Source organism: Streptomyces sp. NPDC037242 (assembly GCF_055604165.1).
This window is the reverse complement of sequence record NZ_JBVJUY010000006.1, coordinates 55,183-102,111: the sequence shown is the minus strand read 5'-3', so window position 1 is coordinate 102,111 and position 46,929 is coordinate 55,183. Positions and strand designations below refer to the sequence as shown.

Here is a 46,929-nt window from a genome sequence, read left to right as displayed (position 1 = left end):
CCTCAAAAAAAGGCCCCACCCTCTCTCGGGGTGCTGTGGGCCCCGCCCGGGGGGGGGGGGGGGGGTGCTCCCCCCCCCCCCCCCCCCCCCCCCCCCCCGCGGCCGGTGCGGTGATCGGCGACGGCAGGACGTTCATGGCGTGGCGGGGTGTCACAGGGGACCAGCGGGTCTTCTGGAGCGAGTTGCGAGGCGGGACCTGGACCGGGCAGCAGCCCGTCCCCGACGCCTACGGCAGCAGCGGGGTCGCCCTGGCGGGCCCGTCCAACGGCCCGCTGCACATGGCGTGGAAGGGCGTGGAGGGCGACCAGCGGATCTGGTGGAACCGGTACGACGGCTCCGCGTGGTCCGGTGGGCAGCCCGTGCCCGGCGCGGGCAGCAGCGTGGGCCCGGCGCTGGCCCCGTACTCCGGGGTCTTCATGGCGTGGAAGGGCGTGGAGGGCGACCAGCGGATCTGGTGGAACCGGTACGTGTACGGGCAGTGGACGCCGCCCCAGCAAGTCCCCGGGGCCCTCACGAGTTTCGCGCCCGCACTGGCCGTCAACCACATCGGGACCTACGGCGAACCCGTCATGGCGTGGAAGGGCGCCGACGGGGACCAGCGGATCTGGTGGAGCACCTATCAGGGCGGCGATTCCGGCCAGAACACCTGGACGGGACCGCGGCCCGTCGACGGGGCCGCCACCAGCGCCGGTGTCGCGCTGGCCGGACCGCCCGGGGGCGGGCTGTTCATGGCGTGGAAGGGCGTACAGGGCGACCAGCGGATCTGGTGGAGCCGGCTCTACCCGGGCGGTGGGGCCTGGACCGCGCCCCAGCCGGTCGCGGGGGCGAGCAGCGGCGTCGGGCCGGCCCTCGCCTTCTACGGCGGGTTCGTCCAGATGACGTGGAAGGGGGTCGACGGCGACGAGCGCATCTGGTGGAGCCGGATCTACCCGAACAGCGGGGGGTGGAGCGCGCCGCAGCTGGTCGGCGGTGCGATGACGGCCTTCCGTCCGGCGCTGGGCACCATCGGCAACTGAGTTCCCAATATGGGGACCACTCCCCGCTTCTGCTACTGTCGGCAGCCTAAGCGGGGAGTGGTCCCCGTTTCCATGCGAGGAGGAACCCCCATGAGCGCCGCGACACTTGGGGAGATGGCACCCGCGGGCACCGACATCGCCGTCGACCCGTACCCGGTCTACGCGGCCCTGCGGGACAAGGGCCCCGTGCACCGCGTCCTCGTCCCCGAATCCGGCGAGACCTGGCTCGTCCTCGGCCGGGACGAGGTCCGAACCGCGCTCACCGACCCCAGGCTGCGCAACGACATCCGCCACTCCTCCTCCTGGCAGGACGACGGCGGCCACGCCATCGGGCTCAACATGCTCCAGACCGACGGGGCCCAGCACGCCCGGCTGCGCACCCTGGTCGCCCGCGAGTTCACCGCGGGCCGCGTCCAGGCCCTGCGGCCCCGTGTCCAGCAGATCGCCGACGCCCTGCTCGACGGTCTGCTCGACGCCCTCCCCCAGGACGGCGCCGTCGACCTCGTCGCCGAGTACGCGCTGCCCCTGCCGCTGACGGTCATCTGCGAGCTGCTCGGCGTACCGGCCGGGGACCAACGGGACTTCCGCACGTGGTCGAACGAGATCGTGGCACCTTCGTCGCCCGCGGCGGCCGGCGCCGCCGTAGCCGAGATGACCGGCTACTTCGCCGCACTGATCCGGCGCAAGGGCGGCGCTCCCGCCGGCGGCCCGGGCGCGGATCCGGCAGCGGATCCGGGCGCCGACCTGATGGGTGCGCTCGTCGCGGCATCCGCGCGGGAGGGCGGGCTGTCCCCCGAGGAACTGCTCGGCATGGCCTTCCTCCTACTCGTCGCCGGCCACGAGACCACCGTGAACCTGATCTCCGGCGGTGTACTGAACCTGCTGCGCCACCCGGACCAGCTCGCCGCCCTGCGCGCCGACACGGGCCTGCTCGACGGCGCCGTCGAGGAGATGCTGCGCTACGAAGGGCCCGTCGCCGCCGCCGCGTTCCGCTTCGCCGCCGAGCCGGTGGAGATCGGCGGCACCCTCATACCCGCCGGTGACAGCGTGATGCTCTCGCTGGCCGCGGCCTCCCGCGACCCCCGGCATTTCCCCGACCCGGACCGCTTCGACATCCGCCGGGCGCCCCGGGGGCACCTGGCCTTCGGCCACGGGGTCCATCACTGCCTGGGCGCCCCGCTCGCCCGCGTCGAAGGCTCGATCGCGCTCGCGACCCTGCTGCGACGCCTGCCCGGCCTCGCCCTGGACGCCGCTCCCGAATCCCTGACCTGGCGGTCCGGCACCATGCTCCGGGGCCTGACGGAACTGCCGGTGCGCTGGACCCCGTAGTCGGCCGATGGTAGGTGTATCCGCCACTGAGCCTTCGTTTTGGCGCGGAACCAGCGGCTTGCGCGGCCCTGCCGACGGCAGACTGGGCAGATCAGCGACCCCGACCACGAGGATGGCCCGTGCCCGTACCGATCATCATCGACTGCGACCCGGGGCACGACGACGCCCTCGCGATCATGCTGGCGGCAGCCGACCCCGCGATCGACCTGCTCGCCATCACCACCGTCGCCGGCAACCAGACCCTGGAGAAGACCACGCTCAACGCCCGCCGCGTGTGCACGGTGGCGGGGATCACCGGCGTACCCATCGCGGCCGGCTGCGACCGGCCGCTGCTCCAGCCGCTGGCCGTCGCGGACGACGTGCACGGCGAATCCGGACTGGACGGACCGGAGTTCCCCGAGCCCACGGTCGAGGTGGTGCCCGAGCACGCGGTGGAGCTGATCCACCGGATCCTCATGGAACACCCGGAGCCGGTCACATTGGTACCGACGGCCCCGCTGACCAACATCGCCCTGCTGCTGACCCGCTATCCCGACAGTGCGGCCCGCATCCGCGAGATCGTACTGATGGGCGGCTCCACCGACCGGGGAAACCGCACCCCGGCAGCCGAGTTCAACATCCACGGGGACCCGGAAGCCGCCGACATCGTCTTCCGCAGCGGGGTGCCCGTGACCATGTGCGGGCTCAACGTCACCCATCAGGCCCTGGCCACACCGCAGGTACTGGCCCGCTTCGAAGGACTCGGCACCGAGCTCGGGCACATCTGCGCGGAGCTGCTGTCCTACTTCGCCTCCACCTACAACCGCCTGTGGGGCATGCCGCACCCGCCGCTGCACGACCCCGTCGCGGTGGCCCGGGTCATCGACGCGGCGATCGTGGGCTGCGTCGACGCGAACGTCACGGTGGAACTGCACGGCCAGTACACCCGGGGGGCCACCGTGGTGGACCTCCACCAGTACCTCGACCGCCCCGTGAACGCGCAGGTCGCGGTGACCCTCGACACCGAACGCTTCTGGGACCGCATGGTCGGCGCCGTCGCGGCCCTCGGCGCCCGGCGCACCCCGTAGGCCCCGCCGGGTCAGCCCGCGATCGGGTACAGCATCCCGCGCCGGCCCGCCGGCGAGGCCAGCCACTCCAGCTTCTCGGCCGTGTCGGTGCCCGGCAGCGGGGTCTGGAGCACGATCGACAGGTCGGGGCGGGCCGGGACCCGCAGCGTGGTCGACTCCACGTGCATCGCGCCGACGACGGGGTGTTCCATGTGCTTCTGGAGCTGGCCGCCCGGCCGGACGTCCCGCCGCTCCCACAGGGTGACGAACTCCGGGCTGAGTTCGCGCGCCTCCTCCAGGACCGCCTGGAACCCCTCGTCCTCGGGGTGTTCGGCACAGGCCGCCCGGAACTGGGCCACGACCTCGCAGGCGATCTCCTCCCAATGCGTGGAGCGGGCCCGGTAGATGGGGTCGGTGAAGAAGGCGATCAGGCAGTTCTGCACGATCTCCGGGCGCATCCCGAACACCAGCGCGGCCGCGTCGTTGTACATCACGGTGTTCCAGTACGCGTCCATGATGTGCGCGGGGAACGGCATCCAGGCGTCGATCAGCCGCTTCAGGCCGTGGCACATGTCCCGGTCGCCCGGAGCGACTTCGAGCGCCGGTGGATTGAGCCCCGACAGGACGTACAGGTGCCGGCGCTCGGCGCTGCTCAGCTTCAGCACCCGGCTCACCGCGTCCAGCACCTGCGCGGACACCGTGATGTCGCGGCCCTGCTCCAGCCACTGGTACCAGGAGACCCCGACCCCGGCCAGAACGGCGACCTCCTCGCGGCGCAGGCCCGGAGTGCGGCGGCGGGCCCCGCCGTCCGGCAGCCCCGCCTCGGCCGGGCTGACCCTGGCGCGCCGGCTCATCAGGAACTCGCGCAGTTCCGCCCTGCGGTACTTGTCGATCGGTGTCGCCACGAACTCCCCCTGTCGGCTGCCTGGTGGTGCCAGCAACAGGATAAGTTCCCACTCTTCACGGACATTCCCGCTCCGTGAGGGTAGTGCTCATGGCGATCGACACACATACGACAACGACGACAACCACCGCGCCGCACACGGCGGCTCCCGCGGACGACCGGCTCTCCGGCCGGGCCAAGCTGGTCCTCTTCGTCCTCTGCGCCGCCCAGTTCATGGTGGCGCTCGACTTCTCCGTACTGAACGTGGCCCTGCCGGTGCTCGGCAAGGACCTGGGCATGAGCCGGTCCGCCCTCCAGTGGGCGGTCACCGCCTTCGCGCTGCCCTCCGGCGGCTTCCTGCTCCTCTTCGGCCGGATCGCCGATCTCTACGGCCGCAAGAAGCTCTTCCTGACCGGCCTCGTACTCTTCGCCGCGGCCTCGCTCCTCGCCACCCTCGCCTGGGACCCGGCGTCCTTCCTGGCCGGGCGCGCCCTTCAGGGCCTGGGCGCGGCGGTGATCGTGCCGACCGGCATGTCCCTGCTGACCACCACCTTCCCCGAGGGGCCCCAGCGCGACCGGGCGCTCGGCATCTCCGGCACCCTGCTGTCCCTCGGCTTCACCATCGGCATGGTGCTCGGCGGTGTCATGACCGACACCCTCGGCTGGCGCTCCACGATGGGCCTGCTCGCGGTCGCCGCGGTGTTCGTGCTGGCGCTCGCCCCCGGGCTGCTGCCCGAGTCGCGCACCCCGGAGCGGCCGCGGCTGGACGTACCGGGTGCCGTCACCGTCACCGGTGGTCTGCTCGCGCTGATCTACGCCCTGTCGACGGCCGCCCAGCACGGCTTCGGCGGCGCGGACGTCCAGGTCACGCTGGCTGCCGGACTGGTGCTGCTCGCCGCCTTCGTGGTGGCGGAGTCGAGGTCGGCGGCCCCGCTCGTCTCGCTGCCGATGCTGAAGCGGCGTACGGTCGCCTGGGGCAACATCGCCGGTCTGGTGACCTTCTCGATGATGTCGACGGTCGTCTTCGTGCTGACGCTCTACCTCCAGGAGACGCTGGAGCTGTCGTCCTTCCGGACCGGTCTGGTCTTCGGAATCCAGGGCATCGCCTCCGTCTTCGCCGGCGCGTACGCCCCGAAGGTCATCGGCCGCTTCGGCGCCCGCCGCACGCTGGTCGCCTCGCTGCTCGGCCAGGGGCTGTTCACCGCCGCCCTGCTCGCCGTGGGCAGCGGCTCCGGCGCCCTGCTCGCGACCGTCGCCGTGTCGGTGGCGAGCATGTTCCACCTCGGCGCGATCATCTCGTACGGGCTGACCGTGACGAGCGGAGTGCCCGACGGGGAGCAGGGACTCGCCACCGGCCTGGTCACCACCACGCAGCAGGTCGGCCTCACGATCGGCATCCCGCTGCTCGGCGTCCTGGCCACCACTCAGGCCTCGCTCTTCGACGGGGTGCGGACGGTCCTGGCGATCGACGCCGCGATCATGGTGGGCGCGGCGCTCCTGGTGGCGATCGGCCTCGGCCGCCGGAAGGCCTGAGCCGTACGGCAGCCGACACCGAAGCGGGACGGGCCTCGTGCCCGGCCCGCTTCGCCGTCGTCTCCCGGGGGTCAGCCGGCGATGGGCGAGACGGCGACGCAGCCGCCCGCGGTGGCCAGGTCCTCGCCCGACTTCTCCGCGATGGTCCTGCCCTTGTAGACGATCCGGCAGCTGATGCCGGCGCTCGTGGTGTCCGCGGCGTCCGCCGCGACCGGCAGGACGGTCGGCGGCATGATGCCGCGCAGGGTGACCGTCTTCGACCACGGGAGCGCGGGCTTGTCCGCGGTCGCCAGCTTGGGGTCGGTCGCGGTGCCCTCGCCGCCGGAGTACTGGATGGAGGCCACGTCCTTGCCGGTGACCTCGTAGGTGACCTGGTAGGTGTCGTCGACCACCTTGTCGACCTTTTCGACCGTCTCGGCGCCGCCTGAGCACGCGCTCGCCCCGAGGAGGAGCGCGGCGGCGGCGATTGCGGTGCGGGCGGAGCGGTGCATGGGTGCGTCCTTCACGGCGGAGCAGGCGGATGGCCTACGCAATCGCAAAGGCGCCGCAAAGTCAAAACGGCTCAGCGGCCCAATGCCGGTCGGATGGCGTTGCGCCAGACCGTCACGTCCAGCGTGATGTATTTGCTGGGCGAATCCTCGGGCGCGAAGCCCTGGACCGTCAGGAGGCCCAGGTGTCCCGCTCCGGTGATGACGCAGACCTGCCGCCCCTTGGACAGCTTGTTGACGTAGACGTTCTGCGTGAAGCGGGTGTCCTCGCGGCAGGCGGCCAGCGAGCCCTCCTGCCCGGGATCGAGCAGCACCAGTTGTCCGCCCTCGCTCTCCGCATCGAGGTACCACCCGGTGTCGTAGGAGAGCTCGTAGCCGCCGTCCTCGCCCTGCTGGGGGCGCAGCGAGTCGTCGCTGAGCGTCAGGTGGTAGCCGGCCGTGAGGTTGATGCCCTTGTGGTGGACGGGCTTCGGATCGGCCTTGGCGCTCGGCTTGGGCGAGCTCTGTCCGCCGCTGCCGGCATCGTCGGAGCCGGCATGGTCGGAGCCGCCGCCGCCCTGTGCCTGCCGCCCCTTGTCGTTGTCCTTGAGCGCGACGTACGCAGCGCCGCCGCCCACGACGGTGAACACCAACGCGGCCGCGAGGGCCAGGAGCGCGCCCCGCCTGCCCGCGCGCTGCGGGGGCCGGGCCGCCGGGGCCCCCGGGTAGGCCGGCATGTGCGTCGGGGCGTAGGCGTGGGCATGCGCCGCGGACGGTACGGGGACGGGCGGCGCCGCGGAGTGGGGTGGCGGCGTGCGGTACGGCTGAGGCGGCTGGTACGCCGGGGCCGGCCCGTAGCCCGGAGGCGGGGTGGCGGCCGCGGGTGCAGTGGCGGCCGCTGGCGGGGCTGCGACCGGGCGCGCCGGCGCGGTGGGCGTGTAGCCGACGGACGGCGCGACGGTGGGCGGCGGCGGGGTCTGGACCGGCGCGGGGGCGGCCGCGCGGACCGTGATGTCGGCAGCGACCGGACCCGGCAGCCAGTCCTCGGGCCGGCGCAGCACCGTCTCCGCGTTCGCCGCCTGGCAGAGCGCGATGACCTCGGGGATCGACGGCCTGGCTCCGGGGTCCTTGGCCAGGCAGCGGGTGACCAGTTCCGTCAGTCGCGCCGGCACCCCGCTGAGGTCGGGCTCCTCGTGGACGATCCGGTAGAGCACGCCGTGCGAGGTCCCCTCCCCGAAGGCGGGGGATCCCGTGGCTGCGTACGCCGCGACCTGGCCCAGCGCGAAGATGTCGGTGGCCGCGGTGACCTTGCGCCCCGCCGCCTGCTCGGGCGCCATGAAGGAGGGCGTGCCGATGGTGACGCCGCTGCCGGTGAGGGAGGTCGCGTCGGCGGCGTAGGCGATGCCGAAGTCGATGACGCGGGGGCCGTCGGCGGCGAGCAGCACGTTCGACGGCTTGAGGTCGCGGTGCACGATGCCCGCGCCGTGGATCACGTGCAGGGCCTCGGCCATGCCCGCGACGAGCAGCAGCACCGCCTCGACGGGCAGGGCGCCGTGCGCGACGACGGCGTCGGCCAGCGAGGGGCCAGGGACGTACGCCGTGGCCAGCCAGGGCTGCGCGCCGGCGGTGTCGGCGTCGATGACCGGAGCGGTGAACAGGCCCTGCACGCGCTGCGCGGACTGCACCTCCTGGGCGAACCGCCGCCGGAACTCGGGGTCTTCGCCGAATTCCGGGCGGATCACCTTGATCGCCACCGGCCGCCCGCCCGGCGTGTACGACAGGTACACCTTGCCCATGCCGCCCGCGCCCAGCTTGGCGGCCAGCCGGTACCCCGCGATGGTGGTCGGATCGTCTCCCGTCAGCGGCTGGAAAACCTGTGCGGAACCGCCCGGGCCGGACTGCTGACCACTCATCAATTCATGTCTCCCACGCAGAACGCCGATCTCGCAGGGCACCCTATCCAAAGACTTGGCCGAACCGGCCGCCCTCAACAGCGGGTGTTGTTAGCCTTCCTGGACACTGCGCTGTTCATGGGGAGGCAGTCGATGCGGGCACGCCTGGTATTCGTCCACGGGATCGGCGGCACTCGCGATCCGGACCGCGAACTCACCGCCTGGACAGGGTCATTGGCAACCGGCATGCGGGAGGCCGGGCACTCGCAGGCGGCCCGCGAACTGCTCACCGGCAACCTGGCCGAGTGCGTGTTCGCCCACTACGCGGACCTGTTCGGATCCGGCCAGGCCCAAGGCGGGGCCGGGGCCGATGCACCCGGTGACGCGGAGGCCGAGATCCTCTCGGAGCTCCTCGTCGCCTGGGTGGACGGCCTGTCCGAGGAGCACGCGGACGGCGACGGCGGTGACGACGACGAGTGGGACCGCCGGACCCTCGAACACGCCCGGGCCCAGGCCGCGCCGAAGGCACAGGAACAGGGAAGCCTGGAAGTCGTCCGCCGCGCCCTGAACGTGGCGACCACGCTGATGGCCCTCAAACCCTGGGGCGCCGCCGCGCGGTGGGTCACCCCCAAACTGATGGTGAGCCACCTGACCCAAGTGGCCCGCTACCTGGCGCGCGCCGAGGCCGACGCGCACGGCACCGGCCTGGACCGCCGGATCCGCGCCCGGGTGGCCGAGGCGATCGGGGACGGACCGGCGGTGGTGGTCGCGCATTCGCTGGGGACGATCGTCGCGCTGGAATCGCTGCACGAACTCGCCGCGCCCGCACCGCTGTTCGTCACCCTGGGGTCTCCGATCGCCATGCGGACCGTGGTGTGGCCGCGGCTCTCCCCCCGGCCTCCGAGCGCGCCGGGAACCGTGGCGCGATGGCTGAACTTCTGGGACCGGGACGACATCATCGCCGTACGCCCCCACCTGGAACGGGACGTGCGCGCCAACCCCGCGGGGGTCGTCCCGGTCAGCCGGCGTGTCGACTCCGACGGCACCTGGGTCCACTCCGCCGAGAAGTACCTCGCCCAGCCGGCCGTCGCCGGCCCCGTCGCCGAAGCCCTGACCCTCCCGGCGGACGGGCCCGGCGGCGGCGGCGCGGGATGACCCGGCGCAGGACGGCCCGCCGGCACGTCCTGGTGGTCGCGCCGCAGTGCGCGTCGATGGAGCACCTGACACGCCTGGAGGAGGCGGCCGGCGGACTGTACGGGGTGCTGGCGGACCCCGCGCTCGGCGGGTGCGAACCCGGGCTGCCCGACGGGCGGTCCGCGCTCGTCACCGGCGACGACCTCACCAGCGGGGTGGTACGGGACACGGTGCACGAGGCGGTCCGCCACGCGGCGGAGCGCGGCGCGACACTGGTCCTCGCCCTCCTCGGCCACGGCTTCGCCCCCGGCCTCAGCAGCACCCTCCACCTCATGTGCGCCGACTCCACGGAGGACCTGCGGCAGGACTCCGTGAACGTGAGCGAACTCCTGACCGTCGCCGCGGACCACCCCGGGGTGGCCGGCGTACTGGGCATCATCGACACCTGCCACGCGGCCGGAGCGCCGCCCGCGGCCCAGGACCTGACCGCGGGCGCACGCGGCGGCCGCACCCGGCTGGGCCTGCTGATGGCCTCGTCACTGGGCCAGCCCGCCGTCGACCTCTCCTTCTCCCGGCACCTGGCCGCCGTCGTACGGGCCGGTCTGCCGGGCGCGGGCGGAACGCTGCGCGTGGGCGAGGTGCTCGACGCGCTGCGCGCCGTGGTCGTGGGGCAGAACCTCACCGGCTTCGACTTCGACGGGGACGGCGCGGCCAGGGAGCCGCTGTGGGTCGCCCGCAACGCACGGGTCCGCGACGGCCTGCTGGGCGGCCTCGGCGGCAGGCTCGCCGCGGAGGAGCTGACCGAGGCCCTCGCGGCCATGGACCCCCTGATGCCCGTACCGGACATCACCGCGGACGTGCACGCGGCGAGACGGTGCCGTGAGCAACTCCGGGGGCTGCCGGCCTCCCCGGCCCGTGAGCGCGCGCTGCGCGGTGTCGACGGGCTGCTCGTCGCGGTACGCACCGTCGAGTTCCTCCGGGGCTGGATCGGCGGCGACCTGACCTCCACCCGCATCCGGCACGCGCTGTACACCATGCTGGCGGCCGAGGGCCGGCTGCCGGCCGACGACCCGAACCCGACCGATGTGGCCGTCATCGACGAGCTCACCTTCAACCATCCCGCCACCGACGTGGACGGCAGACGCTCCGTCGCCCGGTTCGTGGCGCTGCTGGCACAGGCCTGCGGGAAGGATCTGGGTGACCCCGAACTGCGCGCCTGGGGACACCGGATCGAAGCCCCCGTCGAGGTGAACGACGCCATCGTGCACGCCCTGCGGCGTACGGACAGCCAGCGGCTCGGCCTCGTCGTCAGCCTGCACTCCTCCCTCACCGGAGACTGGCCCGAAGTGCTCGACGGCTGGCTGCTGCTGGACGGGGCGATGATCCACCACGAGCAGTTCCCCAACGAGGCCGCGGACAAGCGGGGAGCGGAGAGCGCCGTCGAGGCAGCGGTGCAGTGGGCCGAGGAGCACGCCGCCACCCTCGAACTGCCGCTGAAACGCCTCGACCTGGCCGTCCCCAGCGGACTGCTGCTGGCCTGGCGGCCCGAGGAGGCGGGAGCCGCCATGCTGCTGGGCATCCGCTACGACGTGCGCCTGCACTGGAGCAGCCGCCTGACCCCCGATGCCGTACTGCGCAGCATCGAAGCCGTGGTCGCCGAGCGCTGGGAGGCGATCGCGGAGTGCCGGGCGGGCACGCCCGTCGACTGGCTGCCCCACGAGGACCTCGCCGATCCGCAGATCCTGCGCGACCACCTGCGCTTCGGCCGCTACGCGCGCGGCATCGGCCTGACCCGGCATCCCGGCGCCGACGCCCGGCTGATGGAGATGCTCCTGGCCTACACGCCGGTCCTGCTGTGGCCGCATGCGGCGGACGGCTTCCCCAAGGAGCGGCACGGCTGCCTGGACCGGAACTGGTGGGCCATGCCGGGCGCGTTGGCGCGCGCCTACCGAGACCGCTGGCGGGGAGACGCGAACGCCGGGCTGGCCGATCTCCGCGCCGTCTGGGACGACGAGGACTGGCTGCGCTTCTGCAAGTCCTTCAGGACCTCGACCCCGCCCGCCCGCACCCGAGACGAGGGGACCCCATGACCTGGGACGCGTACTACCGGGGGGACGGCGTGAAGAGGGCCGCCGTCCCGCTGCCCGAACCGCCGCCCTGGCGCACCTTCCCCATCCGCTCGGCGGCCGCGGTGTTCCAGCCGCCGGAGGGGCTGACCGACGCCGTGAACGCGGCGCTCGCGCTGCGCCGGCCGCTGCTGATCACTGGTGGCCCGGGCACCGGAAAGTCCACGGTCATCGAGCAGGTGTCCACGGAGCTGACGCTGGGGCCCGTACTGCGCTGGCACATCACCTCGCGCAGTTCGCTCGCGGACGCGCTCTACCGCTACGACGCCCTCGGCCGCATCCACGCCCACCGGCTCCAGCAGGAGAAGGCGCGGGCGGGCGGGAACCCCGCCGCGGACGTCGACGTGGACGACATCGCCGCCTTCCTGACGCTCGGCCCGCTGGGGACCGCGCTGCTGCCCTCGACGCGGCCGCGCGCCCTGCTCATCGACGAGATCGACAAGGCCGACCTCGACCTCCCCGGGGACCTGCTCGACGTGCTGGAGCGCGGCGAGTTCCGCATCACCGAGCTGATGCGCGAGGAACAGCACACCGCGCGCGTACGGACATGGGAGAGCAACGTGCGGCACGTGGTGGAGGACGGCCACGTGCAGTGCACCGAGTTCCCGTTCATCGTGATGACGAGCAACGGCGAACAGGAGCTTCCGGCGCCGTTCCTGCGTCGCTGCGTGCGCTACACCATGCCCAAGCCGACGGCCGCGCTGATCCGTGACGTGGTACGCGGCCACCTGGGGATGGAGGTCGGCGATTCGGGTCCGGCGGCCGAGCTCGTCGACGATTTCGTACGCCGGGTCGCGTCGGGCGAGAGCGTGGCCGTCGACCAGCTCCTGGGCACGCTGCACCTCCTGGACGGGCCCGCCCGGTCGGACGCGGCCGAGCGCGAGCGGCTCATCACCCTCCTGATGAGGGACCTCTCGGGTGCCTGAGGGGTCAGCGGGGTCCACCGAGCCCGCCGGAGCCGCCGAGCCCGCCGGAGCCGCCGAGCCCGCCGGGTCCCCGGCCCCGCACGGCGACCCGCTGACGGCCGTGGCCTCGGCGCTGCACGCGCTGGGCCGGGAGCTGGACGGCCTCTCCCTCGCCGAGCTGCTCTGGCTCGCCGCCGGTACTCAGGCCCGCCCGGGGACCGGTCCCGCGGACCCGGCGGATCCGGCAGCGGCCCCGCCGGGCTCCCCCGGCGCGCAGGACCCGCGCGAGCGGATCGGCGAGTGGGGCCGCCTGCGCAGGCCGGTGTACGGTCCCGCGGCGCCGGGCGGCGCGGCACTGCCCGCCCGCGAAGTGTCCGTACCGGGAGGCTCCGCGCTCCCCCGCGCCCGGGAGATCGCCCGTGCCCTGCGCCCCCTGCGCCGGCCCTGGGCGGCGGGGCGCAGGCAGCAACTGGACGTCGCGCGGACGGTGGCCCGCTACGCCCGCAGCGGTGAGCTGCTGCCCGCGTTCAGCCCGGCTCCGGAGCGCTGGTTCGACCTGTCCGTCGTGGTCGACCGGTCGCCGACCATGGCCGTCTGGGGCCAGACCGTCGACGAACTGCTGAAGGTGCTGGCCACGACCGGGGCCTTCCGTACGCTCCGGGTCCGGGAGGTCGACACCTGGGAGGCGGCGGCAGAGGAGGAGCCCCGGGTCCGGGTGCCCCAGAAGGCCGCCGGGACGGCGCGCCAGCGCCGGCTGACCCTGGTCGTCTCGGACTGCGTGCCGGGCGCCGGCGCCGACAACTGGCTCTGGGGCCAGGTGCACGCCTGGGCCGGCGCCACCCCGACCGTGCTCGTGAACCCGCTGCCCCCGAAGATCTGGCGGCACTCCGGTCTCGACCTCCCTGCGGTCAAGGTGACCACTCCCGGTGCGCCGGGCGTCCACAACGCCCAACTGCGCTTCCTGGCACCGCCGCTGCTGGAGGACGCGTTCGCCCCTCCGGGCGGCCGCTCGGACCGTTGGCTGCCGCTGCCGGTCGTCGGCCTGTCCCCGCGTTCCGTCGCGCGCTGGGCCCGCACCCTGATGCGGGGCGACCCCGGCGGCTGTGACGCGGTCCTGGTGCCGGAGCCGGGGCTGCTCGGCCGGCCGGCCGCTCCCCCGGGCGCCCCGCCGGACGCCGGGCAGCTCGTCGAGGCGTTCCTGCACCGCGCCTCGGCGAACGCCGTACGTCTGGCCGTGCTCTGCTCCCCGTACCCGCGCATGCACTCCGGGCTGCTGCACCTGGTGCGCCAGGAGCTGGTCCCGGAGGCGAGTGCGGCCGACATGGCCGAGGTGGTCGTCGGCGGCCTGGTGTCGGTCGAGGAGGGCGAGCCCGGGCGGGGCGGCCCGGTGCTCCGGTTCCGGGACGGCGTGCGCGAACGGCTGGCCCCCAGGCTGGGCGCGCGCGACGCGGCGCGCACCCGTGATGCGGTGAGCCGGTTCATGGCCGCGCACACCGCGGCCCCTTCGCGCGTCCCCGCCCTCGTTCCCGACGTGGAGGGGGGCGGCGAGGTCACTGCGGACCACGCACCGTTCGCCGAGGTACACCCGGAGGTCCTCGGGGAGGAGCCGCCACCTGCCGGGGAATCCGAATCACGGACGCTGCCCCTGACTCCACCGGTCGGGGCCGGCGCATCCGGCCGCCCCGTCCAGTCCGCGCGGGTCCGGCCGTACTTCTTCCTCAGCTACGCGCACACGCCGCGCTACGGCGCGACCGGTGCGGACCCCGACATGTGGGTCGAACGGCTCTACAACGATCTGTGCGGGCATGTGATGGCCTTGACGGACCTGCCGAGGGGGTACCCGGTGGGGTTCATGGACCGGGAGATCCGCACCGGCGAGGGCTGGTCGGAGCGGCTGGCTACGGCGCTGGCCGACTGCCGGGTCTTCGTCCCCCTGTACTCGCCGCGCTACTTCGCCAGCGAGATGTGCGGGAAGGAGTGGTACGCCTTCGCCCAACGCACCGCCCAGCACAGCTCGTTCAGCAGTCAGCCGACCGAGGCCATCGTGCCCGCGCTGTGGGTGCCGGTGCCGCCGTCCCAACTTCCGGCTCCCGCCGAGCGGTTGCAGTTCACCCACAGCGCCTTCGGCGAGCGCTACGTCACCGACGGGCTGTACGGCCTGCTCAAGCTCCGCGCCTACGCCGAGGAGTACGAGCGGGCGGTGTACGAACTCGCCAAGCGGATCGTCCGCGTCGGCGAGTCCGTCCGGCTCGACCCCGTCCGTCCCGTGGACTATCGGACGGTGCCGAGCGCCTTCGGCACGCCCCAGTCGTACCGGGGCAGTCTGCGGATCGCCGTGGCGGCCCCCACGCGGGAGAACCTCCCGGAGGGGCGCAGCCCCGACTACTACGGGAACCTCCCCGACGACTGGAACCCGTATCACCCCCGGTCCGTGAAGCCGCTCGCCCATGCGGCCGCCGACCTGGCGTACCAACTGAACAACCAGGTGGACGTCTCCACGCTCGAAGACGAGGTGATCCTGGCGAGGCAGCGCAGGGTCTCCGGTCCCTTGATCCTGCTCGTGGACCTCTGGGCACTGGAGGTTCCTGCCATCAGCAGAGCGCTGTCCGCCCTGGACACGTTCGATTCACCGGGGACGAGCATCGTCGTCGCCTGGAGCCCCCAGGACCGGCAGAGCCGTGAGGCGGCGCCCCGTCTGAGCAATCAGCTGGCCACCACTGTCCCGAACCTGCTGCGCCGGAGCGAACGGCCCGCCCAGCCAGTGCTCGACTTCGAGAACTTCAACGATCTGATGCCCCAGGCCCTGACCGGTGCCTACGAGGACTTCCTCAGACCAGCCCCCCGGTCGCGGAGGGCCGACTCGTCCTTCAGTGAACGACCCCGCCTCTACGACCCGCTCGGCCGACCCCCCGCCGGGCCCGGTTCCGGTGGCGGGGGCAATCCCCCGTAGCTACCGGCGTGTTCACAGCGGGCGGCGCATCACCGTCCGGGGCCACCGCCTCAGGCCGTGCTCCGCCTCCCGGTCCCAGATCTCGCGCAGGCCGGGCGCGAGCCCGCCCGGGTCCAGGCTCCGGAATCCGCAGCGCTCGTAGTACGGGGCGTTCCACGGGACTTCGGTGAAGGTGGTGAGGGTGAGCGCGGGCGCCCCTTCGGTCGCGGCGTGGATCGCGAGCCGCTCCAACAGGGACCGGCCGATGCCGCGGCGCGCGCTGTCCGGGTGTACCGACACCTGCTCGACGTGGAGGTTGCCGTCGACGCGCTCCGCGATGAGGTAGGCCCGGGGGGTGTCGGTGTCGTCGACCGCGGCCCAGGCCAGCCCGGTCTCCTGGTACCGGGCGAGTTCGTCGTGCGGAAGCGGTTCGTCGTCGGCGATCTCCGGCATGCCGATGTCGCGGAAGCACTCCCCGGCCGCCCTCTCGATGTCCTGGAGGAGCCCCAGCTCGTCAAGGCGTACTGCTCGAATGCGCATGGAGGCATTGTCCAAGGACCGGCCGGAGTTTCCACTGCTATTGCGACATCAGTGGAACAGCGGGTTCTCCGGTGCCTGGTGGGTGGTGCAGCAGCCGTCGCGGAGCATCTGGTGCAGGACGCCGCGCCAGCCCTCGGGCGGCGTGTCGGGCGCCGCGGGAGGGGTGAAGGCGCGCTCCAGGGAGGCGCGTTCCCACAGGGTTCCGCCGCGGATGCTGCCCCGTACCCGGATCAGGTCCGCGAAGTCCGTGAAGGGATCGCCGTCGACGAGGGTGAGGTCGGCGATCTTGCCCGGCTCGATCGTGCCGAGGTGGTCCGCGACCCCGAAGACCCGGGCCGGGGTGCGTGTGGCGGTGGTCAGGGCCTCGGCCGGGGTGAGCCCGTAGCGGTGCAGGGCGCGCAGCGACAGGTGGAGGTGGAGGCCCACCGGGGTGAGCGGTGCATCGGTGCCGAGCGCCAGCCTTCCGCCGCCCGCGAGGACCCGCCGGTACACGCCGACCTCGCGTTCGAGGGCGGTGCTCTGCTCGGCGGTCGGCGGCTGCGCGGCCGCCGCCCGTACCGCCGCCACGTCCCACGGCGGCATCAGGTCCGTGACCCGCGCGTCGGCGGCGACCGCCGGGTCGGCGCCGATCAGCGGCAGGGCCGTGAAGGGGGTCGCGACGAGGTCGAAGCCGCCCCGGGTGTAGACCTCGACGGTGTCCTGGTAGGTGTGCCCGCTCGGGGTCGCGCCGTGCCCGTGCTCGGCGCGCTCGGTCGCCACCAGATGCGTCGTCAGGTCCTGTCCGGCCTGGATCCCGGGGGCGCACAGGTGGGACCCGGCCAGGACCCCGAGCCGGTCGTGCGCGAAGCGGGCGGCGTCCTCCATGTAGTCGTACGGGGCGCGGACGTACGTCTTGACGAAGTCCCAGTCCAGCGCCGCGGCCCGGGCCAGCGAGCGGGCGAACCCCGCGCGGGTGCGGTGGGCGCGCCCCATGCTGTAGGCGACCCTGGCGCCGTCGAGCAGTTCGCCGCCGGCCAGCAGCCTCGGTGCGGCGAGCCGCCCGGCCCGGATGTCCTCGCGCAGCCGGGCCTGTTCGTACGCGGATCCGCCGAGGGAGACGGCGGTCGTGACCCCGTACGCGAGGTGCAGCACGCCCTGGCGGGCCCCGTAGGTGTAGGGGTACGGGTGGACGTGCGAGTCCCATAGGCCCGGTAGGACCGTGCCGGCGGAGGCGTCGACGGTACGTGCGGCGCGGCGCCCGGCGCGGTGGGGCTCGACGGCGGTGATCCGGCCGCCGCTGAGGAGGATGTCGACATCGGCGCGGGGCGGGGCGCCGGTGGCGTCCCACAGGAGCCCGGCGTGCACGACGGTGTCGACGGGGGCCGGGCGGCGGTGGCTCAGGGCGAGCGGCACGGTCCGGGGGTCCGCGGCGGGTTCGCCTGCGCCGTCGAGGGTGAGCAGGCGCAGCCGGGCACAGGACTGGTAGAGCAGGGTGCGCGAATCGGCGGACCACGAGGGGTGGTCGGCGGGCTCGTCGGCCAGCATCCGCGCCGGGCCGGCGGGCGTGCCGTCGGGGGTGACGGGGAGCAGCCACAGGGCCGATTCGCTGACACAGGCCAGGAAGCGGCCGTCGGGCGACCAGACCGGCCCCGAGGCATAGCGGTCCGCGAGCGAGGCGTGCGGGGCGAGCGCGTGCAGCCGGGCCTCGCCGGTGGTGGTGTCGACGATGCGGATGAGGTTGAAGCCCTCGCGGAAGCGCCGGCTCAGGCGGTTCCGGTCGCACAGGGCGACGTACCGCCCGTCGGGCGACCAACTGGGCGGACCCGGCAGCCCGCCACCCCCGAGGGCCGCGACCAGGGGCGTCTCCGTGCCCGCCGCGAGATCGCGTACGTGGAGCCGCCCGGCGAGGTCGAGGGCAGCGAGCCGCAGTCCGTCGGGCGAGAGCGCCCCGTAGACCCGGCCGCCCGGGGCGAGCACGCTCTCGCGGCCGTCGGCGAGGTCCCGGCGGCGTACGGTGTTCAGCCCGTCGCGGTCGTCGGTGTAGAGGAGGGCCCGGCCGTCCGGGGTCCAGACCGGGCCTTGCACGTAGGCGGTGACGGGGGCCTGGGTGATCCGGCGCGGCGCTCCCCCGGTGACGGGTGCGACCCACAGGGCGTTCAGTGCGGCGAAGGCCACGCTGCGGCCGTCGGGCGAGAGGCTGGGCAGGTGGATGCCGCGGACGGGGCGGCTCCGCTCGGCTTCCAGGACGTACGGCTTGGCCTGGTAGCGGGGCCGGGTCGTCTCCAGCGTGGCGTCGAGCGGGATCTCGTGGCCGGTGGTGTCGCGGTGGGGGCGGATCACCCGGAACCGGCCGTCGAGGGTGATGAGCAGCCGGTCGTCGCCGATCCAGCGCGGGGGTGCGGGGGCGAGGTCGCCGTCGAGGGCGACCGGGCGGCCGTCGGCGTACAGGCTCAGGATCTCGGCCTTGCGGGGGCCGGGAGCGGCGGACAGCCAGGCGGTGCGCCCGGCCGGGGAGACCGCCGGGGCCAGCAGGCTGCCGGTGGTGGCGGTGTGCTCGGTCCGTACGGGGCCGGGGTCGCCCTGCGCGTCCGGGGTGACGGAGGCGAGGGTCCGGGCGGTCAGGGTCTCGCCGGTGAGGGTGGCTCGGACGAACAGCACGCGGGAGCCGTCCGCCGACCAGACCGGGTCGAAGTCCTCCCAGGCGCCCTCCTGTCCGGGACCCGTCTGCCCGGGCAGGCCGGTGAGCCGTCGCATGCGGCCGTCGGTGACGTTGACGGTCCAGATCCGGTACGGGCTGCCCGCCACCGGGTCGCCGCCCCGCTCGGAACAGAAGGCGATGCTGCGGCCGTCGGGGGACCAGGCCGGGGCGCGGTGGTCGAAGGGCCCGTCGGTGAGCCGGTGCAGGGCGGAGCCGTCCGCGCGCATCACCCAGATGTGGAAGGCGCCGCCGCGGTACGCGCTCATCGCGATCCGGTCGCCGTCCGGTGAGAAGACGGGGCGTCCGGGCTCCAGGTCGGGCGGGGTGAGCTGGGTCGCGGGCGAGCCGTCCGGCGGTAGTGACCAGAGGATGTTCTGTACCTCGGCGACGACGCGGTCCCCGCTCGCGGTGGCGGTCGCCGCGCCGTTGGTCGCGCGGGTGAACCGCAGCCGGACGGGGTCCCCGGCCGCGGGGGCGGGGGTCGCAGCAGCGGGGGCCGGGATCGGGGCCGGGGCGGCCTGTGCCGGGGAGCTGTCCAGCAGTGCCGTCAGGGCGCCGGCCGAAGCCGCCTGCAGAACCGTCCTGCGCGCAACTCGCAACCCGATCACTCGCTTCGCGTATCGCCGGCCGACCCTGCCGGTCGTGCCCTCAGCCAGCCAAACGATCACGCACCGTCATCGGCAACGGGGCAGTCGGCCGCTACCCGGCCAGCCGGCGGAGGTGGCGGACGACGGGCTTCCCGTCGAAGAGGAACTCCTCCACCGCGGCGAAGCCGTTCTTCCGGAGCACGGCCGCGGAGGCCGGATTGTCCAGGTCGGTGAGCGCGGTCAGTGTCGAGAGCCCGTAAGAGCCGGCGGCCAGCCGGCACAGCTCCGCGACGGCCGCCGTCGCCACGCCCCGTCCGGCGGCGTACTCGCCGACGCGGTAGCCGACTTCGGCCGAGCCGTCACTGACGTCCACGAGGTTGGCCCGGCCGATCAGCGCTCCGTGCTCGTCCATGACGACGTGGAAGTGGATCCCGCCGGTGGCCTGCTCGTCGAGCAGGGCCTCGTGACGGGAGTCGAACTCCGCGAAGTACGCGTCTCCCCGGTCCGGCACGCTCCGCGCGAAGAACTCCCTGTTCTGCCGCTCGAAGACCAGCAGGGCAGCCGCGTGATCGGCCCGGAGCCGCTCCAAACTCACCATGATCGGGAGGATACGCACCACCGTCCGCACCCGCCGCCCGATTTGCCGGTCGATCGGCAGGTCGGACACCTGTACCGCCTTCGGCGGCGGTGCCTACACTCCCCCCATGTCGACGATCACCTGTACGCACTGCTCCGCCACGTGCGGGCACCTCGAACTCTTCGCCACCCACCCGGCAGGCTGACCCCGGTGGCCGGGCGCGTGCGGCTCCTGGAGGAGCAGATCGTGGTGGACGCCGCCCCCGCGGACGTCCACCGGGTGGTGTCCGACCTGCGGAACATGGGCCGTTGGAGCCCCGAGTGCCGGCGGGTGTTGGTTTCCGGGCCGCCGGGCCGCCCGGGCGGCCGGTTCCTCGGGCTCAACAGGCGGGGCCTCTTCCTCTGGTTCACGACCGGCAGGATCGTGGTGCAGCGCGCGCCGCAGGCGCCGGACTGGACGGGCGAGTTCGGATTCGACGTCGGCATCTTCGGCCTCCCGATCGCCCGTTGGGGCTACCGCTTCGAGCCGGAGGGCGACGGCACCCGGGTCACCGAGAGCTGGCAGGACCTTCGGACCGGCCGCGGCGCCCGGCTGACCGACGCGCTCGGGGCCGTCTTCGCCGGGACCGGCACCGAGCGCCGCGTCGAGGTCAACCGGGCCGGGATGCGGACCACCCTGGCCCGCCTGGCCGCCGCCTGCGCACGCCCGCCGGCGCGGGGGTGACGGTGGTCATGCCGCGCCGTCCTTGAGGGGGCGGCCGAACTGCTCGTCCAGGACGGACAGCCGCCGCCAGTACTCGTCCTCGTCGATCTCGCCGGTGGCGAAGCGCCGTCCCAGGATCGCGATCGGCGACTGCTCGCCCTGGACCGCGCCGCCGGACCGGGACTGCCACGGCGAGCGGCGGCCACGCCAGACGGTTCGGCGCAGTACGGTCACGGCGAGGACCACGACCGCGGCCCAGACGAGCGGGAAGAACAGGATCCACGGGCCGGGCCCGTCGTACGCGAGGGTGGTGAGGGTGTTCATCGCGGTTCAGCTCCTCGGAAGTCAGGATGCGTGGGCGTTTTCGCCACACCCCGAGACTGGCTCCGGGAGGGGGTCCGGGTCGTCGTACGGCCGGCTGCACCTCGCGTACTTCCCCGGGAGTACGCGGTGTCAGCCGAGCCAGCCGGGCCGTACCAGCCCGGACTCGTAGGCCAGGACCACCAGCTGGGCCCGGTCCCGCGCGCCCAGTTTGACCATGGTCCGGCTGACGTGGGTCTTCGCGGTGAGCGGGCTGACGAACAGACGGCGCGCGATCTCCTCATTGGTCAGGCCGAGGCCCACCAGCGCCATCACCTCGCGCTCGCGGTCTGTGAGCCGGTCCAGCCCGTCGGCCGCGGCCGGCTGCCTGGACCGGGCCGCGAACTCCGCGATCAGGCGGCGGGTGACCCCCGGGGACAGCAGCGCGTCGCCTTGGACCGCCGCGCGGACCGCTCGCAGCAGCTCCTCCGGTTCGGTGTCCTTGACCAGGAAGCCCGAGGCGCCGGAGCGGATGGCCTCGAAGACGTACTCGTCGAGTTCGAAGGTGGTGAGCATGACCACCCGGACCCCGGCCAGGCTCCCGTCGCCGGTGATCCCCCGGGTGGCGGCGAGCCCGTCGAGCCCCGGCATGCGGATGTCCATGAGGACGACGTCCGGGAGCAGTTCGCGCACCAGCCGAAGGGCCTCCTCGCCGTCGGCGGCCTCGCCCACCACCTTGATGTCGGGCTGGGCGTCGAGCAGGGCCCGGAACCCCGCCCGGACGAGCAGCTGGTCGTCGGCGAGCAGCACACGGATCACGGGTCCTCCTGGAGCGGGGCGGCCTTCAACGGGATGCGCGCGCCCAGCCGGTAGCCGCCGTCCGGGCGCGGCCCGGCCTCGATGCTGCCACCCAGCGCCGCGGCCCGCTCGCGCATCCCGACCAGGCCGTTGCCGCTACCGTCCGACGCGCCGCCGGTGGCCGGGCCGTCGTCGTCCACGCGCAGGTGCAGGGAGTCCGGCTGCCAGGTGAGGCGGACACGGGCGGCTCGCGAGCCGGAGTGCCGTACGACATTGGTCAGCGCCTCCTGCACGATGCGGAAGGCGGCGAGGTCGGCGCCGGGCGGAAGGGCCCTGGCCCTGCCTTCGGCGGTGATCTCCACGGCGAGCCCGGCGGCGGCCGCCTGTTCGACGAGCTCGGGGAGACGGTCTAGCCCGGGGGCGGGGGTGCGCGGGGCGTCGCCGGGGGTGCGCAGGGTGTCGAGGACCTGTCGGACCTCCCCCAGCGCCTCCTTGCTCGCCGCCTTGATGGTGGTGAGCGCCGTACGGGCCTGTTCGGGATCGGTGTCCAGCAGGGCCAGCCCGACCCCCGCCTGGACGTTGATCACCGAGATGCTGTGGGCGAGGACGTCGTGCAGCTCCCGGGCGATGCGCAGCCGCTCCCGGTCCACCTTGCGTCTTTCTGCGGCCTCCCGCTCGACCCGCTCGCGGGCCCACTGCTCGCGGCGTACGCGGACCAGCTCGCAGAGCGCGAGCATCGCGAGGACCCAGGCGGCGACGACCAGCTCCTGTGCCCAGGGCGCCGGGCCGTCACCGGCGGGCGGCAGCCGGCGGTAGAGCCAGTGGGCGATGAGCAGGTGCCCGGCCCAGAGCAGGCCGACGGCCCCCCAGGCGGCCCGCCGGTGGCCGGCGGTGACGGCGGCGAAGCAGGCCAGCGCCAGGCTGAGGAACACCGGGCCGTAGGGGTATCCGGCGGCCACATACACCAGGGTGACGGCGCTGACCCCGTACACCGTGGCCACCGGATACCGGCGCCGCGCCAGCAGCAGGGCGGGCCCGAGCAGGAGCAGGAGCCGCGCGAACCAGTCCAGCGCCACGCGCCCGCCCTGCGCCTGCGCGGCCCATCCGGATCCGACCTGCGCGAAGACGGCGACGAGCAGCGCGGACCGCCACGCCGGCCCCCGTCCGCCATGCTCCACCCATCGCCGCCAGGGAGGACCCGGGCGCCCACGCTGCTCTTCCATACGAGCCACGCTAGACGGGGCCCCGCGTCACCTGCGTCACCCCGGCGTAGCGTTTCCCGTGTACTACCCAGGTAGTACACGGGGCCGGTGACAGCGGGTCGACCGGCCGGTGGCGGGTCGTCAGCGTGCGCCGATGACCAGCGAGGCCGGGGCCCGTGCGGGCCGGGGCGGAAGGTGCAGGGGGCCCGGACCGGGGGTGAGGGAGCCGAGGATCCGGGGGGCGGCGGCGCCCGTGCAGCCGGGGGCGTTGCCGGGGAGGCCGTGCAGGGTCAGGAAGCCGAGGACGGCGAAGGCGTACGCCTCCTTCGCGGCGGCGGGCAGCCCGAGGCTGTCGGAGGTGGCGAGCGCGGTGTTCCCGGGCAGCTCCTCCCGGAGCATCGACATGAGGACCGGGTTGCGGGTGCCGCCGCCCGAGGCGATGACCTCGGTGGCGGCGAACGGGCGCAGCGCGTCGGCGATGGTGCGGGCGGTGAGCCGGGTGAGGGTGGCGGCGACCTCCGGCGGCGCGAGTGCGCCGAGGCCCGCCATCGCGGTGCGCAGGTAGCGGTGGTGGAACAGTTCCTTGCCGGTCGTCTTGGGCGCGGGCAGCCGGTAGTACGGCTCGGCGAGCAGCCGGCGCAGCAGGGGTTCGTGCACCCGGCCGGCGGCGGCGAGGGCGCCGTCCTGGTCGTAGCCGAGCCGCCCGGAGGTGAGTTCACGGACGGCCGCGTCGAGCAGGGCGTTGCCCGGTCCGGTGTCGAAGGCCACCGGCACGCCCGTGGTGGGCAGGGCGGTGACGTTGGCGATCCCGCCGATGTTCAGGGCGGCCGGTGCGCCGGTCCGCCCGCGCAGCAGCATCAGGTCGATCAGGCTCACCAGCGGGGCCCCCTGGCCGCCGGCCGCGACGTCCCGAGGTCGGAAGTCGGAGACCACCGGGCGGCCCGTGGCCTCGGCGATCCAGGCGGGGGCGCCGAGCTGGAGCGTGCCGTGGACCCGGCCGTCGGCCACCCAGTGGTAGACGGTCTGCCCGTGCGAGGCGATCAGGTCGGCCCGCCCCGCGCACAGTTCGCGGTCGGCCCGGGCCGCGAGCTCCGCGAAGGCCTGCCCGATGCGGGTGTCGAGCCGGCACACCTCGGCCATGGAGGTGGCCGCGGGCGGCAGGGCCGCGGCGAGCACGCTCCGCAGCTCCTCCTCGTAGGGGGCGCTGACCATGCCGAGCGGGACCAAGCGCAGGGTCTCGCCCCCGTCCTCGAAGGTCAGTTCCGCGGCCGCGGCGTCCACCGCGTCGTACGAGGTGCCCGACATCAGCCCGACGACCCTCATCGCAGCGGCCCGCGGTGGCCGTCGTCGCCCAGGCCCGCCAGGGCGAGGGCGCTGAGCGCGCAGGCGCCGGCCGCGTAGTAGGCGGGGACGTCGGTGTCGCCCGTGGTGGCGATCAGGCCGGTGATGACGAGACCCGCGCAGCCGGAGAACACCGCGTTGGCCAGGGCGTACGCCACTCCGAGCCCGGTGCAGCGCACGCGTGCGGGGAACATCTCGGCGAGCATCGCGGGGCCCGGGCCGGCCAGCAGGCCGACCGCTGCGCCCGCGGCGAGGACGGCGGCGGCCTTGGCGGGCCCGGAGGCGTCGGGGTCCTGGAGCAGGTGCAGGAGCGGGAGGGCGAAGAGGACGACGGAGAGGGCCCCGCCGAGCATGACGGGACGGCGGCCGACGCGGTCGCTGAGCATTCCGGCGGGCAGGATCGACGCGGCGAAGCCGAGGTTGGCGAGGGCGGTGGCGATGAGGGCCTCCCGGAAGGACGCGCCGAGGGTGGACTGGAGGTAGGACGGCAGGACGACGAGGAAGGTGTACCCGGCGGCGGACCAGCCCATGATCCGCCCGACGCCGAGCACGATGGCCCGCACGGTTTCGGTCCAGGTGCCGGTGCCGGTGCCTGTGCCGGTCCCGGGCAGGGCTCCGGTCTCCGCGCGGCCGGGCGGTTCCCGTTCCTCCAGTCCCGTACGCAGCCACAGCGCGGCCAGACCCAACGGCAGGGCCATCAGGAACGGGATCCGCCAGCCCCACCCGTACAGCGCGGCCGGGCTGAGCAGCGAGCCCAGCAGGGCGGCTGCGCCGGCGCCGCAGAGCAGGCCGAGCGCGACGGTGAAGGACTGCCAGGCGCCGTAGCGGCCGCGTCGCCCGGGCGGCGCGGCCTCCGTCATCAGGGCCACGGCGCCGCCGAACTCCCCACCGGCGGAGAGTCCTTGCACGACCCGCGCCACCGTGAGCAGCCAGGGCGCGGCCGCGCCGACGGTGGCCTGGGTCGGGAGCAGGCCGATCAGGGTGGTGGCGAGCGTCATGAGCCCGACCACGAGGATCAGGGTGGGGCGGCGGCCGATGCGGTCCCCGAGCCGGCCGAACAGCACGGCCCCGACGGGGCGGAAGAAGAAGGCCACCGCGAAGGAGGCGTACGTGCCGAGCAGCGGTCCCGCACCCGCCGCGCCGGCTCCCGCGCCCGTCCCCGCATCCGGGGTGAAGAAGTGCGCGGCGATGACGGTGGCGAAGCAGCCGTACACGCCGAACTCGTACCACTCGACGAAGTTGCCCACCGAGCCGGCGAGCAGCGCGCGGCGCGGTCGGGTGCCGGTCGGCGGCGCCGGGCTGGGGGCGAGAGGGGTCACCCGTGCTGCGTGCCCGGTCCGCGCGGGCCCGATGCCTGGCAGCGGCCGGGTTCAGCAGATCGGCTCCCGCCGCGGGGCCGTCCGCCGCCCCGTGGCGCTCGGCGGAAGGTCGACGCGCGGCCGCACCGGCCTGATCCCGTAGTCTCGGCGGATGGCGACGTACTTCGACGTGCACCCTGAGAACCCTCAGCGACGCACCATCAGCAATGTGGCGGACAGCATCCGTTCCGGCGCGCTCATCGCGTACCCGACGGACTCCTGCTTCGCACTGGGCTGCCAGCTGGGCAACCGTGACGGCCTCGCGCGGATCCGGTCGATCCGCGACCTCGACGACCGCCACCACTTCACCCTGGTGTGCCAGAACTTCGCGCAGCTCGGCCAGTTCGTACACGTCGACAACGACGTGTTCCGGGCGATCAAGGCCTCGACGCCCGGCCCGTACACCTTCATCCTCCGTGCGACGTCGGAGGTGCCGCGCCAGCTGATGCACCCGAAGAAGAAGACCGTCGGAGTCCGGATCCCGGACCACGTCGTCACTCAGGCCCTGCTCGCCGAGCTCGGTGAGCCGCTGCTCTCCAGCACCCTGCTCCTGCCCGACGAGGACGAGCCGATGACTCAGGGCTGGGAGATCAAGGAGCGCCTGGAGCACGTGCTGGACGCGGTCGTCGACTCGGGCGACTGCGGCACCAGGCCGACCACGGTCATCGACTTCTCCAGCGGCGAGGCCGAGATCGTACGCCGCGGGGCGGGCGACACCACCCGCTTCGAGTAGCCCCGCGAGCCGGGAGCCGCGCCCCCGCAGTCGAACTGACCTACGATGAGGCCTCGTTGGCCGCTGCGGTACCGCAGCCGCATTTCCGCGACGGCGAGTCGAAGCCCGCCGTGTCCTGCCGCGGCGAACTGCCGGTGGCGCCCGGCCCGGACGGCACCTGACCCCTGCACCAGCCCGCGACCGGGGTGCTCGGCCAGGGCACCGTGGTCGCGCGACCACCCGGCGTACGCCAGGACAAGGACCGTACGGGATCCGGGGCAGGAGCCGACGACGGGGCGGACCGGCGCGGCCCCCGCTGGCGCCTGGCGCTGCCGGCCGAATTCGCCATCGAGGCCACCCGCACGCCCGGCTCCTGCCGGGTCGAGGGATCGAATCCCGTAACGGGCCGGTCGGGTGGGAACGTACGGTCCCGGGCGTCGGCGCCGTACTCGACGGCTGCGGCCGCGACGGCCCGGGCACCGCCCTCCGCGACTGCGGGACGTACGTCGTGGCGGACCCGCCGGATCGCCCGGATCGAGCACCGCGAGGGCGGGGTCCTGTGGGCGGAAGGGCTGAGACTGCCCGAGGGCAGGATCGATCGGGTGGGCTCCACCCACAGCTCGTGGCTGGTGATGGTCACCGCGCCCGAGGAGGGGACCTGCCGGGCGTCGTCGCCGCGGGCTCGATGCGGGCCGAAGGGGACCCCCGGGTTGGCAGGCGGACGTCGACCCGGACCAGCCCGAAGCGGCGCGGGACCCGGGCACCGGCTGTCGGTGGGACCGGACGGGGCCCCTCTTCTCGCACGCCGGCCTCGTGATCCCCGACACGGAGGGAGCCCGTGTCGTCCGCGCCCTCGACGGCCCGGGCGCCGCCGCCCGCCCACGGCTGGAGCCGGGCGAGTACCCGCTCAGGACCGAGCGCATGTTCCCGGCAGAGCGGACAGAGGTCTTCGTACGCGGCCCCGGTGGGCCGGACCGCGCCCGGGAGGACCCGGCGAAGGGCCCGAGGCCGGCCGGCCTCGGGCCCGGCGCCGCGATCGTCGACAGCGGTGTCTGGACCGACGTCAGACGGTGACGACGACCTTGGCCCGCGCGTGCTCCACCTCCAGGTACCGGATGGCCTCGGCTGCCTCGCTCAGCGGGTAGGTGCGGTCGATGACCGGGCTGATCCTCCCCGCCTCTGCGAGCCGTCTGAGCTCCGCCAGGTTCTCCCTGTCCGGTGTCGCCGTGAGGACGAGCAGCCGGTGGCCGGCGAAGCGCGACAGCGCCTGCCCCTTGATGATGAGCCCCATCGGCCCGAACAGGCTGCCGCCTTCGGACACGCCGCCGCCGGAGAGGACGAGCGTCCCGGCGGGGGTGAGCGCGCGCCGTATGTCGCTCAGCGAGCGGTTCCCCACCAGGTCGAACACGAGGTCGTACCGCTGCCCGCCGCGGGTGAAGTCCTCCTGGGTGTAGTCGACGACGTGGTCCGCGCCCAGCGACCGGACCAGGTCCGCGTTCTTCGTGCTGCACACGCCCGTCACCTCGGCGCCCAGGGACTTGGCGATCTGGATCGCGAACGTTCCCACTCCGCCCGACGCGCCGTTGACCAGCACCCGCTGCCCCGGCCCCACCCGTCCCAGGTCCCGCAGGCCCATGAGTGCGGTGTTGCCCGCCAGCGGCACCGCGGCCGCCTGCTCGAAGGTGAGGTTGGCGGGCTTCAGGTCCACCGCGCCCTCCGGGGCGCACACGTACTCGGCGAAGGCCCCGTCCGCCTCGCCGAACACCTCGTCGCCGGGGCTCAGCCGGGTCACGCCCTTGCCCACGGCCTCGACCAGGCCGGCGAAGTCCGTGCCCCGGATCCTCTCCTTCGGCTTGCGGAGCCCGAGCACGAGGCGCGCCACGTACGGGTCGCCCCTCATGAGGTGCCAGTCGCGCGCGTTGACCGCGGCCGCGCGGACCCGTACGAGCACCTCGCCTTCGGCGACGACCGGCTTGTCGACCTCCCGGAACTCCAGGACGTCGGGCGATCCGTACCGGTCCTGGGCTATGGCCTTCACTATGCCTCCGTGCCGCGCGCCGCCTCGGCGCGCCATGGGTCGGCCGGCCGGAAGGCCCGCGCTACTCGCGAAGGTAGGCGGGCACGCCCCTCAAGGACATCCGGGACCGCCCCCTAAGGGCTGCTCCGCTCAAGGCGGTCGGGTCGCGCGAGGTGGCAGTTGCGGTCAGCTCCCCGCAGGGGTCGGCTTCGGCGGGTTGATCAGCCCCTCCGGGGGGCCCAGGGTGACGGGGGCGTCGGCGGGCTTGAAGTCGTGCATGACCCGCACCTGGGAGCCCGAGCCGGCCATGTGCCCGAGTTTCATGGTCACCTCGAACCAGGTGATCCGCTTGTGCTCGTCCAGCCTCAGGTCGACCACGACCTCTTCCGTGCTGTGGTCCGGGAAGGCGGACGTGAGCATGTCGCGACCGGCCGGGGACATGCTCATGGGGTCCATGGAGACGTGCAGTTCGCGCCCGTCGGTCCCGGAGCTGGAGAGGGAGGCGAGGGCCCCGGGGGTGAAGCCCGCCAGCAGCCGTGCGGTCATCAGCGGGTTCGCGGCGCGCGCCCGCCGGGCCACGACGCCCAGTTCTTCGGTCTTCTTCGCGAGCTGCCCCTGCGACAGGGCCACCCAGGCCGGCTTGCCCGTCTTGTCGACGGCCTTCCAGTACCGGACGTACGTCTGCCCGCCGGCGTAGCGGGCGGTGTCGGTGTGCCCGTCCTCCGTGAACTGCATCTCGTACGACCCGCCCGCGGCGGCCTCCGCCGCGTCCCCCCGGTACTGGCCGGTGCCGGGGATCGGGCTCGGTACGCCGCCGTCGACGTCCTTCGGCGGGGTGAACAGCACCTCGGACGCCGTGCCCGGCGAGTCCAGCAGGGCCTGGCCCGCCGCGTGCACGGTGTCCAGGTCCTTGACCTGCGCCGCCGTCAGGCAGGTCGTGACGCCCTTGGGCATCTTGCAGGTGGACTCGCCGGAGCAGGCGGACAGCGTGGCGAGCGCCAGAACGGCTGCCGCCGCCCACGCCGAACGCCGGAAGGAGGCAGCAGACATGTGTGTGGTTCCCCGTGTGTGGTCGATCCGGGGAAAGCCGGAGCAGCCTGGTCCCCCGGCCAAGCCCCGCCAGGCTACCGGACCCCTGCCGAAGTCCCTGTCGGCAGGAGCCCGGCCGGTTCACTCGCCGGGTGGGCCAGGGTCCGGGCCCGTCAGCTGGGGCCGACCCAGTCCTGCTGGTCGGGGTCGGTCGCTTCCGGCTCGGCCGCTTCCGGCTCGGCCGGTACCGCCGTCGGGCCGACCCAGCCGTCCGGCGCCACGCCCGGGCCGATCCAGTCGGCGTGCTGCACGTTGTCCGCGGCTGCCGCCTCGGTCTCCTCGGGCTCGTTCTCCGCCATGTCTCCCCCAATTCCCTTGTGGTTGTGCAGAGTTCGACGCATCGAACGGCTGCTCGGTTCCACGGAGGCCGAACCGGAGCCATTCAGCCAATCCTTGACATGGTCCTGACATTTCAAGGTCCCTGTGACACGTTCCTGCGTGCCCCACCTCCCCCACAAGCACGTGACGAAGAGGAGCAGCAGGATGAACCTCTCGAAACTGTCCGGAGTGACCGCCCTCGCGGCCGCGGTGATCATCGGTGGAACGACCGCGGCCTCGGCCCTCGGCCCCACCGCCGATCAGCGTCTGGACGGCACGATCGTGGTCGCGGGCAACACCTGCAGCTGGACCGACGCGCGCACCAGCGCCAACCCCCCGGCCGCCCTGACCGTCGACCGCACCAGCATCAACCCGCCCGCCGGCAACCTCGCCTGCAGCGGCGGCATCACGGCCACGCTCAACAACAACCCCGCCTTCACCTTCGACGACGCCGCCGGGCTCGCCAGGACCGACGCCATCGACATCTCGGGCAAGCAGAGCTTCATCTCCTGCCGCTTCAAGGCCTCGAACATCACGTGGAACCGCGACGGGGCCACCCGCAAGTACCTCAACCAGGCCTTCACCGCGACCAAGGTCTCCGGCAGCTTCCTGTGCCCCGGCTCGGTCACCACGGCCGCCGGGGAAGCCTCCATGCTGTTCCGCTGACCTCCCGTCACCGCAGGCCCCGCACCGGGGGCTGCGGTGACGGCCCGGGGCTACGCTCCCTCGGCGGCCTCCCCCAGGCCCTGCGGGAGCCGGCCGGTGTGGACGATGCCGAGGCTCTGCGTGGCCCGGGTCAGGGCGACGTAGAGGTCGCTCGGCAGGTGGTCGGCCGGTTCCACCACGATCACCGTGTCGAACTCCAGCCCCTTCGCCTGGCGCGGGTCCAGCAGCACGACCGCACGGGTCAGGTCCGGCCCCTCGCCCGCCCGTACGCCGGGCAGCGCGGGCGCCAGCGCCTCGTGCAGCGGGCGCGGCGCGATCACCGCGAGGCGGCCCTCGGCCGGGGTGCCCTCCCGTACTGCCTCCTCGACCGTACGGACCAGATGGGCCAGGTCGTCGGCCCTGCGCACCCAGGGCCGGTGCCCCGTGGTCCGCACGGAGCTCGGGGGCTCGAAGTCGGGCCGCCGGGCCCGCAGGACGGCGGTGGCGACATCCATGATCTCGGCCGGCGTACGGTAGTTGACGCCGAGCCGCACCAGGTCCCAGCGGTCCGCGACGTACGGCTCCAGGATCTCCCGCCACGAACCGCAGCCGGCCTCGTCGCCGGTCTGGGCCGGGTCGCCCACCAGCGTCATGGAACGGGTCGGACAGCGCCGCATCAGCAGGCGCCACGCCATCGCGGACAGCTCCTGGGCCTCGTCCACGATGACGTGCCCGAAGGCCCAGGTACGGTCGGCGGCGGCCCGCTCGGCCGCACTGCGGTGGTCGGCCTCCTCGTGCCGCTCCGCCATCCGCTCCGCGTCGACGATGTCGTGGGCGGCGAGGAACTCGTTCTCCATGTCCTCGAATTCATAGGACTCCGACCCCAGCGACAGGTCCAGCACACCCTGCGCGTACGCGATGCGCTCCAGCCGCTCGCGCTCCTCGGCGGCGCGCTGCGCACTGTCGTCCACGCCGAGGAGTTCGGCGGCCTCGTCGAGGAGCGGAATGTCGGCAGGAGTCCAGTCGTCCGTCCCGCCGCGCCGCGCGCGGCGGATCAACTCGGCATCCTGCTGCGGAAGATGGGTGGGCGCCTCCAGGAAGTCGGAGACCAGCCGCTGGGGGGTGAGCTGCGGCCACAGGGTGTCGATGGCGGCGTGCACCTCGGCGCTGGTCGCGATCTCCTTGCCGAGCTGCGCGATATCGTCCGGGCCCAGCAGGTTGGGTCCGCCGTAGGGATCCGCGCCGAGCCGGTCCGCGAGCTGCTCGGTGAGCGCGTCGATGATCCGGAACGCGAAGTACGGGCGGGCCAGGTTGTGCGGCAGCCCGGTGGCCCGCGCCCGGTCACGGGCCTCGTGGGCCATGCCCCGGTCGAGGAGCAGCGTCCCGTAGTCGTCGTGGTCGATCTCGATGGCGGGTTCGGGGACGACGTCGGAGTCCTCGCCGCTGCCTGCGGGCACGGTGTCGGGCAGCGTCTGCCGGTCGCTCACGACGCGGGCGAGGACCTCGGCCATCTCGGCGCGGCCCTTGACGGCGGCGGCGCCGGGCCGTTCGGTGGCGGTGGCCCGGATGCCGGGAAAGAGCTCGCCCGGCGAGGCGAGCAGGACGCCGGTCTCGCCGAGGGCCGGGAGCACCTCACCGATGTAGCCGAGGAAGGCCGGGTTCGGGCCGACGATCAGCACGCCGCGCTTGGCGAGCAGCTCGCGGTGGGCGTAGAGGAGGTAGGCGGCGCGGTGCAGGGCGACCGCGGTCTTGCCGGTGCCGGGGCCTCCTTCCACGACCAGCACCCCTCGGTGCGGGGAGCGGATCACGCGGTCCTGCTCGGCCTGGATCGTCTGCACGATGTCGTGCATGCGGCCGGTGCGGGCGGCGTCGAGTGCGGCGAGCAGCACCGCGTCCGCGTCGGCTCCCTCGTACCCGGTGCGCTCGCTGTCGGTGAGGTCGAGGATCTCGTCGTGCAGGCCCGTGACCTGGCGGCCCCGGGTGGTGATGTGCCGGCGGCGGCGCAGCCCCATGGGGAAGTGGCCGGTGGCGAGGTAGAAGGGGCGCGCCACCTCGGCCCGCCAGTCGAGAATGAGGGGCGTGCGCTCGGCGTCGTCCTGCCTGATTCCGATACGGCCGATGCGGTGGTCGCGTCCGTCGGAGAACTCGAGCCGGCCGAAACAGAGACCGTTCTCGCCCGAGTTCAGAGCGGAAAGCAGACCGGACTGTTCGAATACGAGCACATCGCGCTCCAGTCGTGCCTGAACGCCGTTGCCGCCTTCGCCGAGCGCCGCCTGTACGGCGTGTTCGGCCTGGTAGCGCAAGTCGTCGAGGCGCGCGTAGAGCCCGGTGATGAATTGCTGCTCATTCCGGAATTCTTCGGTTGACAATTCCACTCCTGACGCGATACAGTGTCCTCGTAAGCTTCTTCACGTCATTGTTGAGCCCAGACGTGAAACAACCAATATACGCAGACGAATACCCCGGCCGCCAATGGGACCGGGGTATTTTTGCGTCCGAAGTCTGAAATCGGGGAGTCGCTCCGGCCCGTCAGGCGGCCGGGGTCGGGGCCTGGGCCGGGGCCTCGTCGAGTTCCCAGGCGTGGCGCTTGAACTCCCGGACGAAGTCGGCGTGGTCCTCCCACTGGCGGGCGACGCCGCGCAGGACGTCCCAGTGGTGCTCGACCGACTGGTCGATCGCACGGCGCAGTGCCGGCTCGGCCGTCTCCCGCTTCTCGATGAGCCCCTTGACCGCGGAGGCCTCCAGCACCGCGTTGCGCAGCGCCCGCAGTGCCCGGGAGGTGTCGTCCATCCCGAAGCCGTTGTCGCTGCCGGTTTCCTCGGCGAAGAGAGGGGTGAGGCGCGCCTCGATGAACGCGGTGATGCGCTCGAAGTGCCGTACGTCCATCGGGGGACTCCATTCCTGCCGCACGACTTACCGGTCGTGCACGTCGGGTGGCCGGATACCGGCTCCCGGCAATTGTCCAGGCGCGGTCCGCCCCACCGGGACGCGGGGGGGCGGATCCGGCGGCGGACGAACTGCCGCGCGGGTGGCGGCGCCGACTGCCGTCACCCGCGCGGATCCTCCGGCCGGGCCGGTCAGGTGTTGATGCAGGTGTTGGCGGCGGCCGGGTTGAGCAGTCCGATGATGTTCACCGAGTTCCCGCACACGTTGATCGGGATGTGGATGGGAACCTGGACCACGTTGCCCGAGAGCACGCCCGGCGAGCCAACGGCGACGCCGTGCGCCTCGGCGTCGGCGGAGGCGACGGAGGCTCCGCCGAGGAGCAGGGCGCCGGCGGCGAGGGCGAGTGCGGCGCTCTTGAGAACACGCGACATCAGATGTCTCCTTCTGATTCCAGCGATGTGCCGGGAGGCGCATCGCACGGCCCTTGGTCAGGTCCGCACCCCTTCTTTCGTCCTCCGGAGCCGCTCAGGACTGTCTCCAGGGGCTCATTCCCTCGAAGGGATGACCCTGGCGGGCGCATTGGGGGGAAGACGGACCAATCCGCCCTGCCATCGCGAACGTTCGTTCATGCGGTGGATGTACGAATAGGGTCGCGGCTCACAGTGTGCGGACCCGCTGGTCGCGCAACTGGTAACGCGCCGCGACCACGGCCAGCTTGCCCGTGGCGATGCGGCGCGCGATGTCGGGCTCGGCGGCCAGGAGCTCGCGGGTGCGGCGCGCGTGGGCGTCGATCGTGGCGTCGACGCGGGCCTCACCGTGCTGGCCGCGGTCGATGGAGGGCCGGATCCGCTCGGCCAGGTACTGGATGTGGGCGGGCAGTTGCTCTCCCGTCTCGTCCGCGTGGACCGCGGCGCCGACGGCTCCGCACGACTGGTGGCCGAGCACCAGCACCAGCGGAACGTCCAGTTCCAGGACCCCGTACGCGATGCTGCCGAGCACCGCCTCGTCCAGCACCTCGCCCGCGGAGCGCACCGTCAGCAGATCGCCGAGCCCCTGGTCGAAGACGAGTTCGGGCGGCACGCGCGAGTCGACGCAACCCAGCACGATCGCGAAGGGGTGCTGGGACTCGGTGAGCCGCAGGCGTACGGACGGGGATTCGTGTGGGTGTTCCTGACGGTACGCCGCCCAGCGCCTGTTGCCGGCGGCCAGCCGGCGCATCGCCTCCTGCGGGGTGACGGGGCGGCTGTCGGTCGCGGGTCGTGCGGCGGCGGGGAAAGCGGAACCGAGGGCGAGGACGGATCCCGCCGCGGCCGTGCCCGCCAGTGCGGTACGCAGGAGCCCGCGGCGCGATGGCGAACTGATGGCTGAAGTCCGTATGTTCGACTGCATTGGGGGAAGCTAACCCCGCATCCCGGGGCCGGCCGCGCGCGGTCCGGAGAATGGCGGGATCCGGCCAGGAGCAGGCTCGTTCACCACCGACCGTGTCCCACGCTCCGGACGAGCACACCGAACCCGTTCGCCGGACTTTCACCGACGGGGCCCGCGCCGCACACCGGAGAGCGGCCAACAGCGGGAAAACTGGCCCGGGAACGCTCCTGCGGTCCCGTCGGGCACAGCGGGATCGGGAGCGCGGATGAGCGGGCTGGGCCGACGTGGATTTCTGACCGGCGCCGGGATCCTCGGATGGCAGGCGGCCACGGGCACCGCGGCCGCGGCCACGCGGGCGGCGCTCGACGCCGTCAGCGCGGCGGGGTACGTCGAGGTGCAGTTGCTGCACATCACGGACCTGCACGGCTATCTCGGCGCCGCCCCGGCCCGGGACTCCGTCATCACCGGAGCCGGCGGCGCGAAGTACACCGTCGGCGGGGTCGCGTACATGGCCACGCACCTCGAGCGGCTGCGGGCCGGGCGGGACCACTCCTTCTTCTTCGCGCCCGGAGACCTCTTCTCGGGCTGGGAGTTCCCCGCCTTCACACTGTCCGACGAGCCCACGATCGAGGCGCTCAACCGGCTCGGGCTGGACTTCGCGACGGCCGGGAACCACGAGTTCGACCGCACCCCCGGCTTCCTCGTCCAGCACATGGAGCAGGGCGTCCCGTACGAGGGCGCCGGCCTGACCAACACGTTCCCCGACTCGCGCGGGCAGCTGTTCCACGGCGCCGACTTCCGCTACTACAGCGCCAATGCCGTGGCCGGACCGGCGGGGGCGACGGTGCTGCCCCCGTACAACATCGAGTGGGTACCGGCGCCGGACGGACGGCAGTTGCCCATCGGCTTCATCCACCTGACGGCCCTGGGCTCGGAGGGCTTCCCGAACTCCTTCCAGCCCGGCCTGACGACGCTGGACGAGCTGTCCGCGGCCAACCGCTGCGCGGCGGAGCTGAAGGCGCGCGGAGTGGGCGCCATCGTCCTCAGCATGCACGACGGGGCGACGGCCGGGACAGACTTCGACTCCGGCAGCGAACCCAGTGGACCGGCGTACGAGCTGGCGCTGCGCGTGTCCCCGGACATCGACGCCATCGTGACCGGGCACTGGCACTCGGCCTTCAACATGATGCTGCCCGACCCGGCGGGGCGGCCGCGGCCGTTCGTCGAGGCCGGCTGCCACGGGCAGCTCGTGGGCGAGATCAACCTGCGTCTCGACCCGGTGACCGGGACGGTGGTCCGCGAGCTGACCACCTCGGCCAACCACCCCAACACCCGGGACGTGACGCCCGATCCGGAGTTGCAGGAGGTGGTGGACCACTGGCAGGGCTACGCCGCGCAGCACGCCGCGAGGACCATCGGCCGCCAGCGCGCCTCCTTCCGCCGCGCCCTCTCGCCGGCCGGCGAGAGCACCATGGGCAACCTGGTGGCCGACTGGGCGCTGTGGGCGGCCGGTCAGGCGCCGGACTCGTTCGACACCAGCCCCCGCGCCGATCACGGGCCGACGGACCTCGCCCTGATCGCGCTGGCCCCGCGGATCGGCCGGAGCGTCGTCAACACCGACCTGCTCCTCGGGTCCGCCGCGGAGGCACCCGTCAGCTTCGAGCGGGCCTGGCGGGCCGTCGGGTACGGGAACCCGCTGGTCTCCGCGACGGTCAGCGGGCGGCAGTTGCACGACGCCCTGGAGCAGCAGTGGGCGCAGGACGCCCGCGGACTGCTGACGTACGCCCCGCTGGCGGTCTCTGGGAACGTCCGGTACTCCTTCGACCCGGCGGGGCCCGTCGGCGACCGGGTGGCTCCGGCCGATGTGCTCATCGGCGGCGCCGCGCTGCGGCCGGACGGCGCGTACCGGCTGGTGACCACCTCGTACACCTTCACCGGGCAGGACGGCTACCCGGCGCTCGGCGGCTTCCGGGATCCGGTCCGCCATCGGCGCGACATGGAGAGCTTCGTCGCGTACGTCGCCGAACTCGGGACGCTGCGGGCGGTGTCGACCGGCCGGGTCACCGCCAAGGGCACCGCCGCCTCCCCCGGGCTCCCGGCGCAACTGCTCGCGCCGTCCGAGCCGGTGCCGTCGCTGCCGACGCCCGTGGCGGCGGCCGAGGAGGCCGCCCGCGACACCGGGCGGCGCCCGGTCTGCTGACCCCGTGCCGGGCGGCGCGCGGAGCCGCGTACGGGGATAGCCTCGGCCCATGGATGAGCTGAACGGGGTACAGATCATCGCCTTCGCGGACGCGCAGGCATTCGAGGACTGGCTGGCCGAACACCACACGCGCCACGAGGGGGTGTGGATCAAGATGGCCAAGAAGAAGTCGGGCATCGCGAGCGTCTCCGATGACGAGGTGGTCGACATCGGGCTCTGCTACGGCTGGATCTCCGGGCAGCGGCGCTCCCTCGACGGGCAGTACTACTTGCAGAAGTACGTGCCGCGCAGGCCGAGGAGCCTGTGGTCCCAGGTGAACGTGGACAAGGTCGCGGACCTGACGGCGGCGGGCCGCATGCGCGCACCCGGCCTGGCCGAGGTGCGCAAGGCCCGGGAGGACGGCCGGTGGGCGGCGGCCTACGAGTCGCAGAGGTCGGCGACCACGACCGTGCCGCCGGACGTCGTGGCGGCGCTGGAGGCGCGTCCGGAGGCCAAGGAGGCCTTCGAGGCGCTGGATCGGACCGGGCGCTACCTGGTGATGCTGCCGGTGCTCCAGGCCCTGACGCCGGAGGCCCGGCGGGCCCGGCTCGACAAGGCCCTGCGGCTGCTCGCGGGCGGCGGGGAGTCCGGCTGAGCCGAGTTCTTCGGGGTTCTTCGGGGTTCTTCGGGGTTCTTCGGGGTTCTTCGGGGTTCTTCGGGGTTCTTCGGGGGTTCTTCGGGGGTTCTTCGGGACCGCCGCCGGCGGGGGGACTCGTAGCCCTTTGAACGGATTGGACAAGCAGTCGATGTTACGAACACGATGGGGCCGCTAGATCGCGGCTGCGCAGGGGGGCAAACCGCTCATGTTGTGAACTCCCTCCGCTCCGGCCGTTTCGTCCCCGTTTGAGACCCTGGAGAGACTTCGCCATGAGCTTCGGCGATCCGAACAACCCGTACAGCCAGCAGCCTCCGCAGGGGCAGCCCGGATACCCGCCCCAGGGTCAGCCCGGATACCCGCAGCAGGCGCCGCAGGGCGTCCCCCCGCAGTACGGGTACCCGCAGCAGGCGCCGCCGCCGTACGGCGCGTACCCGCCGGCTCCGGGCATGCCCGGGATGCCCGGGCCCGGCATGCCGGGTGCCGGAATGCCGCCGCTGGCCCACTGGGGCCTGCGCGTCGGGGCGTACCTGCTCGACCTCCTGATCATCGCCGGCCCGATGTACGCGCTGGGCTTCATCGACCTCGCGATGGCCGACGACCCGGCCACCGCGGACCCCGGCGCCTTCTTCTTCATCGGCGTGGTCTACGCCATCGGCATGGGCTTCTTCCAGCTGTACAAGGAAGGCTCGACCGGCCAGACGATCGGCAAGAAGGTCGTGGGCATCAGCCTGCGCAACGAGGCCGACGGGAGCACGCTCGGCTTCGGCAAGGCGTTCCTGCGCAAGCTGGCGCACATCGTCGACGGCCTGCCCTGCTACCTCGGCTGGCTGTGGCCGCTGTGGGACGCGAAGAAGCAGACCTTCGCCGACAAGATCTGCAGCACCGTCGTCATCAAGGTCGACAAGGGCTGAGCAGCAGTCCGCAGACAGGGGCCCGTCCGGTTTCGGACGGGCCCCTGCCCGTTGTGCGGGCTGTCAGGGGAACCACCCGGGCTCAAGTGCCGTGCGAGCCCGGTCCGGTGCACTCGCGGCGCAACACATGTGCGAAGAACGGCCGTGTGCACCCATACCCAGGAGGACATCCCATGGTCACCAGACGACGCGTGATCGGCGGTGCCATCGCCGCGACCGGAGGCACCCTGATAACCGGCGGCGCGCTGTTGCCACTGGTCAACGCCCGGACTGCCGAGGCGGCCCCCGCCTCGCCGGTGGCGGTGCCGGCCCCGTTCACCGTGAAGATGCCCCGGCTGCCCGTGCTCTCGCCGATCTCCACCTGGGGCGGGCAGGACACGTACGCCGTCACCATCAAGGAAGTCGAGCGGGAGATCCTGCCCGGCGTGCAGACCAAGGTGCTGACCTTCAACGGGCACTTCCCGGGAGCGGTGATGCGCGCGCGCAGCGGGCGCAAGGTCGTCGTCCGGCACCGCAACACGCACGACATGCCGGTCTCCATCCACCTGCACGGCGCCAACGTGCCGCCGGAGGAGGACGGCGGGCCGATGGACACCTTCGGGCCGGGCACCTCGCGTACGTACACCTACCTCAACGAGCAGCCGAACGCAGCGCTGTGGTTCCACGACCACGCCCACCACATGGAGTCCGAGCACGTCTACCGCGGACTGTCGGCCACCTACCTGCTCTCGGACGAGACCGAGCGCGCCCTGCCGCTGCCGTCCGGGCAGTACGAGGTGCCGATCGCGCTGCGCGACGCACGGTTCGACGAGGCCGGGCAGCTCGTCTACGTCATGGGCGACGCGTTCGGGCGCAGCACGATCCTCGCCAACGGGAAGCCGAGCCCGTACTTCGAGGTCGCGGCGCGCAAGTACCGCTTCCGCCTCCAGAACTCCTCCAACCAGAGGTTCTTCCAGCTGCGCCTGTCGGACGGCGGCGAGATGATCCAGATCGGGTCGGACGGCGGCCTGCTGGAGAGCCCGTTCCCGACCAACTCGATCGGGCTGTCGTCCGGCGAGCGGGCGGACGTGGTCATCGACTTCTCCCGCTACCCGGTGGGCACGAAGATCGTCCTGGAGAACACCCTGGGTCCGGGTTCGCCCGACCTGGTGGGCAAGGTGCTGCGCTTCGACGTCGTACGGACCGCCTCCGACCCCAGCAGCGTGCCGTCGACGCTGCGCACGCTGCCGGCGATCGCCTCGCTGCCGGCGCCGGCGGTGCAGCGCACGATCGTGATGAGCGTGGACGAGGACGGCCGCCAGGAGCCGCGGGGGCTCATGGACGGGCAGGTCTGGGACCCGGACCGGATCGACCAGACGGTCGCGTTCGGCACCTCGGAGGTGTGGACGGTCACCAACGCCAACAAGTTCGTCCCGCACAACTTCCACATGCACCTGCTGCAGTTCCGGGTTCTGGAGCGCAACGGGGTGCCGGTGGCACCGGGCGAGGCGGGACTGAAGGATACCGTGCGGGTCATGCCGGGCGAGACGGTGAAGCTGCACGCCACCTTCAACACGTACAAGGGGACGTACGTCTACCACTGCCACATGCTGGACCACTCGGCGATGGGCATGATGGCGAACTTCCGCGTGCGCTGAGGTTGTTGGCCGGCCGGGCCGGGGGCGGGTCTGCGCCTCCGGCTCGCGGGTGCCCGCCCTGCGGCGCCTCGGTCCGCCGTCATGGACACTTGCCCGACAGAGGTGGAGCGGTTCGAAACGGTGGTACGGCTGTAGGGGGAGAATGATGTTCGAAGTGCTGCCGGGAACGGGTCTCGCCTTGCCGTGCGATGCGGGCGTTCTGCGGTTTGGGATGCCCGAGCGAGAGGCCCAGTGGGCCGTCGCGACCCTCGCGGACGTCCGCGAGACCTGGGTCTGCCAAGCGGGATGGGCCTTCGCGGCCCGCTACGAAGGCCTGGAGCTGCTCGCTTACGGCGACTGCACGGACCGGCAGGGCCGCACCGGCCACGACGGGGACGGGCTCGCAGCCGTCCACCTGCGCAGGTGCGGGGCCTCCCCGACCGGGCCGTCCGCCATGCCGGTGGCTCTCCGGGGCGTCGACCTGTTCGGGTACCCGGCGGCCGAGGTGCTGGCCGCCCTGGAGCCGGTTGCTCACCCCGGGGTGAGGCTGTCGCCGGCGCCGTCCCCGGCCGGCCATCTCTCGGCGGTAGAGCTCTCGGCCGTGTGAGAGTCGTCGGGGACGGCATCGCCGTTCGTCTGCGAACCGGTACCGACATATGTAGAGTCGGGTCCATGCGGATGACACCCCAACTGGAGTGCGTCCTACGGTTCTTCCTGGAGGAGCCCGGGGCGCGACGTTACGGGTACGAGGTCATGAAGGCGACGCGCCTGGCGAGCGGCACCGTCTACCCCCTGTTCGCCCGGCTGCAGGACAACGGCCTGGTGGTATCGGCATGGGAGACCCCGGCCGATGAGGGCCAGCGACCCCGCCGCTACTACCAGCTCACCGGTGAGGGCGTGCGGGTCGCCCGACTCGAACTGGCCCACCTCACTCAGCAAAGGCACACCGGACCGGTCGCCGCCGCGCGCCCCGCTACGGGAACCGCCGGATGAGCCGCCCGGTCCGCCCCGACGCCCTGCCACTACGGCTGGGCGAGTACGTGCTCCGCAGGGCGTGCAAGCTGATGGCGAACTCCGGGCGCGCCGAGGACAAGGCGGCAGAGCGCGAAGAGCTCGAACGGGACTGGTGCACCGAACTCGCGGCCGTGCACTCGGATCCGGACATCCCGTCCACCCTGGCCAGGGCGTCGAACACCCTGCGTTACGCCGTCGGCCTGCTCGGGTACGCCACCCGCGCGAGCGCTGCGCGGAACCTGTCGTGCGACGGCCGGTACGCGCCCAGAGCGGGGAGTCCCATGGGCATCCTCATCATGGGCGCGGCCGTGGGCCTGCTCGCCGGCGTCGTCGGCGCTGTCACAGGGGGCATCGGCGGAGCCTTCGCCGGCGGCCCGATGGGCGCGTTCGTCGGCTTCTGGCTGGGCGGATTCGGCAGCATCCTCGGAGGATTCCTCCTGGTGGCGACCTACAGCCACGGCAGCAGCAGGGTATCCGTCCGCGCACTGCTCACCCTGCTCTCACCCTTGCCCTTCTGGGTCCTGGGTCCGCTGGTCGGCCTGGCCGTCGGCGCACCCATCGGTGCACCGACGGGCTTTCTCGCCGCGCTGCACAACGGCGCCGTGGGGGAAATCGCCGTCACTCTCTTCATGGCAGCCATGGCGGTGATCTCGTTCACCGACGGACGGCGGAGCCCCAATGGGTGAGCCGTCCCGCCGCGCGCGGCACCTTCGCCCGGCTTTCGCCGCCCACAACTCTACATATGTCGCCCGGGCCTTCCGGGCGTCGCATCCCCCTCGAACCCGGCACTCCCTGGAGGCGTAACGCATGCCGCGCGACCCGATGGACAGGAATCGCTCCACCCCTCCTCCGGACGAGCCGTTCGACCTCTACGGCCTGGTCCTGCTCGCCCTGACCGCCGGAGCCGTGTACGTCGCCTACCGGAATCCGGCGTTCGGTGCAGCTCTCGCCGTCGGCGTCCTGGTGCTGCTCGCCCTCCACACCCTCGTGAAGCGCAGGTAGCCCGCGCACCGGCCGCCCGCCCTGGAAGCGGGCGGCCGGCAGGACGTCAGGGCTTCGGGAGGGTGCAGCCCGGGCGGGCCAGGTCGATCTTGTTGCCCGGCGCGATGCACGGGACGATCGTGTACGTCTCCTGGGCGTAGTTGATGCCCCGGCGGACCGTCACGTTGCCGCTCTCGTCGACCTCGCACGGGTTGTTGTCCGTGCAACGCTGACCGTCCTCGTTGCCCGTGTTGTTGACGGCCACGACCTTGCCGGTCGTCGTGTCGATCACGGGCGACCCGGAGGTGCCGCCGATGGTGTTGCAGGACGAGGTGTAGCGGACCGAGTCCTTCCAGGTCCAGGCGCCCTCCTTCAGGCGGTACGCGAACCCGTCGATGTTGCAGCTGTAGGTCCGCTTCCAGTACCCGGACACCACCTTGATCGCCGAACCCTGCGTCGGGTGGGCGTCGTTGAGGGTCAGCGCGCTGATGCCGTACTGGCTCTGGATCTGCGCGTAGGTCTTGGTCAGCTGGTAGATCGAGATGTCCGTGTCGGTCATCGTCGCGTACGAGACCTTGCTGGCCCGCAGCGTCGCAACCTTGGAACCCGACGCGTTGAGCAGCGAGAAGGAGCGGCTGGACGCCTGGTCCTTGATGACCTCGCCGGCCGCCGGGAAGCCGGTCTCCAGACAGTGGCCGTTGGACAGGACGAGGGCCGGGTCGCCCGGCTGGGAGCCGGGCGCGCGGACGACGGAGCCCGAGCAGTTGCTCAGCGCGACCGTGCCGGCGAAGTTGACCGCGACGGCCTGCGCGGCCGGGCCCTGGGGTGCCGAGGCCGCGGCCGGTGCTGCCGCCGCTCCTATCAGGAGCAGCGAGAACACGGCGCCGACGAGAGGCTTGTTCATGTGGGGGTTCCCCTCTGGTGACGATCCGAACCGAAGATCCTCCGGTTGTCATGCGCATTGTTGGGATCTCGGCCCCAACTCACAAGAGGGCATGTTCAGTTGGCGATCGGCTACAACGGCCGTATTCCGGCTTGCCGATTCCGGATGTCCGCCGGTACGGGGGCGCGCCCGCGCGCGCGAGGCCGACCGCCTTTGCCCGCACATCCCTTGACGGCCCCGAGGCCGGGGAGCACAGTGGCCAACGCACCGCTTGAGAGCGCTCTCAAAGCCGCGGGCCCCGGTCCGCGCCTCCCCCGCAACGCGCCCCACGGCGCCTCAGAGAGGCCATCCCCCCATGCGTCTGACATCCGGCAGAAAGCGCCGGCCCGCCCGACGGGCCGTCATCGCCGCCCTGAGCACGATGGCGGTGGCCGCGGCGGCCGCCGCGGCCGTCACCCTGCCCGCGAGCGCCGTCGCCCCGCCGACTCCGGCGGGCTGGTCCCAGGTGTTCCTGGACGACTTCGACGGGGCCTCGGGCTCCGGGGTGAACACCGCCGACTGGCAGTACACCACCGGCACCAGCTACCCCGGGGGGCCCGCCGCCTTCGGCACCGGCGAGGTCGAGACGATGACCTCGGACCCCTCCAACGTCTCGCTCGACGGCGCCGGGAACCTGCGGATCACCCCACGGCGGGACGCGGCCGGGAACTGGACCTCCGGCCGCATCGAGACCAGGCGCTCCGACTTCCAGGCCCCGGCGGGCGGCAAGCTGCGTACTGAGGCCCGTATCCAGATGCCCAACGTCACGGGCGCCGCCGCCAAGGGCTACTGGCCGGCGTTCTGGATGCTGGGCGCCCCCTACCGGGGCAACTGGTGGAACTGGCCCGGGGTCGGCGAGCTGGACATCCTGGAGAACGTCCAGGGCATCAACAACGTATGGGCCACGATGCACTGCGGCACGAGCCCCGGGGGTCCGTGCAACGAGAAGTCGGGCATCGGAGGCCAGCGCGTGTGCACCGGCACCACCTGCCAGGGCGGCTTCCACACCTACGCCGTGGAGTGGGACCGGTCCTCGGCCGTGGAAGAGATGCGGTTCTACCTCGACGAGGTCAACTTCCACACCGTACGGGCGAGTCAGGTGGACGCGGCGACCTGGGCCAACGCCACGAACCACGGCTACTTCATCATCCTGAACGTCGCCATGGGCGGGGAGTTCCCGGCGGCCTTCGGCGGCGGCCCCGACGCGGGCACCGAGCCGGGCCACCCGATGGTCGTGGACTACGTCTCCGTCCTGCGGTCGTCGGGCGCCAGCACCCCGCCGACGACTCCGCCCACGACGCCTCCGACCACCCCGCCGACGACGCCTCCCACCACTCCCCCGACCACCCCGCCGCCCGGCAACCGTGACGCGTACTCCGCCATCCAGGCCGAGTCCTACGACGACCAGGCCGGGCTGGCCAAGGAGACCACCACCGACACGGGCGGCGGCCAGGACGTCCACGCGATAGCCAACGGCGACTGGGCCCTGTACCGCGGCGTGAACTTCGGCACCGGCGCGGCCAGGCAGTTCTACGGCCGCGTCGCCAGCGGCGCGGCCGGCGGGGTGAGCGGACTCGTCGAGGTCCGCCTCGACAGCCGCACGAGCGCGCCGGTCGGCAGTTTCTCGGTCGCGAACACCGGCGGCTGGCAGAGCTGGCGGACGGTACCGGCGAACATCACGGGCGTCACCGGCACGCACGACGTCTACCTGACCTTCACCAGCGGCCAGCCGGCCGACTACGTGAACGTCAACTGGTTCGGCTTCGGGCACTGAACGGACCCAGGAGCGCGCTCATGAACACACCGCATCGCAGGCAGCCGAAGCAACGTCCGCATCCGCATCCGCTCCTTCGCGCGGGCCGGGTCCCCCTGGTCCTGTTGACCGCCCTGCTCGCCCTGCTGGGGGCGGTCCTGACCGCCCCCGCGCCGGTCGGCGCCGCCGGCGCGGACTACGCCCAGGGCGTCACCGGGCAGGGCTCCGGCTCGGTCCGGATCTGGTTCCGGCCGACCGCCCCGGCCGGCCTGGTGGACGTCCACTACCTGCCGGGCGGGGGGCTCGGCCAGCAGAACTTCCGGATGGCCGACAACGCCGGGGCCTGGCAGAAGGACGTCACGGGACTGGCCGCCGGGTCCACGCTGGAGTACTGGTTCACGTACGAGAGGGGCGGGCCGCTGTACGACACCCCGCACTTCACCACCACCGTCGGCGGAACCGGGGGCGGAGGAGGCGGAGGCGGAGGGACCGGCAGCTTCCCGATCTCCTTCGAGAACAACACCCGCGGCACGTACGGCGACGCACAGATCCACATCACACTCCTCGGGCAGGTGACCCCCGGCCAGTGGTCGTACATGAAGCCCGACGGCTCCATGGCCCGCATCAACCACCTCGACGCCTCCGCACCCGGCCACCTGGTCAAGAAGGGGGTCTCCTACCCCAACATGTCCTTCACCCTCGCCCAGGTGGGCGGGAGCGTACCCTCCCCGACCTCGATCCGCGGGGGCCGGATCTACATCTCCCTCGGCTCCCCGGTCTACATCCCGGTCTCCCCGGACGACCAGGGCTGGGGCGGACCCGACCCGCGCAATCCGGCCGACCCGAACAGCGACGTGTACTACGACTGGTACGAGTACACGTACGTGTACGGCCAGGTCGCCTTCGGAGGGAACACCACCCAGGTCGACCAGTTCGGCTTCCCGATGACCTCTCGGCTGCGCCAGACCTCCAGCGGCCACGACACCACCCGGGGCATCACCCGTACCCGGTCCGAGGTCATGCAGCAGTACGCGGCATCCGTCGGGGCCGCCTTCAAGCCGCTGCAGAACGGCTACCGGATCGTGGCTCCGCGCTCCTCCGACCTGTTCCTGGAGGGCGGTGCGCAGCAGAACCACATGACCGCGTACATCGACCGGACCTGGGCCCACTTCACCTCCCACCCCTTCACGCTCGGACGCCTCGGCGAGACCTTCTCCGGGCGGGTCAGCGGTTCCGTGCTCACCTTCACCAAGAACGGGGCCGGCCCCTACACCCTGCGCAAGCCGACGTCACCGGACGTGCTGGCCTGCGCGGGTGCACTGGCCTCGGGCAACGACGTCGAGAAACAGCTAGGCGCGGAGTTCTGCGCCGCCTTCAACCGTGGTGTCGCCCTGGACACCGGGTCCTGGTACAGCCCGGCGGCGTACTACGGCGGCGCGGCGAAGAACGACTACTCCGCCTTCTTCCACACCGTGGGCCTGGACGGGCGGGCCTACGGCTTCCCCTACGACGACGTCAACGACCAGTCCTCCGTCCAGATCCTCGGCAACCCGAACCCGCCGACCGGACTGACGCTCGGCATCGGCTGGTGAACCGGCCCGTACGGCCGGGAGCGCTCTCAACCCGCTCGGCCGTACGGGTTACCCTGCTGTCCGGCGAGGCATCCGCCCGCGGACACGCATGAGGAGCGCACGTGCCCGAACAGCTTCCCGGTAACCGCCCCACGCTGGAGGCGGTCGCGGAGCGCGCCGGAGTGTCCCGGGCCACCGCGTCCCGCGTGGTCAACGGGGGCGAGGGCGTGCGCCCGCAGCTGGCGGACCGGGTGCGCGCGGCCGTCCGGGACCTCGGCTACGTGCCCAACCACGCGGCCCGCACCCTGGTCACCCGCCGCACCGGGGCCGTCGCGGTGATCATCGCCGAGCCGGAGATCCGGATCTTCTCCGACCCCTTCTTCTCCCGCCAGGTCCGCGGGATCAGCAAGGAGCTCACCGCTCACGACACCCAGCTGGTGCTGCTACTGGTCGAGGACACCGGGGACTACGACCGGATCGAGCGGTACCTGGCCGGCGGCCACGTCGACGGGGCGCTGGCCTTCTCCCTGCACACCGACGACCCGCTGCCGGCGATCACCCGCCGGATCGGCATGCCCACGGTGTACGGCGGCCGGCCGGGGTGGACGGGCGGCGGCGGGGACCACGGCGGGGTGGCGTACGTCGACGCGGACAACCGCGGGGGTGCGCGCGAGGCCGTACGGTACCTGCTGTCCCGGGGGCGGCAGCAGATCGCGCACATCGCCGGGCCGCTGGACCAGACTTCGGCGACCGACCGGCTCGACGGCTACCGGGACGTCCTGCTCGACGCCGATCCGGCGCTGATCGCGGAGGGGGACTTCACCACGGCGGGCGGGGCGCGGGCGATGGCCGAGCTGCTGGAGCGCTGTCCGGGGCTGGACGCCGTGTTCGCCGCGAACGACCTGATGGCGACGGGCGCGCTCCAGGTGCTGCGGGAGCGCGGACTG

General features: G+C 72.9%; 42 protein-coding genes (1 of these 42 only partly in view). 23 read left to right on the top strand and 19 right to left on the bottom strand.

Going from position 1 to position 46,929, the window contains the following annotated elements:
- Positions 1-134 precede the first annotated feature (134 nt).
- The 3 genes from ACZ7GJ_RS09900 (at position 135) to ACZ7GJ_RS09890 (ending at position 3,412) form a co-directional block, all read left to right on the top strand.
- Positions 135-1,016 carry a hypothetical protein gene (locus tag ACZ7GJ_RS09900; RefSeq protein WP_470750642.1) on the top strand — a complete coding sequence of 294 codons (882 nt, stop codon included), beginning with the start codon at positions 135-137 and terminating at the stop codon, positions 1,014-1,016.
- 90 nt (positions 1,017-1,106) lie between these two features.
- On the top strand, positions 1,107-2,345 hold the full coding sequence (locus ACZ7GJ_RS09895; RefSeq protein WP_470750641.1) for a cytochrome P450 family protein: 1,239 nt from the start codon (positions 1,107-1,109) through the stop codon (positions 2,343-2,345).
- Between the two features lie 119 nt (positions 2,346-2,464).
- Positions 2,465-3,412, top strand: a complete 948-nt coding sequence (locus ACZ7GJ_RS09890) for a nucleoside hydrolase (protein WP_470750640.1) — start codon at positions 2,465-2,467, stop codon at positions 3,410-3,412.
- Positions 3,413-3,423: 11 nt separating this feature from the next.
- On the opposite strand, the gene ACZ7GJ_RS09885 is transcribed toward ACZ7GJ_RS09890, so the two are convergent.
- A complete protein-coding gene (locus ACZ7GJ_RS09885) occupies positions 3,424-4,245 on the bottom strand; it encodes a helix-turn-helix transcriptional regulator (protein ID WP_470750790.1) in 822 nt (273 codons plus the stop codon).
- Between the two features lie 140 nt (positions 4,246-4,385).
- Between ACZ7GJ_RS09885 and ACZ7GJ_RS09880 the strand changes: the two genes are divergently transcribed.
- Positions 4,386-5,807, top strand: a complete 1,422-nt coding sequence (locus ACZ7GJ_RS09880; protein WP_470750639.1) for an MFS transporter — start codon at positions 4,386-4,388, stop codon at positions 5,805-5,807.
- A 71-nt stretch (positions 5,808-5,878) separates the two neighbouring features.
- On the opposite strand, the gene ACZ7GJ_RS09875 is transcribed toward ACZ7GJ_RS09880, so the two are convergent.
- On the bottom strand, positions 5,879-6,298 hold the full coding sequence (locus ACZ7GJ_RS09875) for an MmpS family transport accessory protein (RefSeq protein ID WP_470750638.1): 420 nt from the start codon (positions 6,296-6,298) through the stop codon (positions 5,879-5,881).
- Between the two features lie 71 nt (positions 6,299-6,369).
- Positions 6,370-8,187, bottom strand: coding sequence for a serine/threonine-protein kinase (locus tag ACZ7GJ_RS09870; RefSeq protein WP_470750637.1), 1,818 nt, complete (start codon positions 8,185-8,187; stop codon positions 6,370-6,372).
- A gap of 132 nt (positions 8,188-8,319) precedes the next feature.
- Here ACZ7GJ_RS09870 and ACZ7GJ_RS09865 point away from each other — a divergent pair, with 132 nt between their 5' ends.
- From ACZ7GJ_RS09865 to ACZ7GJ_RS09850, 4 genes are read left to right on the top strand one after another with little or no spacing between them, the layout of a single operon-like run.
- Complete coding sequence (locus tag ACZ7GJ_RS09865) at positions 8,320-9,321, top strand: lipase family protein (protein WP_470750636.1); 1,002 nt, start codon at positions 8,320-8,322, stop codon at positions 9,319-9,321.
- Positions 9,318-11,390, top strand: a complete 2,073-nt coding sequence (locus ACZ7GJ_RS09860) for a vWA-MoxR associated conflict system protein (RefSeq protein ID WP_470750635.1) — start codon at positions 9,318-9,320, stop codon at positions 11,388-11,390. Before ACZ7GJ_RS09865 ends, ACZ7GJ_RS09860 begins: the two co-directional genes overlap by 4 nt.
- On the top strand, positions 11,387-12,352 hold the full coding sequence (locus ACZ7GJ_RS09855) for an AAA family ATPase (RefSeq protein ID WP_470750634.1): 966 nt from the start codon (positions 11,387-11,389) through the stop codon (positions 12,350-12,352). The genes ACZ7GJ_RS09860 and ACZ7GJ_RS09855 overlap by 4 nt, the downstream gene beginning before the upstream one ends.
- On the top strand, positions 12,345-15,281 hold the full coding sequence (locus ACZ7GJ_RS09850) for a TIR-like protein FxsC (RefSeq protein ID WP_470750633.1): 2,937 nt from the start codon (positions 12,345-12,347) through the stop codon (positions 15,279-15,281). The genes ACZ7GJ_RS09855 and ACZ7GJ_RS09850 overlap by 8 nt, the downstream gene beginning before the upstream one ends.
- Before the next feature lie 12 nt (positions 15,282-15,293).
- On the opposite strand, the gene ACZ7GJ_RS09845 is transcribed toward ACZ7GJ_RS09850, so the two are convergent.
- The 3 genes from ACZ7GJ_RS09845 to ACZ7GJ_RS09835 form a co-directional block, all read right to left on the bottom strand.
- Positions 15,294-15,800, bottom strand: a complete 507-nt coding sequence (locus ACZ7GJ_RS09845) for a GNAT family N-acetyltransferase (protein ID WP_470750632.1) — start codon at positions 15,798-15,800, stop codon at positions 15,294-15,296.
- A gap of 48 nt (positions 15,801-15,848) precedes the next feature.
- Positions 15,849-19,085 carry an amidohydrolase family protein gene (locus ACZ7GJ_RS09840; RefSeq protein WP_470750631.1) on the bottom strand — a complete coding sequence of 1,079 codons (3,237 nt, stop codon included), beginning with the start codon at positions 19,083-19,085 and terminating at the stop codon, positions 15,849-15,851.
- Between the two features lie 91 nt (positions 19,086-19,176).
- Positions 19,177-19,662: a GNAT family N-acetyltransferase gene (locus tag ACZ7GJ_RS09835; RefSeq protein WP_470750630.1), complete on the bottom strand. Its 486-nt coding sequence runs from the start codon at positions 19,660-19,662 to the stop codon at positions 19,177-19,179.
- Between the two features lie 189 nt (positions 19,663-19,851).
- Between ACZ7GJ_RS09835 and ACZ7GJ_RS09830 the strand changes: the two genes are divergently transcribed.
- On the top strand, positions 19,852-20,364 hold the full coding sequence (locus tag ACZ7GJ_RS09830) for an SRPBCC family protein (protein ID WP_470750629.1): 513 nt from the start codon (positions 19,852-19,854) through the stop codon (positions 20,362-20,364).
- A 6-nt stretch (positions 20,365-20,370) separates the two neighbouring features.
- Here the strand turns inward: ACZ7GJ_RS09830 and ACZ7GJ_RS09825 are convergent, their stop codons facing one another.
- From ACZ7GJ_RS09825 to ACZ7GJ_RS09805, 5 genes are all read right to left on the bottom strand, one after another.
- Positions 20,371-20,667 carry an SHOCT domain-containing protein gene (locus ACZ7GJ_RS09825; protein WP_470750628.1) on the bottom strand — a complete coding sequence of 99 codons (297 nt, stop codon included), beginning with the start codon at positions 20,665-20,667 and terminating at the stop codon, positions 20,371-20,373.
- Positions 20,668-20,796: 129 nt separating this feature from the next.
- Positions 20,797-21,462 (bottom strand): response regulator, encoded by a 666-nt coding sequence (locus tag ACZ7GJ_RS09820; protein ID WP_470750627.1) that lies wholly within the window; start codon positions 21,460-21,462, stop codon positions 20,797-20,799.
- The gene (locus ACZ7GJ_RS09815) at positions 21,459-22,664 is read right to left on the bottom strand and encodes a sensor histidine kinase (RefSeq protein ID WP_470750626.1); all 1,206 of its coding nucleotides are present in this window, start codon (positions 22,662-22,664) and stop codon (positions 21,459-21,461) included. The genes ACZ7GJ_RS09820 and ACZ7GJ_RS09815 overlap by 4 nt, the downstream gene beginning before the upstream one ends.
- A 120-nt stretch (positions 22,665-22,784) precedes the next feature.
- Positions 22,785-23,966 (bottom strand): anhydro-N-acetylmuramic acid kinase, encoded by a 1,182-nt coding sequence (locus ACZ7GJ_RS09810; RefSeq protein WP_470750625.1) that lies wholly within the window; start codon positions 23,964-23,966, stop codon positions 22,785-22,787.
- Positions 23,963-25,303, bottom strand: coding sequence for an MFS transporter (locus ACZ7GJ_RS09805; RefSeq protein ID WP_470750624.1), 1,341 nt, complete (start codon positions 25,301-25,303; stop codon positions 23,963-23,965). The genes ACZ7GJ_RS09810 and ACZ7GJ_RS09805 overlap by 4 nt, the downstream gene beginning before the upstream one ends.
- A 151-nt stretch (positions 25,304-25,454) precedes the next feature.
- Here ACZ7GJ_RS09805 and ACZ7GJ_RS09800 point away from each other — a divergent pair, with 151 nt between their 5' ends.
- Positions 25,455-26,075: an L-threonylcarbamoyladenylate synthase gene (locus ACZ7GJ_RS09800; protein WP_470750623.1), complete on the top strand. Its 621-nt coding sequence runs from the start codon at positions 25,455-25,457 to the stop codon at positions 26,073-26,075.
- Between the two features lie 792 nt (positions 26,076-26,867).
- Positions 26,868-27,128, top strand: a complete 261-nt coding sequence (locus ACZ7GJ_RS09795) for a hypothetical protein (RefSeq protein WP_470750622.1) — start codon at positions 26,868-26,870, stop codon at positions 27,126-27,128.
- Here ACZ7GJ_RS09795 and ACZ7GJ_RS09790 read toward each other — a convergent pair.
- The 3 genes from ACZ7GJ_RS09790 to ACZ7GJ_RS09780 all read right to left on the bottom strand — a co-directional run bounded on the left by ACZ7GJ_RS09790 (position 27,118) and on the right by ACZ7GJ_RS09780 (position 29,459).
- Positions 27,118-28,092 (bottom strand): NAD(P)-dependent alcohol dehydrogenase, encoded by a 975-nt coding sequence (locus tag ACZ7GJ_RS09790; RefSeq protein WP_470750621.1) that lies wholly within the window; start codon positions 28,090-28,092, stop codon positions 27,118-27,120. The genes ACZ7GJ_RS09795 and ACZ7GJ_RS09790 overlap by 11 nt on opposite strands.
- A 165-nt stretch (positions 28,093-28,257) precedes the next feature.
- Positions 28,258-29,121: a hypothetical protein gene (locus ACZ7GJ_RS09785; protein WP_470750620.1), complete on the bottom strand. Its 864-nt coding sequence runs from the start codon at positions 29,119-29,121 to the stop codon at positions 28,258-28,260.
- A gap of 152 nt (positions 29,122-29,273) precedes the next feature.
- Positions 29,274-29,459, bottom strand: coding sequence for a hypothetical protein (locus tag ACZ7GJ_RS09780; protein ID WP_470750619.1), 186 nt, complete (start codon positions 29,457-29,459; stop codon positions 29,274-29,276).
- Positions 29,460-29,643: 184 nt separating this feature from the next.
- On the opposite strand from ACZ7GJ_RS09780, the gene ACZ7GJ_RS09775 reads away from it, so the two are divergent.
- Positions 29,644-30,144 carry a hypothetical protein gene (locus tag ACZ7GJ_RS09775; RefSeq protein ID WP_470750618.1) on the top strand — a complete coding sequence of 167 codons (501 nt, stop codon included), beginning with the start codon at positions 29,644-29,646 and terminating at the stop codon, positions 30,142-30,144.
- A gap of 50 nt (positions 30,145-30,194) precedes the next feature.
- Here the strand turns inward: ACZ7GJ_RS09775 and ACZ7GJ_RS09770 are convergent, their stop codons facing one another.
- The 4 genes from ACZ7GJ_RS09770 to ACZ7GJ_RS09755 all read right to left on the bottom strand — a co-directional run bounded on the left by ACZ7GJ_RS09770 (position 30,195) and on the right by ACZ7GJ_RS09755 (position 34,398).
- Positions 30,195-32,492 carry a HelD family protein gene (locus ACZ7GJ_RS09770; RefSeq protein WP_470750617.1) on the bottom strand — a complete coding sequence of 766 codons (2,298 nt, stop codon included), beginning with the start codon at positions 32,490-32,492 and terminating at the stop codon, positions 30,195-30,197.
- A gap of 160 nt (positions 32,493-32,652) precedes the next feature.
- Complete coding sequence (locus tag ACZ7GJ_RS09765; RefSeq protein WP_470750616.1) at positions 32,653-33,009, bottom strand: hypothetical protein; 357 nt, start codon at positions 33,007-33,009, stop codon at positions 32,653-32,655.
- A gap of 191 nt (positions 33,010-33,200) precedes the next feature.
- Positions 33,201-33,440 carry a chaplin gene (locus ACZ7GJ_RS09760; RefSeq protein WP_470750615.1) on the bottom strand — a complete coding sequence of 80 codons (240 nt, stop codon included), beginning with the start codon at positions 33,438-33,440 and terminating at the stop codon, positions 33,201-33,203.
- A gap of 226 nt (positions 33,441-33,666) precedes the next feature.
- Positions 33,667-34,398, bottom strand: coding sequence for a carbonic anhydrase (locus tag ACZ7GJ_RS09755; RefSeq protein WP_470750614.1), 732 nt, complete (start codon positions 34,396-34,398; stop codon positions 33,667-33,669).
- Between the two features lie 244 nt (positions 34,399-34,642).
- On the opposite strand from ACZ7GJ_RS09755, the gene ACZ7GJ_RS09750 reads away from it, so the two are divergent.
- The 8 genes from ACZ7GJ_RS09750 (at position 34,643) to ACZ7GJ_RS09715 (ending at position 41,757) form a co-directional block, all read left to right on the top strand.
- Positions 34,643-36,577, top strand: coding sequence for a bifunctional metallophosphatase/5'-nucleotidase (locus ACZ7GJ_RS09750; protein ID WP_470750613.1), 1,935 nt, complete (start codon positions 34,643-34,645; stop codon positions 36,575-36,577).
- A gap of 49 nt (positions 36,578-36,626) precedes the next feature.
- Entirely contained in the window at positions 36,627-37,211 is a 585-nt protein-coding gene (locus ACZ7GJ_RS09745) for a YdeI/OmpD-associated family protein (protein ID WP_470750612.1), read from the top strand.
- A gap of 272 nt (positions 37,212-37,483) precedes the next feature.
- On the top strand, positions 37,484-38,125 hold the full coding sequence (locus ACZ7GJ_RS09740) for an RDD family protein (RefSeq protein ID WP_470750611.1): 642 nt from the start codon (positions 37,484-37,486) through the stop codon (positions 38,123-38,125).
- A 173-nt stretch (positions 38,126-38,298) separates the two neighbouring features.
- Positions 38,299-39,762 carry a multicopper oxidase family protein gene (locus tag ACZ7GJ_RS09735; RefSeq protein WP_470750610.1) on the top strand — a complete coding sequence of 488 codons (1,464 nt, stop codon included), beginning with the start codon at positions 38,299-38,301 and terminating at the stop codon, positions 39,760-39,762.
- Positions 39,763-39,973: 211 nt separating this feature from the next.
- Positions 39,974-40,348: a hypothetical protein gene (locus tag ACZ7GJ_RS09730; RefSeq protein WP_470750609.1), complete on the top strand. Its 375-nt coding sequence runs from the start codon at positions 39,974-39,976 to the stop codon at positions 40,346-40,348.
- Positions 40,349-40,413: 65 nt separating this feature from the next.
- Positions 40,414-40,734, top strand: a complete 321-nt coding sequence (locus ACZ7GJ_RS09725; RefSeq protein ID WP_470750608.1) for a PadR family transcriptional regulator — start codon at positions 40,414-40,416, stop codon at positions 40,732-40,734.
- Entirely contained in the window at positions 40,731-41,441 is a 711-nt protein-coding gene (locus ACZ7GJ_RS09720; protein WP_470750607.1) for a hypothetical protein, read from the top strand. The genes ACZ7GJ_RS09725 and ACZ7GJ_RS09720 overlap by 4 nt, the downstream gene beginning before the upstream one ends.
- Before the next feature lie 121 nt (positions 41,442-41,562).
- The gene (locus ACZ7GJ_RS09715; RefSeq protein WP_470750606.1) at positions 41,563-41,757 is read left to right on the top strand and encodes a hypothetical protein; all 195 of its coding nucleotides are present in this window, start codon (positions 41,563-41,565) and stop codon (positions 41,755-41,757) included.
- Between the two features lie 46 nt (positions 41,758-41,803).
- Here the strand turns inward: ACZ7GJ_RS09715 and ACZ7GJ_RS09710 are convergent, their stop codons facing one another.
- Positions 41,804-42,640, bottom strand: coding sequence for a S1 family peptidase (locus ACZ7GJ_RS09710; RefSeq protein ID WP_470750605.1), 837 nt, complete (start codon positions 42,638-42,640; stop codon positions 41,804-41,806).
- Between the two features lie 334 nt (positions 42,641-42,974).
- Between ACZ7GJ_RS09710 and ACZ7GJ_RS09705 the strand changes: the two genes are divergently transcribed.
- From ACZ7GJ_RS09705 to ACZ7GJ_RS09695, 3 genes are all read left to right on the top strand, one after another.
- Positions 42,975-44,432, top strand: a complete 1,458-nt coding sequence (locus ACZ7GJ_RS09705; protein ID WP_470750604.1) for a glycoside hydrolase family 16 protein — start codon at positions 42,975-42,977, stop codon at positions 44,430-44,432.
- Positions 44,433-44,452: 20 nt separating this feature from the next.
- Entirely contained in the window at positions 44,453-46,003 is a 1,551-nt protein-coding gene (locus ACZ7GJ_RS09700) for a glycoside hydrolase family 64 protein (protein ID WP_470750603.1), read from the top strand.
- 101 nt (positions 46,004-46,104) lie between these two features.
- Positions 46,105-46,929: the 5' portion of a LacI family DNA-binding transcriptional regulator gene (locus tag ACZ7GJ_RS09695; RefSeq protein WP_470750602.1), read on the top strand. The gene runs 219 nt beyond the window's last position; 825 of the gene's 1,044 nt are visible here — the first part of the coding sequence; it begins with the start codon at positions 46,105-46,107; its stop codon lies beyond the right edge, outside the window.

Coding starts and splice junctions, on each gene's coding strand:
- ACZ7GJ_RS09870 (WP_470750637.1), bottom strand. CDS start 8,187: ATGAGTGGTCAGCAGTCCGGCCCGGGCGGTTCCGCACAGGTTTTCCAG.
- ACZ7GJ_RS09735 (WP_470750610.1), top strand. CDS start 38,299: ATGGTCACCAGACGACGCGTGATCGGCGGTGCCATCGCCGCGACCGGA.
- ACZ7GJ_RS09720 (WP_470750607.1), top strand. CDS start 40,731: ATGAGCCGCCCGGTCCGCCCCGACGCCCTGCCACTACGGCTGGGCGAG.
- ACZ7GJ_RS09900 (WP_470750642.1), top strand. CDS start 135: ATGGCGTGGCGGGGTGTCACAGGGGACCAGCGGGTCTTCTGGAGCGAG.
- ACZ7GJ_RS09885 (WP_470750790.1), bottom strand. CDS start 4,245: ATGAGCCGGCGCGCCAGGGTCAGCCCGGCCGAGGCGGGGCTGCCGGAC.
- ACZ7GJ_RS09760 (WP_470750615.1), bottom strand. CDS start 33,440: ATGTCGCGTGTTCTCAAGAGCGCCGCACTCGCCCTCGCCGCCGGCGCC.
- ACZ7GJ_RS09740 (WP_470750611.1), top strand. CDS start 37,484: ATGAGCTTCGGCGATCCGAACAACCCGTACAGCCAGCAGCCTCCGCAG.
- ACZ7GJ_RS09700 (WP_470750603.1), top strand. CDS start 44,453: ATGAACACACCGCATCGCAGGCAGCCGAAGCAACGTCCGCATCCGCAT.
- ACZ7GJ_RS09895 (WP_470750641.1), top strand. CDS start 1,107: ATGAGCGCCGCGACACTTGGGGAGATGGCACCCGCGGGCACCGACATC.
- ACZ7GJ_RS09815 (WP_470750626.1), bottom strand. CDS start 22,664: ATGGAAGAGCAGCGTGGGCGCCCGGGTCCTCCCTGGCGGCGATGGGTG.
- ACZ7GJ_RS09860 (WP_470750635.1), top strand. CDS start 9,318: ATGACCCGGCGCAGGACGGCCCGCCGGCACGTCCTGGTGGTCGCGCCG.
- ACZ7GJ_RS09755 (WP_470750614.1), bottom strand. CDS start 34,398: ATGCAGTCGAACATACGGACTTCAGCCATCAGTTCGCCATCGCGCCGC.
- ACZ7GJ_RS09750 (WP_470750613.1), top strand. CDS start 34,643: ATGAGCGGGCTGGGCCGACGTGGATTTCTGACCGGCGCCGGGATCCTC.
- ACZ7GJ_RS09705 (WP_470750604.1), top strand. CDS start 42,975: ATGCGTCTGACATCCGGCAGAAAGCGCCGGCCCGCCCGACGGGCCGTC.
- ACZ7GJ_RS09785 (WP_470750620.1), bottom strand. CDS start 29,121: ATGTCTGCTGCCTCCTTCCGGCGTTCGGCGTGGGCGGCGGCAGCCGTT.
- ACZ7GJ_RS09780 (WP_470750619.1), bottom strand. CDS start 29,459: ATGGCGGAGAACGAGCCCGAGGAGACCGAGGCGGCAGCCGCGGACAAC.
- ACZ7GJ_RS09725 (WP_470750608.1), top strand. CDS start 40,414: ATGCGGATGACACCCCAACTGGAGTGCGTCCTACGGTTCTTCCTGGAG.
- ACZ7GJ_RS09880 (WP_470750639.1), top strand. CDS start 4,386: ATGGCGATCGACACACATACGACAACGACGACAACCACCGCGCCGCAC.
- ACZ7GJ_RS09745 (WP_470750612.1), top strand. CDS start 36,627: ATGGATGAGCTGAACGGGGTACAGATCATCGCCTTCGCGGACGCGCAG.
- ACZ7GJ_RS09855 (WP_470750634.1), top strand. CDS start 11,387: ATGACCTGGGACGCGTACTACCGGGGGGACGGCGTGAAGAGGGCCGCC.
- ACZ7GJ_RS09865 (WP_470750636.1), top strand. CDS start 8,320: ATGCGGGCACGCCTGGTATTCGTCCACGGGATCGGCGGCACTCGCGAT.
- ACZ7GJ_RS09765 (WP_470750616.1), bottom strand. CDS start 33,009: ATGGACGTACGGCACTTCGAGCGCATCACCGCGTTCATCGAGGCGCGC.
- ACZ7GJ_RS09715 (WP_470750606.1), top strand. CDS start 41,563: ATGCCGCGCGACCCGATGGACAGGAATCGCTCCACCCCTCCTCCGGAC.
- ACZ7GJ_RS09810 (WP_470750625.1), bottom strand. CDS start 23,966: ATGAGGGTCGTCGGGCTGATGTCGGGCACCTCGTACGACGCGGTGGAC.
- ACZ7GJ_RS09835 (WP_470750630.1), bottom strand. CDS start 19,662: ATGGTGAGTTTGGAGCGGCTCCGGGCCGATCACGCGGCTGCCCTGCTG.
- ACZ7GJ_RS09845 (WP_470750632.1), bottom strand. CDS start 15,800: ATGCGCATTCGAGCAGTACGCCTTGACGAGCTGGGGCTCCTCCAGGAC.
- ACZ7GJ_RS09825 (WP_470750628.1), bottom strand. CDS start 20,667: ATGAACACCCTCACCACCCTCGCGTACGACGGGCCCGGCCCGTGGATC.
- ACZ7GJ_RS09800 (WP_470750623.1), top strand. CDS start 25,455: ATGGCGACGTACTTCGACGTGCACCCTGAGAACCCTCAGCGACGCACC.
- ACZ7GJ_RS09775 (WP_470750618.1), top strand. CDS start 29,644: ATGAACCTCTCGAAACTGTCCGGAGTGACCGCCCTCGCGGCCGCGGTG.
- ACZ7GJ_RS09710 (WP_470750605.1), bottom strand. CDS start 42,640: ATGAACAAGCCTCTCGTCGGCGCCGTGTTCTCGCTGCTCCTGATAGGA.
- ACZ7GJ_RS09875 (WP_470750638.1), bottom strand. CDS start 6,298: ATGCACCGCTCCGCCCGCACCGCAATCGCCGCCGCCGCGCTCCTCCTC.
- ACZ7GJ_RS09730 (WP_470750609.1), top strand. CDS start 39,974: ATGCCCGAGCGAGAGGCCCAGTGGGCCGTCGCGACCCTCGCGGACGTC.